The sequence below is a fragment of the Hymenobacter sp. UV11 genome, assembly GCF_004684095.1.
Classification (GTDB): Bacteria; Bacteroidota; Bacteroidia; order Cytophagales; family Hymenobacteraceae; genus Hymenobacter.
Genome location: NZ_SRII01000004.1, coordinates 463,103 through 518,301, shown reverse-complemented (window position 1 = coordinate 518,301; position 55,199 = coordinate 463,103). Strand labels below are relative to the sequence as shown.

Annotated in this window: 54 protein-coding genes, 1 tRNA gene and 1 riboswitch (2 of these 56 running past the window's edge); of the genes, 28 read left to right on the top strand and 27 right to left on the bottom strand. The window is 62.2% G+C overall.

Translation table 11 applies throughout. From position 1 onward, the window contains the following. Nucleotides 1-179 carry the 3' portion of a 50S ribosomal protein L27 gene (rpmA, locus tag E4631_RS09635; protein WP_133656053.1) on the top strand. It extends 97 nt beyond the left edge of the window, so only the last 179 of its 276 coding nucleotides appear in the window; its start codon lies beyond the left edge, outside the window; its stop codon occupies nucleotides 177-179. A gap of 74 nt (nucleotides 180-253) precedes the next feature. On the opposite strand, the gene E4631_RS09630 is transcribed toward rpmA, so the two are convergent. The 4 genes from E4631_RS09630 to hemW all read right to left on the bottom strand — a co-directional run bounded on the left by E4631_RS09630 (nucleotide 254) and on the right by hemW (nucleotide 3,479). Beyond that, a complete protein-coding gene (locus E4631_RS09630) occupies nucleotides 254-931 on the bottom strand; it encodes a hypothetical protein (RefSeq protein ID WP_133656054.1) in 678 nt (225 codons plus the stop codon). A 69-nt stretch (nucleotides 932-1,000) separates the two neighbouring features. Then, nucleotides 1,001-1,657, bottom strand: coding sequence for an alpha/beta hydrolase (locus E4631_RS09625; protein WP_133656055.1), 657 nt, complete (start codon nucleotides 1,655-1,657; stop codon nucleotides 1,001-1,003). Between the two features lie 188 nt (nucleotides 1,658-1,845). Further along, on the bottom strand, nucleotides 1,846-2,262 hold the full coding sequence (locus tag E4631_RS09620; protein ID WP_133656056.1) for a hypothetical protein: 417 nt from the start codon (nucleotides 2,260-2,262) through the stop codon (nucleotides 1,846-1,848). Nucleotides 2,263-2,324: 62 nt separating this feature from the next. Then, on the bottom strand, nucleotides 2,325-3,479 hold the full coding sequence (gene hemW / locus E4631_RS09615; protein WP_133656057.1) for a radical SAM family heme chaperone HemW: 1,155 nt from the start codon (nucleotides 3,477-3,479) through the stop codon (nucleotides 2,325-2,327). Between the two features lie 231 nt (nucleotides 3,480-3,710). Between hemW and E4631_RS09610 the strand changes: the two genes are divergently transcribed. Both E4631_RS09610 and E4631_RS09605 read left to right on the top strand, forming a co-directional pair. Further along, the gene (locus E4631_RS09610) at nucleotides 3,711-5,600 is read left to right on the top strand and encodes a BamA/TamA family outer membrane protein (protein WP_133656058.1); all 1,890 of its coding nucleotides are present in this window, start codon (nucleotides 3,711-3,713) and stop codon (nucleotides 5,598-5,600) included. A gap of 391 nt (nucleotides 5,601-5,991) precedes the next feature. Beyond that, entirely contained in the window at nucleotides 5,992-6,381 is a 390-nt protein-coding gene (locus E4631_RS09605; RefSeq protein ID WP_133656059.1) for an Hsp20/alpha crystallin family protein, read from the top strand. Between the two features lie 230 nt (nucleotides 6,382-6,611). On the opposite strand, the gene E4631_RS09600 is transcribed toward E4631_RS09605, so the two are convergent. Next, nucleotides 6,612-6,935 carry a hypothetical protein gene (locus E4631_RS09600; protein WP_133656060.1) on the bottom strand — a complete coding sequence of 108 codons (324 nt, stop codon included), beginning with the start codon at nucleotides 6,933-6,935 and terminating at the stop codon, nucleotides 6,612-6,614. 167 nt (nucleotides 6,936-7,102) lie between these two features. Further along, nucleotides 7,103-7,363, bottom strand: a complete 261-nt coding sequence (locus E4631_RS09595; protein WP_133656061.1) for a VF530 family DNA-binding protein — start codon at nucleotides 7,361-7,363, stop codon at nucleotides 7,103-7,105. A 123-nt stretch (nucleotides 7,364-7,486) separates the two neighbouring features. Between E4631_RS09595 and E4631_RS09590 the strand changes: the two genes are divergently transcribed. After that, the gene (locus E4631_RS09590; protein WP_166647956.1) at nucleotides 7,487-8,416 is read left to right on the top strand and encodes a glycoside hydrolase family 25 protein; all 930 of its coding nucleotides are present in this window, start codon (nucleotides 7,487-7,489) and stop codon (nucleotides 8,414-8,416) included. Nucleotides 8,417-8,425: 9 nt separating this feature from the next. Here the strand turns inward: E4631_RS09590 and E4631_RS09585 are convergent, their stop codons facing one another. After that, nucleotides 8,426-8,647 (bottom strand): hypothetical protein, encoded by a 222-nt coding sequence (locus E4631_RS09585; RefSeq protein WP_133656063.1) that lies wholly within the window; start codon nucleotides 8,645-8,647, stop codon nucleotides 8,426-8,428. A 99-nt stretch (nucleotides 8,648-8,746) separates the two neighbouring features. On the opposite strand from E4631_RS09585, the gene E4631_RS09580 reads away from it, so the two are divergent. Continuing rightward, on the top strand, nucleotides 8,747-9,157 hold the full coding sequence (locus E4631_RS09580; protein ID WP_133656064.1) for a septal ring lytic transglycosylase RlpA family protein: 411 nt from the start codon (nucleotides 8,747-8,749) through the stop codon (nucleotides 9,155-9,157). Nucleotides 9,158-9,222: 65 nt separating this feature from the next. Continuing rightward, nucleotides 9,223-9,420, top strand: coding sequence for a hypothetical protein (locus tag E4631_RS09575; protein WP_133656065.1), 198 nt, complete (start codon nucleotides 9,223-9,225; stop codon nucleotides 9,418-9,420). On the opposite strand, the gene E4631_RS09570 is transcribed toward E4631_RS09575, so the two are convergent. Next, nucleotides 9,417-9,977, bottom strand: a complete 561-nt coding sequence (locus E4631_RS09570; RefSeq protein WP_133656066.1) for a DUF6799 domain-containing protein — start codon at nucleotides 9,975-9,977, stop codon at nucleotides 9,417-9,419. The two genes, E4631_RS09575 and E4631_RS09570, sit on opposite strands and share 4 nt — an antisense overlap. Before the next feature lie 377 nt (nucleotides 9,978-10,354). On the opposite strand from E4631_RS09570, the gene E4631_RS09565 reads away from it, so the two are divergent. Beyond that, a complete protein-coding gene (locus tag E4631_RS09565; RefSeq protein WP_133656067.1) occupies nucleotides 10,355-11,299 on the top strand; it encodes a DnaJ C-terminal domain-containing protein in 945 nt (314 codons plus the stop codon). A 102-nt stretch (nucleotides 11,300-11,401) separates the two neighbouring features. Beyond that, a complete protein-coding gene (locus E4631_RS09560) occupies nucleotides 11,402-11,728 on the top strand; it encodes a hypothetical protein (RefSeq protein ID WP_133656068.1) in 327 nt (108 codons plus the stop codon). Nucleotides 11,729-11,873: 145 nt separating this feature from the next. Here E4631_RS09560 and E4631_RS09555 read toward each other — a convergent pair whose 3' ends face one another. From E4631_RS09555 to E4631_RS09535, 5 genes are all read right to left on the bottom strand, one after another. Next, on the bottom strand, nucleotides 11,874-12,416 hold the full coding sequence (locus E4631_RS09555; protein ID WP_240734791.1) for a ZIP family metal transporter: 543 nt from the start codon (nucleotides 12,414-12,416) through the stop codon (nucleotides 11,874-11,876). A 311-nt stretch (nucleotides 12,417-12,727) separates the two neighbouring features. Further along, complete coding sequence (locus tag E4631_RS09550) at nucleotides 12,728-13,141, bottom strand: hypothetical protein (protein WP_133656070.1); 414 nt, start codon at nucleotides 13,139-13,141, stop codon at nucleotides 12,728-12,730. Between the two features lie 73 nt (nucleotides 13,142-13,214). Beyond that, entirely contained in the window at nucleotides 13,215-13,838 is a 624-nt protein-coding gene (locus E4631_RS09545) for a YcxB family protein (protein ID WP_133656071.1), read from the bottom strand. Nucleotides 13,839-14,047: 209 nt separating this feature from the next. Then, nucleotides 14,048-14,905 (bottom strand): carboxylating nicotinate-nucleotide diphosphorylase, encoded by an 858-nt coding sequence (gene nadC, locus E4631_RS09540; protein WP_133656183.1) that lies wholly within the window; start codon nucleotides 14,903-14,905, stop codon nucleotides 14,048-14,050. Nucleotides 14,906-14,986: 81 nt separating this feature from the next. Further along, a complete protein-coding gene (locus E4631_RS09535) occupies nucleotides 14,987-15,391 on the bottom strand; it encodes a DUF4783 domain-containing protein (protein WP_133656072.1) in 405 nt (134 codons plus the stop codon). Between the two features lie 159 nt (nucleotides 15,392-15,550). On the opposite strand from E4631_RS09535, the gene gpmI reads away from it, so the two are divergent. Both gpmI and E4631_RS09525 read left to right on the top strand, forming a co-directional pair. Then, the gene (gene gpmI / locus E4631_RS09530) at nucleotides 15,551-17,092 is read left to right on the top strand and encodes a 2,3-bisphosphoglycerate-independent phosphoglycerate mutase (RefSeq protein WP_133656073.1); all 1,542 of its coding nucleotides are present in this window, start codon (nucleotides 15,551-15,553) and stop codon (nucleotides 17,090-17,092) included. 78 nt (nucleotides 17,093-17,170) lie between these two features. After that, a complete protein-coding gene (locus E4631_RS09525) occupies nucleotides 17,171-17,770 on the top strand; it encodes a hypothetical protein (RefSeq protein WP_133656074.1) in 600 nt (199 codons plus the stop codon). Nucleotides 17,771-17,871: 101 nt separating this feature from the next. On the opposite strand, the gene E4631_RS09520 is transcribed toward E4631_RS09525, so the two are convergent. The 3 genes from E4631_RS09520 to prfA form a co-directional block, all read right to left on the bottom strand. Next, nucleotides 17,872-18,294, bottom strand: coding sequence for a secondary thiamine-phosphate synthase enzyme YjbQ (locus tag E4631_RS09520; protein WP_133656075.1), 423 nt, complete (start codon nucleotides 18,292-18,294; stop codon nucleotides 17,872-17,874). A 21-nt stretch (nucleotides 18,295-18,315) separates the two neighbouring features. Next, a complete protein-coding gene (locus tag E4631_RS09515) occupies nucleotides 18,316-19,857 on the bottom strand; it encodes a hypothetical protein (RefSeq protein WP_133656076.1) in 1,542 nt (513 codons plus the stop codon). A 217-nt stretch (nucleotides 19,858-20,074) separates the two neighbouring features. Further along, nucleotides 20,075-21,145, bottom strand: coding sequence for a peptide chain release factor 1 (prfA, locus tag E4631_RS09510; protein ID WP_133656077.1), 1,071 nt, complete (start codon nucleotides 21,143-21,145; stop codon nucleotides 20,075-20,077). A gap of 180 nt (nucleotides 21,146-21,325) precedes the next feature. On the opposite strand from prfA, the gene thrA reads away from it, so the two are divergent. From thrA to E4631_RS09485, 5 genes are all read left to right on the top strand, one after another. Further along, the gene (thrA, locus tag E4631_RS09505) at nucleotides 21,326-23,776 is read left to right on the top strand and encodes a bifunctional aspartate kinase/homoserine dehydrogenase I (RefSeq protein WP_133656184.1); all 2,451 of its coding nucleotides are present in this window, start codon (nucleotides 21,326-21,328) and stop codon (nucleotides 23,774-23,776) included. A 69-nt stretch (nucleotides 23,777-23,845) separates the two neighbouring features. Continuing rightward, a complete protein-coding gene (locus tag E4631_RS09500) occupies nucleotides 23,846-24,856 on the top strand; it encodes a homoserine kinase (protein ID WP_205704221.1) in 1,011 nt (336 codons plus the stop codon). 132 nt (nucleotides 24,857-24,988) lie between these two features. Continuing rightward, nucleotides 24,989-26,317, top strand: a complete 1,329-nt coding sequence (gene thrC / locus E4631_RS09495; RefSeq protein ID WP_240734789.1) for a threonine synthase — start codon at nucleotides 24,989-24,991, stop codon at nucleotides 26,315-26,317. Between the two features lie 35 nt (nucleotides 26,318-26,352). Further along, nucleotides 26,353-27,042, top strand: coding sequence for a DUF3365 domain-containing protein (locus E4631_RS09490; protein WP_133656079.1), 690 nt, complete (start codon nucleotides 26,353-26,355; stop codon nucleotides 27,040-27,042). A 7-nt stretch (nucleotides 27,043-27,049) separates the two neighbouring features. Next, nucleotides 27,050-28,315 (top strand): NAD(P)/FAD-dependent oxidoreductase, encoded by a 1,266-nt coding sequence (locus E4631_RS09485; protein ID WP_133656080.1) that lies wholly within the window; start codon nucleotides 27,050-27,052, stop codon nucleotides 28,313-28,315. 129 nt (nucleotides 28,316-28,444) lie between these two features. On the opposite strand, the gene E4631_RS26495 is transcribed toward E4631_RS09485, so the two are convergent. Next, entirely contained in the window at nucleotides 28,445-28,684 is a 240-nt protein-coding gene (locus E4631_RS26495) for a hypothetical protein (protein ID WP_166647955.1), read from the bottom strand. Nucleotides 28,685-28,736: 52 nt separating this feature from the next. Here E4631_RS26495 and E4631_RS26490 point away from each other — a divergent pair, with 52 nt between their 5' ends. Beyond that, complete coding sequence (locus E4631_RS26490; protein WP_240734787.1) at nucleotides 28,737-29,108, top strand: fasciclin domain-containing protein; 372 nt, start codon at nucleotides 28,737-28,739, stop codon at nucleotides 29,106-29,108. Between the two features lie 345 nt (nucleotides 29,109-29,453). On the opposite strand, the gene E4631_RS09475 is transcribed toward E4631_RS26490, so the two are convergent. Beyond that, the gene (locus E4631_RS09475; RefSeq protein ID WP_133656081.1) at nucleotides 29,454-30,344 is read right to left on the bottom strand and encodes a LysR substrate-binding domain-containing protein; all 891 of its coding nucleotides are present in this window, start codon (nucleotides 30,342-30,344) and stop codon (nucleotides 29,454-29,456) included. Nucleotides 30,345-30,579: 235 nt separating this feature from the next. Here E4631_RS09475 and hppD point away from each other — a divergent pair, with 235 nt between their 5' ends. The 7 genes from hppD to E4631_RS09440 all read left to right on the top strand — a co-directional run bounded on the left by hppD (nucleotide 30,580) and on the right by E4631_RS09440 (nucleotide 37,182). Next, nucleotides 30,580-31,710 (top strand): 4-hydroxyphenylpyruvate dioxygenase, encoded by a 1,131-nt coding sequence (hppD, locus tag E4631_RS09470; protein WP_133656082.1) that lies wholly within the window; start codon nucleotides 30,580-30,582, stop codon nucleotides 31,708-31,710. 169 nt (nucleotides 31,711-31,879) lie between these two features. Next, complete coding sequence (locus tag E4631_RS09465) at nucleotides 31,880-33,088, top strand: homogentisate 1,2-dioxygenase (protein ID WP_133656083.1); 1,209 nt, start codon at nucleotides 31,880-31,882, stop codon at nucleotides 33,086-33,088. 94 nt (nucleotides 33,089-33,182) lie between these two features. Further along, entirely contained in the window at nucleotides 33,183-34,412 is a 1,230-nt protein-coding gene (locus E4631_RS09460; RefSeq protein WP_133656084.1) for a Glu/Leu/Phe/Val dehydrogenase dimerization domain-containing protein, read from the top strand. Between the two features lie 177 nt (nucleotides 34,413-34,589). Next, a complete protein-coding gene (locus E4631_RS09455) occupies nucleotides 34,590-35,375 on the top strand; it encodes a HipA family kinase (RefSeq protein ID WP_133656085.1) in 786 nt (261 codons plus the stop codon). Further along, nucleotides 35,353-35,739, top strand: coding sequence for a DUF3037 domain-containing protein (locus E4631_RS09450; RefSeq protein ID WP_133656086.1), 387 nt, complete (start codon nucleotides 35,353-35,355; stop codon nucleotides 35,737-35,739). Before E4631_RS09455 ends, E4631_RS09450 begins: the two co-directional genes overlap by 23 nt. 119 nt (nucleotides 35,740-35,858) lie before the next feature. Further along, nucleotides 35,859-36,791, top strand: coding sequence for a cyclase family protein (locus E4631_RS09445; protein ID WP_133656087.1), 933 nt, complete (start codon nucleotides 35,859-35,861; stop codon nucleotides 36,789-36,791). Between the two features lie 175 nt (nucleotides 36,792-36,966). Then, on the top strand, nucleotides 36,967-37,182 hold the full coding sequence (locus tag E4631_RS09440) for a hypothetical protein (RefSeq protein WP_133656088.1): 216 nt from the start codon (nucleotides 36,967-36,969) through the stop codon (nucleotides 37,180-37,182). Here the strand turns inward: E4631_RS09440 and E4631_RS09435 are convergent. From E4631_RS09435 to E4631_RS09425, 3 genes are all read right to left on the bottom strand, one after another. Continuing rightward, nucleotides 37,179-38,174, bottom strand: a complete 996-nt coding sequence (locus E4631_RS09435) for an ABC transporter ATP-binding protein (protein WP_133656089.1) — start codon at nucleotides 38,172-38,174, stop codon at nucleotides 37,179-37,181. The genes E4631_RS09440 and E4631_RS09435 overlap by 4 nt on opposite strands. 428 nt (nucleotides 38,175-38,602) lie before the next feature. Continuing rightward, on the bottom strand, nucleotides 38,603-38,890 hold the full coding sequence (locus tag E4631_RS09430; RefSeq protein WP_133656090.1) for a hypothetical protein: 288 nt from the start codon (nucleotides 38,888-38,890) through the stop codon (nucleotides 38,603-38,605). 432 nt (nucleotides 38,891-39,322) lie between these two features. Then, nucleotides 39,323-39,395: transfer RNA gene (locus E4631_RS09425), tRNA-Gly, on the bottom strand. An 89-nt stretch (nucleotides 39,396-39,484) separates the two neighbouring features. Between E4631_RS09425 and E4631_RS09420 the strand changes: the two genes are divergently transcribed. The 3 genes from E4631_RS09420 to E4631_RS09410 are packed head-to-tail and all read left to right on the top strand — an operon-like array spanning nucleotide 39,485 to nucleotide 41,338. Continuing rightward, complete coding sequence (locus tag E4631_RS09420) at nucleotides 39,485-39,733, top strand: hypothetical protein (RefSeq protein ID WP_133656091.1); 249 nt, start codon at nucleotides 39,485-39,487, stop codon at nucleotides 39,731-39,733. Between the two features lie 43 nt (nucleotides 39,734-39,776). Next, a complete protein-coding gene (locus E4631_RS09415; protein WP_133656092.1) occupies nucleotides 39,777-40,328 on the top strand; it encodes a GNAT family N-acetyltransferase in 552 nt (183 codons plus the stop codon). Between the two features lie 11 nt (nucleotides 40,329-40,339). Continuing rightward, a complete protein-coding gene (locus E4631_RS09410) occupies nucleotides 40,340-41,338 on the top strand; it encodes a hypothetical protein (RefSeq protein ID WP_133656093.1) in 999 nt (332 codons plus the stop codon). Between the two features lie 95 nt (nucleotides 41,339-41,433). Here the strand turns inward: E4631_RS09410 and E4631_RS09405 are convergent, their stop codons facing one another. The 5 genes from E4631_RS09405 to E4631_RS09385 form a co-directional block, all read right to left on the bottom strand. Next, nucleotides 41,434-43,803, bottom strand: coding sequence for a radical SAM protein (locus tag E4631_RS09405; RefSeq protein WP_240734785.1), 2,370 nt, complete (start codon nucleotides 43,801-43,803; stop codon nucleotides 41,434-41,436). A 103-nt stretch (nucleotides 43,804-43,906) separates the two neighbouring features. After that, nucleotides 43,907-45,205, bottom strand: coding sequence for a RagB/SusD family nutrient uptake outer membrane protein (locus tag E4631_RS09400; RefSeq protein ID WP_133656094.1), 1,299 nt, complete (start codon nucleotides 45,203-45,205; stop codon nucleotides 43,907-43,909). Nucleotides 45,206-45,350: 145 nt separating this feature from the next. Continuing rightward, nucleotides 45,351-48,530, bottom strand: a complete 3,180-nt coding sequence (locus E4631_RS09395; RefSeq protein WP_133656095.1) for a SusC/RagA family TonB-linked outer membrane protein — start codon at nucleotides 48,528-48,530, stop codon at nucleotides 45,351-45,353. A 137-nt stretch (nucleotides 48,531-48,667) separates the two neighbouring features. Then, nucleotides 48,668-51,121 carry a TonB-dependent receptor gene (locus E4631_RS09390; protein ID WP_133656096.1) on the bottom strand — a complete coding sequence of 818 codons (2,454 nt, stop codon included), beginning with the start codon at nucleotides 51,119-51,121 and terminating at the stop codon, nucleotides 48,668-48,670. A 114-nt stretch (nucleotides 51,122-51,235) separates the two neighbouring features. After that, nucleotides 51,236-52,612 (bottom strand): Nramp family divalent metal transporter, encoded by a 1,377-nt coding sequence (locus E4631_RS09385; protein WP_262709788.1) that lies wholly within the window; start codon nucleotides 52,610-52,612, stop codon nucleotides 51,236-51,238. 181 nt (nucleotides 52,613-52,793) lie between these two features. Between E4631_RS09385 and E4631_RS09380 the strand changes: the two genes are divergently transcribed. Further along, the gene (locus E4631_RS09380; RefSeq protein WP_133656097.1) at nucleotides 52,794-53,801 is read left to right on the top strand and encodes a cation diffusion facilitator family transporter; all 1,008 of its coding nucleotides are present in this window, start codon (nucleotides 52,794-52,796) and stop codon (nucleotides 53,799-53,801) included. A gap of 77 nt (nucleotides 53,802-53,878) precedes the next feature. On the opposite strand, the gene E4631_RS09375 is transcribed toward E4631_RS09380, so the two are convergent. Continuing rightward, the gene (locus E4631_RS09375; RefSeq protein WP_133656098.1) at nucleotides 53,879-54,487 is read right to left on the bottom strand and encodes a DNA-3-methyladenine glycosylase; all 609 of its coding nucleotides are present in this window, start codon (nucleotides 54,485-54,487) and stop codon (nucleotides 53,879-53,881) included. A gap of 172 nt (nucleotides 54,488-54,659) precedes the next feature. Then, nucleotides 54,660-54,882, top strand: a riboswitch (cobalamin riboswitch). A gap of 163 nt (nucleotides 54,883-55,045) precedes the next feature. On the opposite strand from E4631_RS09375, the gene E4631_RS09370 reads away from it, so the two are divergent. Further along, nucleotides 55,046-55,199: the start of a TonB-dependent receptor gene (locus E4631_RS09370; protein ID WP_133656099.1), read on the top strand. It continues 1,889 nt past the right edge of the window; only the first 154 of its 2,043 coding nucleotides appear in the window; the start codon lies at nucleotides 55,046-55,048; the stop codon falls past the right edge of the window.

Genomic DNA, 55,199 nt, shown 5'->3' with positions numbered 1-55,199 from the left:
CTGGCAACATCATCGTGCGTCAGCGCGGCACTAAGCATCACCCCGGCACTAACGTCGGCATCGGCAAAGACCACACGCTGTTCGCGTTGGTTGATGGCAAGGTGCAGTTCAAGAAGGGCCGCGACGAGCGTTCGTTCGTGTCGGTAGTACCGGCAACGACCGAAGCTGCTGCTGCTTAATTGCCGCGTAGCTACTATAAAAGGGCTGCTCCTAGCGGGGCAGCCCTTTTTGCGTGTGCCCTATACTACCTGCGCTACAAAGCAAAATATAAGCGGATGGTAGCCTGCCCGCCCACGTTCCAGTGGCTGGCGCCAACGGGGCGCTCGTAGTTGTAGTAGGCCGGCGCCAGCAGCCCAGCCCCCGCGTTGATATCGTAGAGCACGTGGCCCCGCAGCCGGTGCTGCACGCCCCACAGCGCGTAGATGCCCGGCGTGAGCACGGAAGGGGTGGTGCGCCCACGCCCGCGCACGCTGCCACTCACCGATACGAAGCGGGCATTACTCAGCTGCTCCCAGTCGGTGCTGCCCTCAAGGGCCAGGTAGCGGCCAAATACCGGCGTAGCGTGGCCTACGTGGCCGTAGTAGTAACGCACGCCCAACGCCGCCGAGGCAGCCGATAGAGAGCCATTTTGTGCGCCACGCCGTCGGCCGTTGGTGTAGCTGGTCAGCATATCGGCCTCAAACTGCGTGTAGAGGCTGAGGCGGGGCGCCACCCGGTACTCGACCCCGAGCGAGAGGGGTAGCAGAAATTGCCACGCCTGGCTGTCATGCGCGTAGCGCAGATGCGTGAGGCGCAGCCCCAGCTTATAGATTACCTGGGGCGGCCGGGGCACCGAGTCGGCAGCGGCGGGCGGCGTTTGCGCATCACTGGCCGCAGCCAGCAGCAATGAGCCAGCCAGTAGCATCCCTTTTAGCAGGTAGAGTTGGGCCATTGCTTTATAAGGTAGCGGGTAAAAATTATCTCTAATATACTGACAATAAATCATCAAGCTCCCTACCCCCTACCCAACGGCTGATGTCTCGACACCAGCTAGCTCCCGCAATACCTGGCTCACCCGCGCCGCGTGGCTGACAATGAGAAAGTGCCTCGCGCCGGGCACCGGGTAGTCGATGCGGGCCGCGCCGGGGGGTAGGAGGCGGTCGCGGGTGCCGTGCAGCCGCACGGCACCCGGCAGCCCCGGCCCGCGCCAGACCAGCAGCTGCGCCGTAGCCCAGCGGGCAAAAGTGGGGTCGGTATCACGCAGTACTTGGCGCAGCAGGTGATACTCGGTGCCACCGCGCGCCCCAAAAAACCACTGCGCCAGCCGCGGCAGCCATTTCAGCAAGCCGAAGGGTACTAGCCGGTGCAGCCCGGTGGCCCCGGCCAGGCGCAGCAGCGGCGGCAAGTCGCGCGGGCTGCCCAGGCTGGAGATGAGCACTACCCGCGCCAGGGGCCGGAGCCGCCCGATTTCCTGCGCCAGTAGCCCGCCGAAAGACACGCCCACCAGCCAGCACAGCTCATCAGCAGGCACCGTCTCGGCCAGGCGGGCCGCGTAGTGAGCCAGCGGTTCGGTGGGCGATTCAGGCTTGAGCCAGCTTAGCATCTGGCTGGGACCGGATAGTCGCAGGCGGCGAAACACCCGCTCATCAGCCCCGAGGCCTGGAATAAGGTACCACATTGACAGTGAGCAGTGAGCAGTGAGCAGTGAACAGTGAGCAAAAGAACGTCATGCTGAGCTTGTTGAAGCATCTCGCGTGCAGTACTAAAATCAATCGCTCAATGAACCGAGCGAGATGCTTCGGCAAGCTCAGCATGACGTTCTGTTACTATTCGCTATCTCACCACTTCACCACTCACCACTTCACCTCACGGCGCCAGCCGGGCATAAATGCCTTCGAGGTAGAAGATATTATGCGGCTGGGGGTCGTCGGTTTCGTCGGCGTCGGCGGGGAAGGTGACGGCTAGCTTGAGTGCCACACCGGGCAGCGGCACGGGCGGGTCGTCTTCGGTGGCGTATTCGAGCAGGCAGGGCCACTGCTCGGTGGTGGCCAGGGCGTCGGCTACTTCTTCGGCCAGGGCCTCGGCGCGGTCGCCGGCCACGCGCAGCAGCGTGTCGAGGGCCTGAAAGGGCAGGCCGAGGTGAAAAAAGTAGTCGTCTTCGTCGCGAAAGGTGGTGGCCCACACCGTCACGTCGTCAGTAGTATCAAAGACGATGGCCGTGAGGTGGACCTGCTCCACAAAAAAATCGTCGTTGCTGACCAGGGTATCACTGAGAAGCTTCACGGCGGCGAGGGGGGTAGGGTGGCACAAAAAGAACCGGCAGCCCGCCCGACCGCCACCGCAAGCTACACCGCGGCGGCCGGCGCGGCGGCAAATAATTCCAGCGTAATGTGGTCGGCCAGCAGCTTACCGGCGTCGGTGAGGCGCAGCACGTCACCGGTGAGCGTGGCCATGCCCTGGCCGGTGAGGCTCTGCAAATAAGCAGCGCGCTCGGCCAAGATATTGAGGCCCAACGCATCGCGCAGGTGCGCCAGGTCGCAGCCACGGCTGGTGCGCAGGGTAGTGAGCAGGTATTCGTTGGCCTGGTCGAGGGGGGTAAGGCGCTCGACAGTGGCGGGCACTTCGCCGCGCTCCAGCACGGCGGCCACGTACTGCGGGTTATTGGCCACGGCATACTGGCGGCTGCGGCCGTCGAAGGAGTGCGCGCTGGGGCCCAGGCCCAGGTAGGGCACGCCGCGCCAGTAGTTGGCGTTGTGGCGGCTCTCGCGGCCGGGCCGGCAAAAGTTGCTGATTTCGTACTGTTCGTAGCCCTGGGCGCGCAGCCGCGCCAGCAGCAGCTCAAACTGTTGGGCCACAAACTCCTCAGGCGGCGCCACGAAAGTGCCCTTCTTAAGCCGCCGGCCAAAGGCCGTATCGGGCTCAATGGTGAGCGCATAGGCCGATACGTGCGGCACGTTCAGCTCCAGCAGCCGGGCCAGGTCAGCTTCCCAGATGTCGTGGCTGGCGGCCGGTACACCGTAAATCAAGTCTACCGAAATATTCTCGAAACCCGCCGCTTGTGCCTGCCGCACGGCCTGCCACGACTCGGTGGCCGAGTGGGCGCGGTTCATCAGGCGCAGGTGTGGCTCGTGGAAGCTTTGCAGCCCGATGCTGAGGCGGTTGACGGGCGAAGCGGCCAGCTCGGCCAGCTTGGCGGCCGTGAGGTCGTCGGGATTGGCTTCGAGGGTAATCTCGGCCTGCGGCGACACCTCAAAATGCGTGTGAATGGCCGCAAAAATCCGGCTTAGCTCCTCGCCCGTGAGCAGCGAGGGCGTGCCGCCGCCGAAGTAAATGGTTTCGAGCGGCCCGACGGGGGTAGGGAGGTATTTTTGGCGTAGCTCCATTTCCCGCAGCAGCGCGTCCACAAACTGCCCTTTCAGCCCCAGCGAGGTGCTGAAGTGGAAGTCGCAGTAGTGGCAGGCCTGCTTGCAAAACGGAATGTGGAGGTAGAGGCCGGGCATATGGGTAGGAGCAGCGCGATTTTTGTAGAAGAATTGTCATTGCGAGCGCAACGAAGTGGAGCGCGGCAATCTTTCCTTGCCGTTGGGTTACTATCCTAGTGAAGCGAACAAACAGGAAAGATTGCCGCGCTCCACTTCGTTGCGCTCGCAATGACAAACGCAACCCAAACTTGTCCACAAAAATCGGGCGCCTGAAATTAAAAACCGCCCGGCGCGTTTGCGTTCCCGACGATGGCCCGACTCGCTACCTTATTTCTTTGGATTTGCTGGCTGGCGCTGGGCCTGCGCGCCGGCCCGCTGCGCGCCCAAACGCCCGACGCCGGGCCGGGCGTGGCTGTGCCCAACGCGCCCCGGCTGGCCTCGCCGCCCCTACCCCCCCCGGCTAGCCCCGCCGCCGCCGTGCGCCGCCCGGTGCGCCCGCGCGTGCTGCGCATCGAGGCCGAGCCCGCCGGGCAGGCGCTGGTGCGCCGCCTGCACCCGCGCCCCACCGTGCCCGATTCGCTCACGGCGCTGCGCACGGTGCGCGAGCTGGTGTTGGCCTTGCAGGCCGATGCCTACCTCACGGCCTCGGCCGACGACATGCGCTGGAGCCGCGACACGGTGCGGGTACATCTGTATGTGGGTGAGCAATTTAGGTGGGCCTATTTGCATAATGGCAACCTTGGCGATGGCCTGCTCACCCGCGCCGGCTACCGCGAAAAGTTCTTCCGGCGCACGCCCTGGCACCCGGCCGACTGGGTGGCCCTGCAGGAGCGCGTGCTCACGGAGGCCGAAAACCAGGGCTACCCCTTCGCCACGGTCGGGCTCGACTCGGTGCGGCTGAGCGGGCACGACATTGCGGGCCGGGTGGTGCTCAAGCGCGGGCCGGTGGTGTACTTCGACTCGCTGCAAATAGTGGGCACCAGCAAGACGCAGAAGCGTTTTTTGAATAAATATCTCCAGATAATCCCCGGCACGCCCTACAACCAGCAGCGCGTGAGCGCCGCCGCCGCCCTGCTGCGCCAGCTGCCCTACGTGCGCCTGCGCGCCGAGCCCGAGGTGCGCTTTGCCCGCGGCCGGGCGCGGGTATACCTGCTGCTTGATGAGCGCTCGGCCAACCAGTTTGACGCCATTGTGGGCCTGCTGCCTAACACCACGGGCGGCAGTGGGGTGCAGTTTACGGGCGATGTGACGGTGGCCCTGCGCAATATTCGCGGCGGCGGCAAGCAGCTGGGCTTGCAGTGGCGCAAAGTCGATGCCGCCTCGCAGCTACTAGACCTCAGCTACTTGCACCCCAATATCTTTGGCACGCCGCTCGAAGTGGGCGCCACCTTCAACCTCTATAAGCAGAACAACACGCAGAACAATGGTTTCCTAACGCTGCGGCCGCGGCTGCAGGTCACCTACCCCACCGCACGGGCCGGGCGGCTCACGTTTTTTGCCGAGCAGCGCAGCTCGCGGCTCCTGCTCGATAGTATTACCTACGCTTCCCTCACCGGCCTGCCCGACAACGTAGATTCGGAGTACACTTCCTACGGCCTCGGCTACTCGCGCGCCAACCTCGACGACCTCTTTTTTCCGCACCGCGGCCTGTATATGAGCGTGCAAGGGGGGGTAGGGACCAAGAATATCCGCCGCAATGCGGCCATCAGCGAGGCGTATTACGATGGCCTGGCCCTGCGCACCACGCAATACAGCTTTGGCGGGCGGGCCGAGCGCTACTGGGCGCTGAGCCGGCAGGCCGTGCTGCTGGTGCGCCTGCGCGGTGAGGGCCTGTTCAATCAGCAGCTTTTCCTCAATGATATGTTTCGGCTGGGCGGGCTCAACTCGCTGCGGGGCTTCAGCGAAAACCAGTTTTATACCAATGCCTACGGCGTGGGCACCGTCGAATTTCGGCAGTTTACCGGGCCCGAGGGCTACGTATTTATCTTCGCCGACCAGGCGCTGCTGCAAGCCTATCAGGCTACCGACCTCACCACGCACGCTCTAGACCAGCCCACCGGCCTGGGCGCGGGCCTGAGCTTTCGCACGCCGGCGGGGCTGTTTCAGTTTGTGTATTCGGTGGGCCGGTCGGAGTTTCTGAATACCAGCTTCGCGCTCACCAACTCCAAGATTCACTTCGGCCTCACGAGCCGGTTTTGAGCGAAATTCTGCTTAGCGCAATGCTCACGTCAGGGCACGTGCTCCGGTCCGACGGCGGAGCCGTCCGACCGGTTGACGCGGGAACAAGAGCTGAACGACTAGCTAGGAGGCGCACCCTTCAACCGGTCGGACGGCTCCGCCGTCGGACCGGAGCACGTACACAGAACTAGGAACCGCTGTAGGAATGACGTTCTTTTTTATACCCCCTGCGCAGAAGATACCCCCCTTTCTGCCACTTCGGCGGGCTTTCGGCCAGCGTGTCATTATCGCAAAATGTTTAAATTAAATCTTCAGCCATAAAGGCTGATTATCAACTAAGTTAGCCCACTTTCAAAGCTGGTATGTGGTTTGTAATTCATAGGAAGAAGCCACCTAATAAGGCCCTGTCATTATGAAACTTATCAGCCGCGAATTTATCCGTTCTATTGCTCCGCAACTCGATTTGCTGAATACTATCGGTGGTGGCGTGGCGCAGCCCAAGCTGCACGTGAATGAGCGCCCGCAGGGCGTGGTGTTGCACGTAGCCATGCCCAGCGTACCCGCCGAAAGCTTCCACGTAGTGTTGAAAGATAGCAGCCTCACCGTGTATGGCGAGTTCCGCCACGAGCCGGAGGCCCAACTGGCCGCGCCGCTCTTCGTGCAAACCCTCGACCTGCCCCAAAACCTGGACCTGACCAGCATCAACGCCTCGCACGAGAATGGCGAGCTGCGCGTGGCCATTCCTTTTAAAGACCCAGCGGCCAATCAGACGCGCGAAATTGACATTCAGCCGGGCAGCTAAGGCTGCCCGGCCCGTCGATACGGCCGGGACCGACCGGCCCTCCTACCCCCTCCATAACGCCGGGACCGACCGGCACCCTTTGTTTCACCTTGTTGAGAGCCACTGCGATAAGCAGTGGCTTTGCTGTTTTAAGGGGGGTAGGGCTAGCAGTGTTCTTCATCAGTTAAGAACCGATTGTCATTGCGAGCGCAGCGCAGCAGTGACAGACGTTTTTGCGTTGGTCTTAATTGCTAAGAAAACAGCGGAATCAGCAGCCCAAAACCAACCAGCAAACTCACCAGCAGCCAGCCGATAACCTGGCCCCGGTAGCAGCGGGGCAGCCGGTTGCTGAGCATCAGCACCGCCGCGAGCACCAGCGCCAGGTGCAGTACCAGAAAGGTCACCGTCTTGACCCAGTTGCTGACAATGGTGTTTTCGGGCTGGTACTGGTTCGATTCGCCCAGGCCGGCGGTGAGGAAGCTTAGCAGGTAAAAAGCAACCGTTTCGAAGGCCACGTAGCAGCCCAGGCCGGCCAGCAGCGCCAGAGGACCCGATTTTTCGCGCAGCTCAGCCATGAGGTAATTGGGTAATGGGTAGTGGTATTTACGCGAAAGACGGTTGTCATTGCGAGCGCAGAGCGGCAATCACCTCAGAACAATGGACAAACAAGTGGCGTGCGTAGCGTTCTGGGGCGATTGCCGCGCTACGCTCGCAATGACAAATTACCCATTACTCAATTACCTTATGGCAAGGGCCGGCCCAGCACCTGGGCGGTGCGCAGGCGCACGTACAGGTCTTCGACCTTGGCCCGCGCCCAGGCCGTGCGCCGCAAAAACGTGAGGCTAGATTTGATACTCGGGTCCACGGCGAAGCAGTTGAGCTTCAGGCGCGCATCGAGGCCGGCAAAGCCGTAGTGCGCCACGAGGTAGTCGAGGATAGCGGCGAGCGTCACGCCGTGCAGCTCGCGGATGAGGTGGCCGTTGGCATCGTGGGCGTCGGGCATAAGCAGCAGTCAAAAAGGAACCGGAAGTGAACGGCTCAGCTTTAGGAGTGCAAGCTACGGTCCCGGCCGGCATAGGTAAGGTAGCCCGTTATGCGTTATTTTTGGCTTGCTACCCCCTTGCCTATGCCCGCCCTACCCCTGCCTACTGCCCCGGCCACCGCGCCGCCCCCGGCTCCGCGCCGGGGCTGGCGGCGCTGGGTGCTGGCCGGGCTGCTGCTGGGGCTGCTGGGCGGCGGGGCCTACTACCTGCGCCACCAGCGGCAGCTCAACCGCTACGCGCGGCGCACCTGGGCCACGCTTACCACGCGCTACCTCACGGGCCGCGAAAGCACCCCGCTGCTGGCCGGCTACTCGGTGCACGGCATTGACGTTTCGACTTATCAGGGCCGCATCGACTGGCCCGAGGTGGCCCGGCAGCAGGTGCGGTTCGCGTTTATCAAGGCCAGCGAGGGCGCCACGCTGCGCGATGCGCGCTTTAAGCGCAACTGGCGCGAGGCGCGGGCGGCCGGTATTCTGAGCGGGGCCTACCACTACTTTCAGCCCAACCGCGACGGCGGCGAGCAGGCCCGCTTGTTTATTGCCACGGTGCCGCTGCGGCCCGGCGACCTGCCGCCCGTGCTCGATGTAGAGGCGCCGCGCTTTCACGACGTGGCCGAGATGCGCCGCGAAGTGCGCCAGTGGCTCGATGCCGTGGAGGCACACTACAAGGTGCGGCCCATCCTGTATTCCAACTACACGTTTTACCGCCACTACCTGGCCGGGCATTTCGACGACTACCCCCTGTGGCTGGCCCACTACGAGGTCGAGCGCCCCGCGCTGCCCGCCAGCCGCTGGATAATCTGGCAGCACTCCGACGAGGCCTACGTGCCCGGCATCCGGGGCACCGTCGATTTCAACGTTTTTCAGGGCAGCTACGAGTCTCTGCTGGCCTTGCGCGTGGCGCCGCCGCCTGCCCCGGCCCGGCCGGTGGCGCGCCCTACCCCCGCCAAAACCGCCCGGCCCGGCAGCTTTCGCAAGCTGCTGAACCGGGCGGCCGAACTGGTGCAACGCTGAGGCGTAGACCTACATTTTGGTCTTCATCTTTTCGTCGGCCATTTTGCCTTTCTTCATCTTGCTTTCCGACATCTTCCCTTCTTTCATTTTGTCTTTTTTCATCTTGCCATCCATCATCTTGCCGTCGGCCATTTTGCCGTCTTGCACGGGGGCAGGGGTAGTCTGGGCGTGAGCGGTGAAAAAAAGGCCCGACAGAGCGAGGCCAGCAACGAGTTTCAGCGTATTGCGCATGGGACTTGGAGGTAAAAAGGTGGGGTAGGGAATAATTCCGGCTGAAAGGTGAGCGTTTATTCTGGTATGCCGCGTGAAGGCAAAATGAATAGCTGAATTATGTACAAATTTTCAAACAGCCGTTATTGCAAAGTCCTCTTAGCAAGCAGCTTACTAAGTTTACTTTCGGCCTGTGGCGGCAGCAAATCGGCATTTACGCAGTCGGGCCAGGGCTCGTACTATGCCGATAAGTTTGCGGGCCGGGCCACCACCAGCGGCGCGCCCTACCGCCCCGGCCAGCTGACGGCAGCCCACAACACGCTGCCCTTCGGCACCAAAATAAAAGTCACTAATGTGCGCAACGGCCGCTCGGTGAAAGTGGTCGTGAATGACCGCGGGCCGCACGTAAAAGGCCGCATCGTGGACGTGTCGAAGCGTGCCGCCCGCAAGCTTGGCCTTATTGAGGCCGGCGTGGTGCCCGTGCAGCTTAAAGTGGTGCACGCCGCGCCGACTGGCAAAGGCCAGCGCTAGCGCCTACCCCCAAAAAAAGCGGCCCCTGCCACGAGGCAGAGGCCACTGAGTGCCATCTTCGCGGTATGAACATCCGCAAACGTATTACCTGGAGCCCACCCGCCGAAGCGGGCAGCCGCTTTGTTGCCCTCGATAGCTTTGTGCGCGCCGCCGAAGACGAAGACTGGACGGAGCACGAAATTCAATTCGTCATCGACGAAGTAGTCGAAGCCGAAAACGACGCGGCCGGCCTGGAAGTGCTTACCAGCTACAGCCGGACCTAGCGGCCAGCTTTGGCCTTAGCTTTAGCAGCTTCCTTCTCGACTTTGGCACGCTCTTTTTCTACTTTTTCGCGCGCTTTTTCCATTTCCTTGCGCTTGCCAGGGTGCTTGAGGTCATAGGCCACCAGCTTGCGTACGCTGTCGGCTTCTACCATCTCGCGCTTGCTGGTGAGGCGGCCGGTGAGCGATACATAGTCGCCCTCCGCCATCTGCGAGGTTACGCCTTCTACGTTGGTTACCTGGCCTTTAGAGGTAATGAGGGTGCCATTGAGCAGGCGCTTATCCTGCTCCAGAGGAGCCGTCAGGCCCAGCTCAGTTAGTACGGGCCGGCCATTTTCCATCGTGACGCCGTCTTTGGCCATCACGCCAGTGGTGCGGGCGCGCGTGGGGGCCGCACCAGTGCGGCGCGGGGCCACCACGCGGCGCGGGGCAAGTACCCGGCGAGCCGCGGCGGGGGTAGTGGTAGTGGTAGTTTGGCTAGGTTGAACGGCGGCGGCTGGGGTCTGCGCCCAGCTTGCTTGCGCGAGCGATACGATGCCCGCCAGCAGCAATGTGTGCATAACTAGTTTCATCGGCATAAATTAAAAAATAGAAAAAAGTACCCTTACGTAGAATAGCTCCTTGAAAATCATGCCGAATGCTTGCGCGCCTACCTTGTTCGCTGGCTGCGATTCGGTCCACCCGACCACTGCAAAAACATCCCGGCAAATTTCTGACCAAAATGCAAAAATGCCCTTAAGTAGCTAATCTTCGTAAACTAACGTGCCCGCTGGCTTTGGCGTTCCACTATCTCTTCCGTTTCTCTGCCAGCCTGCACCTTGCGCCGACCAGATAGCGCCCGGCATCTACCAGAACCGGGTTTTTGCCCCCTGAAGCATCCCGGTTTGCCGGCAACTCACACCTCCTCTTCTTTTCCGTATCCCAACCTCCTACTCTAATGGATTATAAGGATTATTATAAAATCCTGGGCGTCGAGAAAAACGCGACTACTGAGCAAATTAAAAAGGCTTACCGCAAGCTTGCCCGCCAGTATCACCCCGACGTGAACCCTAACAACCCCGCCGCCGAGCAAAAATTTAAGGAGGCCAACGAGGCCAACGAAGTGCTCTCCGACACCGAAAAGCGCCAGAAATACGACCAAATGGGTGCCGACTACCAGCGCTACCAGCAGGCGGGCGGCGGGCGCGGAGCGGGCGGCGCGGGTGCCGGGCCGGGCGGCTTCGACTGGAACCAGTATGCGCAGGGCGGTGGCTTTGGGGGCGCTGGGGGGGGTAGCGAATTTGGCGGCGGCGGCGAAGACTTCTCCGACTTCTTTAGCTCGCTGTTTGGCGGCGGGGGTGGCGGCGGGCGCAGCAACCGGCCCGGCGCGGGCTCCGACTATCAGGCCGAATTGGAGCTGAGCCTGGAGGAAGCCTACGCGGGCGGCCCGCGCACCATCACGGTCAACGGCAAAAACCTGCGCATCACCATTCAGCCGGGGGTCACCGATGGCCAGACCATCCGGCTGCGCGACCAGGGCGGCCCCGGCCGCAACGGCGGCCCCAACGGCGCGCTGCTCATCACGTTCCGCATCTTGCCCGATGCCCGCTACGCCCGCACCGGCGACGACCTCACCCAGGACGTGCCCGTGTCGCTGTACCGTGCCCTGCTCGGCGGCGAGCAGACCGTAGAAACGCTCGGCGGCCCGGTCAAAATCAAGCTCAAGCCCGAAACAACCAACGGTAGCCGCCTGCGGCTGCGCGGCAAAGGCTTCCCGGTATATCGGCAGGAGGGCCAGCACGGTGACCTCTACCTGCGCCTGAACGTGCAGCTGCCCACCGACCTCAGCGAGGAGGAACGCGACCTTATTCGGCAGCTCGCCAAGCTGCGCGGGGAGGAGTAATCGGATTTCCTACCCCCTCGTAGCTGGCTGCTCAGCGGCTTGCGTCCTCTATTAACTCTTTCTTCCTCTATTCCTTATCAACAAGTACTAATCTTCCCGCCCATGGAAACGCACGTATTGCTGCTCACCTTTCAGGAATGTGACACCCGCTACGGGCTGGGCCGCGCCGAGCTGCACCAGTTTGTGGAGCTCGGCCTGCTGCGGCCCGCTACGGCGCCCGAAACCATTGAGGTAGAAGAGCCCGACGAGCTATTGCCCCGCCTGGCGCGCCTGCACCACGGCCTGGGCCTGGCCCCCGAGGCCATTGACCTGGTGCTGCTCATGCGCCAGCGGCTGCTAGGCCTGCAAGCCGCCCTGGCCCGCGAAACCGCCCGCGCCCGCCAGCTCGAAGACTTTTTGCGCGGCACCGGCCCATTGGTAAATGAGTAGGGGATAGTAGGTAGTGGGTAATGAAGAACGTCATGCTGACGAAGGAAGCATCTCTACCACGTGGCTAACCTCAAACGTTAGAATTACTTTCGCAGTAGAGATGCTTCCTTCGTCAGCATGACGTTCTTCATTACTCATTTACCGCTTACCCCACTGCCAGCGCCAGCAGCAGGCCGGCCAGCGTGGCGCCCAGCTTGGGCCAGTTGAGGCGATGCTCGGGGCTGGTTTCAAATAAGATGGTGGTGGAAACGTGCAGAAACGTGCCCGCCACAAACCCCAGCAGCGAGGCGTAGGCACCGCTGCCCAGTAGCTGTTGCAGCACCACGTAGTTGCTGAATACCAGCCCGGCGGGCGAAGCCAGCGCAAATAACAGCAGCCACGGCCACGCCCGCCCAAACGAGCCCAGCCGAAGCCGCAGCAGCGTGGCCAGGGCCACTGCCGCCGGCACATGGTGCAGCGCAACACCCAGCACCAAGGCGTAAAAATGCTGGTCTACCACGCCGCTACCCGCGCCGCGCACCAGAATGCTGCCCTCCAGCAGCGAGTGCACTATCAAGGCAACCACTAGCAGCAGTGGCACGCGCCCCCTACCCCCATCGGTCGCATCGGAGGAGTGATGCACATGCCCATGCTCGATGCCTTGCGAAACTATATCCAGCAGCAACTGCCCAAAAAATCCTGCTAGCACCCAGTAGCCTACCTGCTGTGGGGTAGCCCGCGGTAGGATTAAAGCCTCGGGAAGCAGGTGCGTAACGGTAAGGGCAAATAAATAAGCCCCGCTAAATGCTAGCAAAGGCTTCAACCACTGCTTGGTACGCGCTTCTGGCAAAACGCCAACTACCGCACTCGCACCTAACACCGCCGCCGCTAAAAGTAAAATTGCAATCCACATACGCTGTATAACACGAAAGCTTGCATCAGTGTTGCAAATTTAGTTGCAACACTGATGCAAGCTTTTGGAAAACACTTTTTCCTCAAACTTAACCCTTTGTGGATAAGCTATTTGATATTAGTGTTGACGTTTTTGTTGGAAGTTGGGTCCTCAACCATGCCGGGGGAGGCGACGGGGGTACTACCAGGCGTACCGGGCGCAGCAGTGCCTTCCGGCCGGGCAGTACCTTCGCCAGGCCGGGCAGCAGTACCTTCTTGCGTATCAGCAGTTTGTACGGCGCCAGGGGTAGGCGCGGCCCGCTTCATATTCATGCGCGAACTGGTGGGCGTGCTAATGGCACCGCCTTTAGCCTGGTTGGGCGCGGCAGCAGTGCCCTGGTCAAAATTGTCAGTGGGCCGGGTACCGGGAGCAATCTGGTCGAGCGAAACCTTTTGGTCGGGGCGCCAGTCGGAGGGCTCACTGCTGCACGAGGCGAGCAACACTACGGCGGCCGGAGCCAGGTAGGAAAGCAGCTTTTTCATACGAATCAAAAAAATCCTTACGGAAAACGAAAAGAGTTAAAATCAAATGGCGAGTGTACGTACGGCGCGACGCTTATGCGGCCGGCGCGTCGGCGGCCAGCAGGCCTTTGCGGCGCAGCAGCGCCTCAAACAGCTTGCGGTCGTTGTCGTTATTAAACAAGCGCAGGGGCAAATGTAGAAACACCGGCACGTCGAACGTGCTGGCTACCCAGCGGCGCCAGGGCGCCAGCTCGGCGGGCGGGGCGGCGGGCTTGAGGTACAGCAGGTAGGCATCGGGCTCGCGGCGCACGCGGCCAATCTGGTCCCAGGGCAGGGCCATGGCCTTTTGTTCACTCTGGCGCATAATGAGCTGGCGCTGGTCGGCCTCGTAGTTCATACGCTCAAACAGGGGCTTGCTCTGCTCCATCTGCGTCACGCCCGACACCAGCGACGAGCGTACCAGCACAAACAGCAGCGCGAGCACTACCGCGAGCAGCACCCACCACCACGAATGCCAGATAATGGCCGGCAGCAACCCCACCGCAAACGGAATGAGGGCGTACCACCACTCCTTGCGCCACACCTCGGCCATCGCAATGCGGGTGTAGGTGTTGGGGTCAAACTGGTATTTTTTGGTTTTAATGGTGCCCGGCATAGACTGCTGGGCCTGCTGCTGGCGGTAGCCACCACCACCACCACGTTGATTGGGATTATTCATAAAAATCGCAGATTGAGCAGATTACGCGGATTTCGCAGATTCTTACGACTTCTGACGTGCTGCTGTGTAGGTAACTAATTGACTCTATTTTGTTTGTAACACAAAAACAACTTATTTCTCCTCCTTAGCATTTTACCGCAATAAATTCAAAGACGCTACCCCGCGCCGGTCGAATCTGCGAAATCCGCGCAATCTGCTTAATCTGCGATTTAGTAGGCTTTTAAACTCAAATCCAGAATGCTGGCCGAGTGCGTGAGCGCCCCGACCGAGATAAAATCGACGCCCGTGGCGGCCACTTCGGCCAGGGTTTGCTCCGTGATGCCACCGCTGGCTTCCAGCGGCACACGGCCGGCCACCAGGGCCACCGCCTCGCGCAGTTGGGCGGGCGGCATATTATCCAGCATGATGCGGGTAACACCGCCGGCGTCCAGGGCCTGCTGCACTTCGGCCAGCGTGCGGGTTTCCAGCACAATGGGCAGGTCGCGGCCGGTGCGGCGCAGGTAGTCGTGGGTAGCTGAAATGGCCGCCCCTACCCCCCCCGCGTAGTCCACGTGGTTGTCCTTGAGCATAATCATGTCAAACAGCCCGTAGCGGTGGTTCACGCCGCCGCCGATGAGCACCGCCCACTTCTCGCACAGCCGGAAGTTGGGCGTCGTCTTGCGGGTGTCGAGCAGGCGGGCGCTGGTGCCGGCCAGCAGGCTCGTGAGCTGCGCCGTGTAGGTAGCAATGCCGCTCATGCGCTGCATGCAGTTGAGCACGAGGCGCTCGGCTGTCAGGATGCTGCGCGCCGGGCCTTCGACCGTGAAGGCGAGGTCGCCGCGGCGCACGCGGGCGCCGTCGTCGAGCAGCACGTGCAGGGTAAGGGCCGGGTCAACTTCCCGAAAAATAAGCTGGGCCAGCTGCACGCCGGCCAATACGCCCTCGTCCTTTACCAGCAGGTGAGCACGGTTGCGCGCATCGGCCGGAATGGCAGCCAGTGCCGAATGGTCACCATCGCCCACGTCTTCGGCCAGGGCCGTGCGAATAAACGTGGTGAGGGCTGCGGGCGTGAGGTAAGGGGCGGTAATGGCTGACACCCGGCAAAGGTACGCCGGCCGGCCGGCGCATAAAAAACCCGGCTGCGGGGAGGCAGCCGGGTTTCGAGGAAGTTATTCTTTTGTGAAGTCTAGCGTATCTATCATTGGCGTACTCTGCTTGGGCTTCAGCTTGATAAATATTTGGTAATTACCAGTTTTCCCAACGTAATGGCCTACTGCATAAGGAATTCCGTCGTTGCTGGCGCCTTGGTGCACAATATCAAAGCTGGCTGGCGGATTTTTGGTAAAGAAGTTCTTCATCACCAACTCAGTCTGCGTGGCGTTGTAACTCTGCTTATCGCCATCGAAGCCAACCTCTACCGATGGCCCCAGGTATTGCGCTAAATTTCGCGAAGAGCCACTGGAAATAGCAGAGCGCACCGCACCTAGCTGGTCCGCGTTTTGCGCTTTTCCACTCACTACAACGGCCAATAGCAGCCACCCAAATAAGAATACTTTAGTAAGAATTATTTTCATAAAAACGAGCTTCGCGAACAGGTCGGCGGCGCCTAACTAGGCTTAAGCTAAAACTATGCCAGTAGAAGACAATTTGTAGAGTTTCTGATGCCCCCTAAAAAGTGCTCAACCTACTACGGTTGGCGGGTGCTTTAGGGTACGGGGCGTACTTTTGCCCGTATGAACAAGCAGGTCCTATTAGTTATTCTGGATGGATGGGGAATTGCCCCAAACGTAGAGGTTTCGGCCGTTGATAAGGCACAGACGCCCTATTTCCACGAACTGTTGCAGCGTTTCCCCCACAGCACGCTCCAGGCATCGGGCGAGGCGGTAGGGCTGCCCGATGGCCAGATGGGTAACTCGGAAGTGGGCCACATGAACATTGGCGCGGGCCGCGTGGTGAACCAGGAGTTGGTGCGCATCGCCAAATCTATTCGCGAGCGCAAGCTCGGCCAGATGCCCGCTCTCAAAGAAGCGCTCGAATACGCTAAGCAGAACAACAAGGCTTTTCATCTTATTGGCTTACTGTCGGATGGTGGGGTTCACTCGCACATCGACCACGTAAAAGCACTTTGCACCATCGCCCACGAGGCCGACCTGCGCAACGTGTTTGTGCACGCCTTCACTGACGGGCGCGACACCGACCCCAAGAGCGGCGTGCATTTCGTGAACGAGCTGGAGAAATACAACGACCAGGAGCGCACGGGTGCTAAAATTGCCTCCATCGTGGGCCGCTATTATGCCATGGACCGCGACCAGCGCTGGGAGCGCGTCAAAGTGGCCTATGACCTGCTGGTGAATGGGGTAGGGACGCCTTCGCAGAACTTGATTCAAAGCATTCAGGAGCAATATAAAGACGGCGTTACGGATGAGTTTCTGAAACCCATCGTGAAAGTGGGCGCCGATGGGCAGCCGCTGGCCACCATTGAGGAAGGCGATGTGGTGCTGTGCTTCAACTTCCGCACCGACCGGGGCCGCGAAATCACGGAGGCGCTCACGCAGCAGGATTTCCACGCCTACGAGATGCACCGCCTGAGCCTGCGCTACCTCACGATGACGATGTACGACGCCACGTTTGTGGGCGTAACGCCGATTTTTGAGAAGGACAACCTCGATAACACCCTGGGCGAGGTGCTGGCGGCGCACGGCAAAACCCAGATTCGGATGGCCGAAACGGAGAAGTATCCGCACGTTACTTTCTTCTTTTCGGGGGGTAGGGAAAAGGAATTTGCCGGCGAAACGCGCATCATGCGGGCCTCGCCTAAGGTGGCGACCTACGACCTCGCCCCCGAAATGAGCGCCTACGAGCTGCGCGATGCCCTGGTGCCCGAGCTGCAAGCCAAGTCGGCCGACTTTGTGGTCATCAACTTTGCCAACCCCGACATGGTGGGCCACACCGGCGTATTTGAGGCGGTAATAAAGGCCGTGGAAACCGCCGACGCCTGCGCCCACGACGTGGTGGAGGCCGCCCTGGCGGCTGGTTACGCCACTATCGTTATTGCCGACCACGGCAACGCCGAGTTTATGCGCAACGCCGACGGCTCGCCCAACACCGCCCACACTACTAACCTGGTGCCCTGCATTCTGGCCGACCACGACTACCGTGGCACCCTGGCCAATGGCAAGCTCGGCGACATTGCGCCCACCATCCTCGCGCTGATGGGCGTGCCCCAGCCCGCCGACATGACCGGCCAGAGCCTGCTGCGCCCCAGCGCGGGCTAGACGGAACAAAACGGCAGTATTTTTTCTTTCTCGCAGTGTCCCGCCCTGTTAAAGCGCAGGGCGGGACACGTTGTTAAAATGGGTTGTAGAACTGGTTTTTATTTCTGGAGTGTGGCCGCGCTGGCCTTGCTGGGCGGCTGCACCGACGGCCCTACCCCCGCCGAGCCGGCCGCACCCGGCGCGCCCCACCGCAGCGGCCCGTATTTCAATATGCGGGGCTTGCTCGATGCGCAGGTGCGCCAGCTCACGGCCCGCCGGCCCGGCGTGGAGAAACAGGTGAGCCTGCGCGGCGGCGCCCCCGAAGTTGTGCGCGTGCCCCAGGTAAAATGGGCCGACGAGCTCCAGATTTTTTATCAGGCCGACATCAATAAAGCCGCCCTGCGCGGGGCCTACGCCGTAGATTCGGTGAACCTGCCGGGCGGCGTGATGCGCCACATCTACCGCCTACTACCCGGCCACGACAATGCCCCGGTACTGCGCCTCGACGTATTGAGCGCCAGAGGCTTACCCCAGGATATTCAGGCCACCCTGCGGCAAAACAACGCGCTGTTTTTTGGCCGGAAAGACCTGCGCCTGCACCTGCAAGACGGCCTGCTCAGCCAGTATAGCGCCAGCGGCGTGCAAAAGCTGGTGCTGTTCGACTCACTGCGCTACCGCACGGCGGCCCGCGTGCTGTAGCGCGAACTTTCCAGTTCGTGCGCGAGCGCAGCGAGCATCACCGTTTGCACCGCGCGGCCCCAACTGCTGGCTGCGCTCGCGCACGCACTGGAAATTTCGCACTACTCGCCCATCAGCGTAGCCACTACCCAGCGGCGGCCGCCGTGGCGGCGGTGCTCGCCCAGGCACAGGCCCTGCCAGGTGCCCAGCAGCAGCCGGCCATCGGCGATGGGCACCGTGACAGACGTACCCAGCATGGCGGCTTTGAGATGCGCCGTCATGTCATCGGGACCCTCCAGGGTATGCTGAAAATACGCGGCGTTGTCGGGCGCGAGGCGGCGGAAATACTCCTGAAAATCGCGCCGCACGGTGGGGTCGGCGTTTTCGGTGATGAACAGGCTGGCCGACGTGTGCTGGATGCAGAAGTTGGCCGTGCCTACACGCATAGTTTCCAGTTCGGACAACTCACTCACTATCAAGTCAGTAATGAGGTGAAAGCCCTCGGCCACGGCAGGCAGGCGTAGGCGTTTTTGAATAAAGCGCATGAGGCTTGTACGCAGCCGCGGCTACTTGGTGGTTTCGTAGGCGCCCAGGTCGGGGGTAGCGGCGTTGCGGGGCAGGTTGAGCAGGTCGCGCGGTATGAAGGGGGGTAGGAGCGGTCTGGCCAGCGCGGGCGAGCCGGCCGCCAGGTGGTAGTCGTTATTAGAAGCCGTGTTGATGCGCACAAATTTGGGGTCTGCGTTCAGCAGGTTGTTCAGGCCGGTTTTGAGTAGGCCGGGCTTACCGGCGGCATCGGTGGCAGCTTTATAAAGCTGAGTTTTCAGCAGGGAGTTTTGAATGACTACACTGCTCTTATAATCGTCATAGTGCTGAAAAAGCAACTCGTCGTCAATCGACCCCCACACGATGGAGTTAGTTACCCGCAACGAGAGGGGGTAGCGCTGCATAGTATCGAGCGCCGACACATTAGTGAATGTCAGGGAGGGCGTTTGACGCACGGCCGACACGGCGGGGTAATTAGCTATCGTGCAGTAGTTCACCGAGTAGTCGCCGCCGCCGTAGGCCAGCATTGCATATTCATAGCAATCGCTGAACAGCGTATTTTCGAGCGTGGCCTTGCCCGACAGGCTCAGCACGCCCGCGCCGGGCAGGCCGGTGCTACTGGCCACTCCGGCAAAGCCCACGTTGGCCCCCGAGATGTAGCGAATCACGGAGTTCTGAATGGTCACGTCGGGTCGCGGGCTCAGATTCTTGGGGTTGTAGAGCAGGATACCAAACGTGGAGTTCTGGATAAGCGCGTAGCGAACGACGTTGCTGCGGCTGCCCGCATCGAGCACGATGCCCGTCCACTGGCCCGGCGCGGTGGCGTACTGCGCCTCGCCGCTACGGTCGCCGCTGAAGCGCACGATGTTGGCGTTGCCGGCCTTCACGGTGTCGGTGGCGGCGGTGCCGGGCGCGTAGTCGCTGTTTACCAGCAGGGTACCTTCCACGAGGAGCGTGGCGCCGGCGTGGGCGTAGATACGGGTGCCCGGCTTGATGGTGAGCTTGCAAGTGGCTGGCACCACTACGGTATTGTACAGCACATGCGGCCGGTCATTGGTCCACACGTCGTTGCAGGGTAGGGGCTGCGTACCATCGTGCAGGTAGATATTTTGCCCAAACGAGCGCAGCAGTACGTGCTGGCTTTGGCCGTTGGTACTAAAATTCAGGTTTTCCTGCACCACAAAATCCTTGGCGAGGCCGTTCTGGCCGCTGTCCTTGAGTTGGGCGCGCACCAGAATCAGCAGGCTATCATTCCCCCTGATATACAGATTAGTAGCCGTCTGCTTGAGGTCGCCGTTGATAATCAACGTGTAGGGCGAAGTGGCCGAGTTGTCGAGGCTCACCAGGTCCACGTTCACCGCTTTGGGGTTGCGGTTGTACACCCACAGGCGCTTCGTGACGGTGCGAATGGTGGTAAAAACCGTGTCAAACTTCACCGTATCGGCCGAGAAGGCCAGGGCGCCGGTGGTTTGCAGCTCTTCCTCGCGCGGCTTGCAGCCGGGCAGCGCCACACTAAGCGCGCCGCTAAGTAGTAGGAGAACGGGGAAAAGTAACTTCTTAATCATAAACGTAGGCGTAGCGCTAAAGCTAAAACGACACGGGCGGCTCCTTGGTACTTGGTGCAAAGCAAGAACGTCATGCTCTATCTGGCGTCCGCTTGCCGAAGCATCTCTACCGCTTCGTTGGGGGAGTAATCCAACGGTACGAGCGAAATGCTTCGGCAAGCGGACGCCAGATAGAGCATGACGTTCTTTTGGTGCTGTATTCGTCTGTGTGGGACCCTTACGACACGCCCACTTTCAGGCGCTCGGCGCTTTCGGCCAGGCGCAGCTGCTCCACAAAATCGTCGATGTTGCCGTCCATCACGTTGGGCAGGTTGTGCACGGTGTAGCCGATGCGGTGGTCGGTTACGCGACCCTGCGGGTAGTTGTAAGTGCGGATTTTGTCGCTGCGGTCGCCGCTGCCAATCATGCCTTTCCGAATGGCGCCTTCGGCCTCGTTCTTCTTAGCCAGCTCGATTTCGAAGATGCGCGAGCGCAACACGGCCAGCGCCTTATCGAAGTTTTTGAGCTGTGACTTCTGGTCCTGGCACTGGGCCACAATGCCGCTCGGGATGTGCGTGAGGCGCACGGCCGAATACGTCGTGTTTACCGACTGCCCGCCGGGGCCGGACGACATGAACAAGTCCTTGCGGATATCATTCATGTCCAGGTCAATGTCAAATTCCTCGGCCTCAGGCATTACCACGATGGAAGCCACCGAGGTGTGGATGCGGCCCTGGGTTTCGGTGGCCGGCACGCGCTGCACGCGGTGCACGCCCGATTCAAACTTGAGCTTGCCGTACACGTCCTCGCCCTTCACGGCCAGCACGATTTCCTTGTAGCCGCCGGCGGTGCCGTCCATGGCGTCCACCAATTCCATTTTCCAGCCCTGCTTTTCGGCAAAGCGCAGGTACATGCGCTGCAAGTCGCCGGCAAAGAGCGAGGCCTCGTCGCCGCCTGCCCCGGCCCGGATTTCCATAATCACGTCTTTCGAGTCGTTGGGGTCCTTCGGAATTAACAATTCCTTGATGGCCACCTCCATGCGGTCGGCTTCGGGCACCAGCTCGTCGAGCTCGGCCTTGGCCATTTCACGGAAGTCCTCGTCCTTTTCGGTCGATACCACTTGTCGGGCGCCTTCTATATTACTGAGCACCTGCTGGTAAGCACGGTAAGCAGTCACGATTTTGCCTAGCTCTTTAAATTCTTTATTCAGGCTCTTGAAGCGCTTCATGTCGCTCATCACCTCGGGCTGCATGAGCTCGTGGTTCACGGTATCGTAGCGCTCGCGGATGGCTTCGAGTTTATCCAGCATTTTGTGGTCGGAAAAAATAGTCAGTAGTTTGCAAAGATACGGCTGAGTAACACCGTCCTTTGCGGTCGGCGTTCCGCGCCAGTTCTTTACGCTGGCTGGTCGTTGCGCTTGGCGCGACTTCCAGCCCCTACCCCCCCTGGCGCGGCCGACTGCGGCCCACCGGGCGTTCGACACCAGAGTATGCAAGTATTGAAGTTCGGGGGCACGTCGGTGGCCTCTGCCGAAAACATCGGGAAGGTTATCGCCATCGTGACGCGCGCGCTGGCCCAGGGACCCGTGGTGCTGGTAGTATCGGCGCTGGGCGGCACTACCGATGCGCTTATTAACGCCGGCCGCGCGGCGGCCAGCGGCGACGAAAGTTTCCGCCAGACGCTGCGCCAGCTCGAAGCCCGCCACCTCACCGCCGCCGAGGCGCTGCTCCCTACCCCCGCCGCGCAGGCCGACGTGCAGCCCTGGCTCACGGCCCAGTTTGCGGAGCTGGCGCTGCTGGCCGACGGCATTTTTGCGCTGGGCGAGCTCTCGCCGCGCACGCTAGATAGGCTGATGAGCTACGGCGAGTTGCTATCGTCGCGCATCGTGGTGGCCGCATTTGAGGCGCGGGGCATGGCCGCCGCCTGGGCCGACAGCCGGCAGCTCATCCGCACCAACTCGCGCTTCGGCATGGCGCAGGTGGACGAGGCCGTGACTGGTGAGCTGGTGGCTGATTTTCAAAAACAAACCACGGAGAACCTGTGGGTAGCGCCCGGCTTTATTGCCGCCGATGCTGAGGGCCACACTACTACGCTGGGCCGGGGCGGCTCCGACTATACGGCGGCCATTCTGGCGGCAGCCTTGAACGCCGAGAAGCTCGAAATCTGGACCGACGTGAGCGGCATGCTGACCGCCGACCCGCGCCTGGTGCGCTCGGCGCGGCCCATTGCGCGCATCAGCTACGAGGAGGCGATGGAGCTGTCGCACTTCGGAGCTAAGGTGCTGTATGCGCCCACGGTGCAGCCGGTGCGGCAGCGCGGCATCCCGATGTGGATTAAAAACACCTTTGCGCCCCAGGACTACGGCACGCTGGTGGAGGTGGCCCCGCCGCCCAGCATTGGGGTAGTGCGCGGGCTGTCGAGCATCGGCCACCTGGCTTTGCTGAACCTGGAGGGCAGCGGCATGGTGGGCGTGCCGGGCTTTTCGGCGCGGCTGTTTGCGGCGCTGGCGCGGGCGCGCATCAACGTGGTGCTCATCACGCAAAGCTCGTCGGAGCACTCCATTTGCGTGGGCGTGAATGAGGGCGACGTGCCCACCGCGCAGGGGGTAGTAAAGGAGGAGTTTGCCGCCGAGATAGCGGCCGGCCGGCTGGAGCCGCTGCGGCCCGAAACCGGGCTGGCGATAGTGGCGCTGGTGGGCGACAACATGCGCAACCACCCCGGCATCAGCGGGCGCTTGTTTAGCGCGCTGGGGCACAATGGGGTGAACATCCGGGCCATTGCGCAGGGCGCGAGCGAACGCAATATCTCCACCGTGATTCGGGCCGATGACGTGCGCAAGGCCATCAACGTGCTGCACGAGGAGTTTTTCGAGGCTACTTATAAGCAGGTCAACCTCTTCATATTGGGCCCCGGCAACGTGGGCGGTAAGCTGCTGGGCCAGTTGGCGCAGCAGCAGGACTATCTGCGCGAAAAGCTAGGCCTCGACCTGCGCGTAGTGGCCATCGCCAACAGCCGCCACTGCCTGGTGAGCGACGAGGGCGGCCTCGACCTGCGCACCTGGCCCACGGACCTGGACGCCGCGCCCCGGCTGACGCTGGAGGAGTTTACCCAGCTCATTATCAGCAAGAACCTGCGAAACTCCATCTTCGTGGACGTGACGGCCAACCCGGCCGCCGCCGGCCAGTACGCGCCGCTGCTCGCCAAGAGCATCGCCGTGGTGGCCTGTAACAAGGTGGCCGCTTCGGCCGACTACGCCAGCTACCGCCAGCTCAAGCAGCTGGCCCAGGATTTCAATACGAAGTACCTGTTTGAAACTAACGTAGGCGCGGCCCTACCCGTCATCGGCACGCTTGGCGACCTCACGCGCAGCGGCGACGTGGTGCGCCGCATGCAGGCCGTACTATCGGGCACGCTCAACTTCGTATTTAATAATTACGACGGCACCCGGCCCTTCGCCGAGGTGGTGGCCCAGGCGCAGGCCGAAGGCTACACCGAGCCCGACCCGCGCCTCGACCTCAACGGCTCGGACGTGGCCCGCAAAATTCTCATTCTGGCCCGCGAGGCCGGCCAGCAAATGGAAATGAGCGACGTGGCCAACGAAAGCTTCCTACCCCCCTCCTGCATGGAAGGCGACGTACCCGCCTTCTACGAGCAGCTGGCGGTGCATGAGCCACACTTCCGCGCGCTCTACGACGCGGCCGCCAGCCAGGGCAAGCGTCTCAAATTCGTGGCCCAATACGCCGATGGCAAAGCCTCGGTGGGCTTGCAGCAAATCGCGCCCGGCCACGACCTCTATGAGCTGCGCGGCAAGGACAACGTGGTGCTCTTCTACACCGACCGCTACCCCGAGCAGCCGCTGGTGGTGAAGGGCGCGGGCGCGGGGGCGGAGGTCACGGCCTCCGGCGTGTTTGCGGATATTATTCGGGCGGCGCGGCTGTAGCGCCTCCCCCCCGGCCCCCTCTCCGAAAAAGGGAGGGGGAGCCAGACAACTTACTTTACCGCTTGCTTAATGTCCACGCCTACTCGGCTCCCCCTCTCCTTTTCGGAGAGGGGGCCGGGGGGTGAGGCGCCACGCCCGCCAATGCCTACCCCCTCTTCCGTCACGGTTCACGCGCCGGCCACCATTGCCAACGTCGGCTGCGGCTTCGATGTGCTGGGCCTGTGCCTCACCGCGCCCTACGATGTGGTGCGCCTCACGCGCCGCGACCAGCCGGGCCTGACCATCCGGCACCTCGACGACTACGACCTGCCCACCGACCCCAACCGCAACGTGGCCGGCGCGGCCCTGCTGGCGCTGCTGCGCGCAGTGCCCGAGCCGCTGGGCTTCGAGGTCGAGATTACCAAGGGCATCCGGCCGGGCAGCGGCATTGGCAGCAGCGCGGCCAGCGCGGCCGGCGCGGTGGTGGCGGCTAACGCGCTACTGGGCAATCGGTTTTCGCACAAAGAATTGATTGATATGGCGATGTATGGCGAAGCGGTGGCCTCGGGCGTGCGCCACGCCGACAACATTGCGCCGGCTATTTGCGGCGGCTTCACGCTGGTGCGGGCGGTGCAGCCGGTGCTCGATGTGGTGGCCCTACCCGCCCCGGCGCTGTGGGTGGCGGTGGTGCACCCGCAGTTTGAGGTGAAAACCAAGGAGGCCCGCGCCGTGCTGCCCACCTCGGTGCCGCTGAGCCTGGCCGTACGCCAGTGGGCCAACGTGGGCGGCCTGGTGGCCGGCTTCCTCACCCATGATAACGAGCTGATTGCCCGCGCCCTGGAAGACTACATTGTGGAGCCAGCCCGCGCCTCGCTCATCCCCGGCCTGGGCGATGCCAAGCGCCTGGCCCTGGAAGCCGGCGCGCTGGGCGGCGGCATTTCGGGCTCGGGGCCGTCGATTTTTATGCTGAACAAGGACGAGGCCACCGCCCACGCCGCCGCCGAGGCGCTGGGCAGCGTGTACCGCAAAATGGGCATCGATTTTCACCTGCACGTGGGGCCGATTGCCAGCCAGGGCGCGCGGGTAGTTTCGGAAGAATAGGAAAAGAGGTCGTTTGTCATTGCGAGCGCAACGAAGTGGAGCGCGGTAATCTTTCCTTGGTCGTTCGCTTCATCAAGTTAGTAATCCTAACGTGAAGGAAAGATTGCCGCGCTCCACTTCGTTGCGCTCGCAATGACAAACGGTTTTTACGCATCATACTTAAAAGGAATGCTCTACTACAGCCTCAACCACCAGTCGCCACCCGTTGATTTTCGCGCCGCCACCATTGCCGGGCAGGCGCCTGACGGCGGCTTGTATTTCCCCGAAAGCATCCCGCAGTTTTCGGCCGATTTTCTGAAATCCCTACCCCTGCTTTCGCGGGCTGATATCGCCTATGCCGTGATGCAGCCCTACGTAGGCGACACCATTCCGGAGGCCGACCTGCGCCGCATCTGCGCCGAAACGGTGGATTTTGACTTCCCGCTGGTACCCATAACCGAGCACATCGGGGCGCTGGAGTTGTTTCACGGGCCCACGCTGGCGTTTAAGGACGTGGGCGCGCGGTTTATGAGCCGCTGCCTGGGCTATTTTTCGCGAGGCGAAAGCGAAGCGGTGACGGTGCTGGTGGCTACCTCCGGCGATACGGGCGGGGCCGTGGCGCACGGCTTTTTGGGCGTGCCGGGTGTGGAGGTCGTCATTCTCTACCCCTCGGGCAAGGTGAGCCCGCTGCAGGAATTACAGCTCACTACGCTGGGCCAGAACATTACCGCCCTGGAGGTTAGCGGTAATTTTGACGACTGCCAGCGGCTGGTGAAGCAGGCGTTTCTGGACCAGGAGCTGACCAGCCAGCGCACGCTTACTTCGGCCAACAGCATTAACGTGGCGCGCTGGCTGCCGCAGCAGCTGTACTACCTGTTTGCGCTGCAGCAGTGGGCGCCGGCCGCGCCGCCGGTTATTGCGGTGCCGAGCGGCAACTTTGGCAACCTGTGCGCCGGGCTGCTGGCCCACGCTTCGGGGCTGCCGGTGGGCCACTTCATTGCGGCCTGCAACGTGAACGATGCCGGCGCCGAGTACCTGCGCACGGCCATCTTCACGCCCAAAACGGCCGTCCCTACCCTCTCCAACGCCATGGACGTGGGCCACCCCAGCAACTTCGTCCGCATCCTCGAACTATTTGAGCACGAGCACGCTACTATCAGCCAATTGCTGAGCGGCTACACCGTGAGCGACGCCGACACCAGCGCCACCATCCGGCGCGTGGAGGCGGAGCACGGCTACCTGCTCGACCCGCACGGCGCGGTGGCGTTTTTCGCGCTGGAAAATTATTTAAAGGAGTACCCGGCCGCTGCGGGCTTCCTACTGGCCACGGCCCACCCGGTGAAGTTTCCGGAGGTGGTGGAGCCCCTCATTGGCCGAAAGATTGAGCTGCCGGCTGCCCTGCATTATCTGCTGAAAAAGCCCAAGCAGAGCGTGCCACTGGCGCCTACCTACGAGGCGTTGCGCGAGTGGCTGCTGAAGTAGCGCAACCTTCGCCGGGCCAAAGTAGTTGGCGCAGTATGATTTTGTCGAAAATCAAGTTTCTCCTACCCCCCCTGCTCGCGCTGGCCTCCTGCCGGCCCGACCAGGTAAGGCATTTGCCCGGCACCAAGCAGATAGCCGAGGAAACCGCCAACTGGGAGGTCAAGCGCATCATGCCCGAAGACCTGCTGCACGCCACGCGCTGGGCTGGCGACTCGCTCACGGCCTACGCCGATACGCTGCTGCGCCGCACCCTGGCCCGTGAGTTAAAGAAGGGCAATCTGCTGCAAGCGGCCACTTTTTGCCGCCCCCAGAGCTACCCGCAGGTCGATTCGATGGCCCGCAAATGGCACGCCAACCCGCGCCGGGCCGAGTGGCAGGCCCCCACGGCCAGCGCCGCGCCGGCCGCCATTGCCGCGTCTGGCTTGCAGCCCGATAGCATACGCCTCATCGGCCGCCCGGCTGTCGATACGTTCTTCTACCAGCGGCCCATCACGCTGCGTAACAACCTGTGCCTGCGCTGCCACGGCCAGCCGGGCCGCGACCTGACTCTGGCTGAGGCCAAGACCTTGCAGCAACAGTATCCCGGCCTGAAAGCGGTGGGTAGGCAGCCGGGCCAGGTGCTCGGTGCCTGGCAGCTCACGCTGGACCGCGATGGCGTGGCCGAGTTTTACACGATGAAAACGCGCAAGAAGTGGAAAGAGCACAAGATGCCGAAGTTGTTTTAAGTTGACTATGAGCAGTACAGAACCTGTTATTATTATTGGTGCGGGCATGGCCGGGCTGGCCTGCGCCACCTGGCTGCACCGCGCCGGCCGGCCGGTGCTGGTGCTCGATGCGAGCGATGCCGTGGGCGGCCGGGTGCGTACCGACATCACGCCCGACGGCTTTCGGCTCGACCGGGGCTTCCAGATTTTGCTGACTAATTATCCCGAGGCGCGGCGCATGTTCGACTACGGCGCGCTGAAGCTGAAGTCGTTTCGCTCGGGCGCGGTTATCCAGTTGCCCGACGGGCAGGAGACTACCCTCGAAAATCCGCTGCACGCGCCCCTCATGGCGTTTGCGGCGCTGGCCTCGCCCATCGGCACCGTTAAGGATAAACTCCTGCTTGGCAAACTAGTGGCGCAGCTGGCGGGCCGCCCACCCGAGCAGCTGCTGGCCCAGCCCAGCATTTCGACGCTGGAGTTTTTGCGCCAGTACGGCTGGAGCGAGCAGATTATCGACTGCTTCTTCCGGCCCTTTTTCGGGGGCGTGTACCTCGACCGCGAGTTGAGCACGGCCAGCAACTTCTTTGAGTTCGTGTTCCAGCAGTTTATGCAGGGCTCGGCGGCGGTGCCGACTTTGGGTATTCAGCAACTGCCCGAGCAGCTGGCCGGCCGCCTGCCCGCCGGCACTATTCGCCTGAATACGCCGGTGGCCGCCGTGACCGAAGGTGGCCGCCGGGTGCACTTGGCTGATGGCGAAACGCTAGCAGCCGCTGCCGTGGTGGTAGCTACCGATGGCCCCGCCGCGGCCCGCCTGCTCGGGGCCGGCATGCCGGCGCTGCCTACCCTCGCCGCCCGGCCCACTACGTGCACCTACTTCGCCACGGTAGGCCCCGCGCCAAGCCATGGCCGCAACATCCTGCACCTCAATGCCCTACCCGGCGCCCTGGCGCACAATGTATCTTTCCCGGCCGAGTCGGGAGCCACCGTGGCGCCGGCGGGCCAGGGCCTGGTATCGGTGAGCACCCACGGCGAGCACGGCTTGTCGGAGGAGGAGCTGACGGCTCGCCTGCGCACCGAGCTGGTGGCCTGGTTTGGGCCGATGGCCCACATGTGGCGGCACTTGCGCACCTACCGCATCGAGCAGGCGCTGCCCGTGTATGCGCCCGGCCAGCCCGTGCAGCAGGAGCTGCGCCTCAGCGACACTCTTTTTCGGTGCGGCGACTGGGTCAGCTACCCCTCGCTCAATGCCGCGCTGGGCACCGGCCGGCAAGTGGCGGAAATGCTGCTGGCTTGATTGCGTACTGCTTTTACGCTCCGCAGTGACCAATTGCCCGCGAGTAGTTTTGCCAAGTTCGGGTTTTCCTTGGTCATTGCATTTTAGCAGGCAATCGGTTTTTGTACGACCTGAAGTAGAGATGAATTTCTAAACAATACGTACAATGGGTTGCTTGATAGCTTTATCAACCAAACACTTAAGCCTTTTCCACATGAAAATGACACTAGTAAAATTCCCGTTCCGCAACTTGGCCGCAGTAGTTGTCGCCTCGACCTTGGCATTTGGCAGCACGAGCTGCTCCAGCACCGCTACTACTGACATGGCAAAGACGGATGCTAATGCAACGACTACCGCCCCAGCCATGGATAGTGACCAAAAGATGGCCATGGACGACACAAGTGGGAAAAACCTGGCCGAAAATGCCACTGCCGTCCCACAAATGAGCACTCTTACCGCCGCCTTGAAAGCCGCCGGCCTCGCCGATAAAGCAACTAGCGGTGGTCCTTACACGGTATTTGCCCCTACCAACGAGGCTTTCGACGCGTTGCCCGCCAGCACGGTGGATAACCTGTTGAAGCCCGAGAATAAGGCAAAGCTGGTTGATATTCTGACCTACCACGTTGTGCCGGGCAACGTAATGGCCGCCGATTTGAAGAATGGCCAGGAACTGACTACCATTGAGGGTAAAAAGCTAATGGTCAGCGTCGTTGGCAGCACCGTGACTGTAAATGGTGCCACTGTTGTTAAGGCTGATGTGAAGTCAAGTAATGGCGTGACGCACGTAATCAACCAGGTGTTGATGCCAAAGTAGGTTTTTCCGACTGCTGAACCGGTAGTTTTTACTACCAGCTTTTCTGAGTAGTTCAAGAATCGGCTTGGAAGCGTTTAGTATCGTTTCCTAACCCAACTGCCAATAGTAAGGCGCCTCCACGTGATAATTCATGTGGGGGCGCTTTTGGTTTATTCAGTTGCGCCTATTGTGGTAATGGCTGCGTCGTTGGGAGGTTGAGTTTTGTATTGCCGGAGGTTATTTAGCTAAGTTACTGGCGTAAGTCCTGCAGTAGTTATAAAACCCCTCCTCCGGGCTGGCAATTTCTGCTCATGCCGCCGAACTATGATGCTAGGTAGCAAGATGCTACGCTGCGGTGAGTCGCTATCAGACTAACGCCACCAGCGCTTGCAGCAGCGGGGCGGGCCGCTCGGCCAGGTAGGCCACGCATTGCGTGAGCAATACGTGGTCGGCGCCGGCCACGCGCAGCGGGCGGGCCACTACCCCCGGCACCGCGCTCAGGTCGAAAAACGAGGGCACGAAGGCCACGCCCAGCCCCAGCCGCACGAGGTTGCTGAGCAGCTCCAGCGACGACACTTCCTGCACGATGGCGCCGCGTCGGCTGAAACCAGCCTGCTGGCAGAGGTGCTCAATCTCGTCGTACACCGGGTGCAGCGGGCGGCTGATTTCGACCCATTTTTCGTGGGCTAATGCTTCGAGCGGCACCTCGGGCAACGACGCCAGCGGGTGAGCGAGGGGTAGGGCCACCGCCAAGCCGCCTTGGCCGAAGGGCCGGGCCGCCAGCTCGGGATGCAGCAGCGGCAGCAGGGTGAGGCCCAACTGGATGCGCCCCGCCACCAGCGCCTCTTGCACCGCCCGGAACGTGGGCAGCTCGTGCAGGTGAAACTGCACGTCGGGGAAGCTCGCGCTGAAGCGCTGCACGATGCCCACCAGGCGGTCGGGCCGCAGCAGCTGGTAGTAGCCCAGCTCCACGGTTTTTTGCTGAGAACCCAGGCGGCGCACGTTTTCGATGGCCTGGCGGCTGAGGTGCAGCAGGTGCTGGGCCTCGGCCAGGAAGGCGGTGCCGGCTTCCGTCAGCACTACTTTGCGCTGGCGGGTGCGCTGCTGATGGTCAAATAATTCGACGCCCAACTCACTCTCTAATAGTTGAATCTGCTGGCTGAGGGCGGGCTGCGACACGCAGAGCCGGGCGGCCGCGCGGCCATAGTGCAGCTCGGCCGCTACCTCGGCAAAGTATCGAAGCTGGCGCAGTTCCATGTTCGCAAAGGTCAATAAGAATTTCTTATCGGCGTCATAGGAAAGCGATATTGGACAAGGCAACTAACAGGCGTTAGTATTGCGTAGTAATGAAATAGCTTATCTCATCGAGAAAGTCTGTCATGCTGAGCTTGCGAAGCATCTTATCAGGTTCGAACGAAGTCGTTCAGCGGTGACAAGATGCTTCGCAAGCTCAGCATGACAGGTTTCTCCTTCATCCCACCCTACCCCCCATATGGAAACCCTTGTTGCCCAAGAGCTTCAGCAGCGCGCTGTCACCGATTTTCTACCCCTGCTCGGCACCGACCACCTCGAATTTTACGTGGGCAATGCCAAGCAGGCGGCCTACTACTACAAGGCGGCGTTCGGGTTCCAGACGGTAGCCTACGCCGGCCCCGAAACCGGCGTGCGCGACCGCGCCAGCTACGTGGTGCAGCAGGGCAAAATCCGGCTGGTGCTCACTACGGCCATGAAATCGGACCATGCCATAAGCGAGCACGTGAAGCTGCACGGCGACGGCGTTAAAATCCTGGCCCTCTTAGTAGAAGACGCCTACGAGAGCTACGAAAAGACCATGAGCCGCGGCGCCCGCAGCTACCAGGAGCCGCGCACGCTCACCGACGAATTTGGCGAAGTACGCACGGCCGGCATCTACACCTATGGCGAAACGGTGCATCTATTCATCGAACGCAAAAACTACCGCGGCGCTTTCCTGCCGGGCTACGTGGCCCAGCAATCGGCCTTCAGCCCCGCGCCGGCCGGCCTGCTCTATGTGGACCACTGCGTGGGCAACGTGGGCTGGAACCGCATGAACGAAACCGTGCAGTGGTACGAGCACGTAATGGGCTTCGCCAACATCCTAAGCTTTGACGATAAGCAGATTACGACCGAATACTCGGCGCTTATGAGCAAGGTGATGAGTAACGGCAATGGCTATGTGAAATTCCCCATCAACGAGCCGGCCGAGGGTAAAAAGAAGTCGCAGATTGAGGAATACCTCAACTTTTACGAGGGTGAGGGCGTGCAGCACATTGCGGTGGCCACCGACGACATCATCAGCACGGTGCGCGAGTTGCGCAGCCGCGGCGTGGAGTTTCTCAACACGCCCGATAGCTACTATGATACCCTGCTGGCCCGCGTGGGTGCCATCGACGAGGACGTGGAGGCCCTGCGCGCCCAGCGGGTGATGGTCGACCGCGATGAGGAAGGCTACCTGCTCCAGATTTTCACCAAGCCGGTGGAGGACCGCCCCACGGTGTTCTTCGAAATCATCCAGCGCAAGGGTGCCAAGAGCTTCGGCGCCGGCAATTTTAAAGCGCTGTTTGAGAGCATCGAGCGCGAGCAGGATTTGCGGGGGAATTTGTAGCTTATTGGCTAAAACAGAACGTCATGCTGAGCTTGTCGAAGCATCTCTACTGCGTAAGTAAACCTAACGTTTGAAGTTACTTATGCGGTAGAGATGCTTCGACAAGCTCAGCATGACGTTCTAAATTAACTTCCTTACCCCTCCCTACCCCCCTTTCCCACCCCACGCTATGCCCATTTACCATAAGCTCGGCCGGCTGCCGCACACGCGCCACACGGTGTTTGAGCAGCCCGAGGGCGGGCTGTACTACGAGCAGCTGTTTGGCACCATCGGCTTCGAGGGCATGTCGTCGCTCATGTACCATTTGCGCCGGCCTACTACGGTGAAGGAGATTGTGGGCGAGACGGACTTGACGCCCAAAATCGCGGTAGAGAAAAGCATTAAGGCGCGGCTGCTCAAGGGGTTTCAACTGCCGCCGCAGGACGACTACCTGGCCGCCCGCACGCCGGTATTGGTGAATGGCGACGTGCACATTTCGCTGGCCGCGCCGCGCCACGCGCTCACGCAGTATTTCTACAAGAATGCCGATGCGGATGAGCTGCTCTTCATCCATAAAGGGGGGGGTAGGCTGCGCACGCAGCTCGGCAATATCCGGTTTGAGCCGGGTGATTACCTGCTAATTCCGCGCGGCATTATCTACCAGATTGAGTTTGATTCGGAAGACAATCGGCTGCTCATTGTGGAGTCGTTTCACCCCGTGTACACGCCCAAGCGCTACCGCAACCACTTCGGCCAGCTGCTGGAGCACGCGCCGTATTCGGAGCGCGATTACAAGCTGCCCACCGAGCTGGAAACGCACGATGAGCTGGGCGATTTCACGGTTAAAATCAAGAAACAGGGCCTTTTGCACGAGCTGGTGTATCCAAGCCACCCGTTTGACGTGGTGGGTTGGGATGGGTATAATTATCCCTACGGGATGAATATTCGTGATTTTCAGCCCATTACCGGCAAGGTGCACCAGCCGCCACCCGTGCACCAGCAGTTTGAGACCAAGGCTTTTGTGGTGTGCTCGTTCGTGCCGCGGCTGTTTGATTATCACCCGCAGGCCATTCCGGCGCCTTATCACCACTCCAACATCGACTCCGACGAGCTGCTGTACTATGTGGACGGCAACTTTATGTCGCGCAATAACATTGCGGCGGGCCACCTCACGCTGCATCCCGGCGGCATTCCGCACGGGCCCGCGCCGGGCGCCTACGAGCGCAGCATCGGCAAAACCGGCACCGACGAATGGGCCGTGATGATTGACACCTTTCGGCCCCTCATGCTGACGGAAGCGGCACTGAAATTGGATGATGGCGTGTACTATAAGTCGTGGCTGGAGCCGGCTAGCCCCGCCGCGGCCACCGACGACCAGCGCCTCGAACGGCCTGAATAACAACGATTACCCGTTACCTACCCCCCTGCTCCTACCCCACGTTGCGCGGGCCGGCCACCTGGCCGGCCCGTTTTTTAGTAACCACCTGACTATCATGCAAGACCTCCTCGCCCAATTTGAGCAAAAGCGCCCCGAAATCGTCTTCGAATGGCAAGACCCCGAAACCGAAGCCGAGGGCTGGGTGGTAATAAACTCGCTGCGCGGCGGCGCGGCCGGCGGCGGCACCCGCATGCGCAAAGGGCTGGACAAGCGCGAGGTCGAGAGCCTGGCCAAGACCATGGAAATCAAGTTTACCGTCTCTGGGCCGGCCATCGGTGGGGCCAAGTCGGGCATCAACTTCGACCCGCAGGACCCCCGCAAGCGCGGCGTGCTGGAGCGCTGGTACAAGGCCGTAATTCCTTTACTCAAAGCCTACTACGGCACCGGCGGCGACCTCAACGTGGACGAAATTCACGAAGTAATTCCGCTCACCGAGGACTACGGCCTTTGGCACCCGCAGGAGGGGGTAGTGAATGGCCACTACCGCGCCACCGAGCCCCAGAAAATCCAGAAGCTCGGCCAGCTGCGCCAGGGCGTCATTAAAGTGCTCGAAGACAGTACGTTCACTCCCAGCCTGGCCCGCAAATACACCGTGGCCGACCTCATTACGGGCTACGGCGTGGCCGAGGCAGTGCGCCACTTCTACGCCCTGTGGGGGGGTAGGCAGGTGGCCGGCAAGCGCGTCATCATTCAAGGCTGGGGCAACGTGGGGGCGGCGGCGGCCTATTACCTGGCCAGCCAGGGCGCGCTCATTGTGGGCATTATCGACCGGGCGGGCGGCCTGCTGCGGCCCGAAGGCCTGACGCTGGACGAGGTACGGGCGCTGTTCGTGGGCCGCGACGGCAACGCGCTGCACGCGCCTGATTTGCTGTCGTTTAAAGAGGTGAGCGAGCGCATATGGTCGGCCGGTGCCGAGATTTTCGTGCCCGCCGCCGCCTCGCGCCTCGTGACGCAGGCGCAGGTAGAGGCGCTGGTAGCGGCTGGCCTCGAAGTCATTTCGTGCGGCGCCAACGTGCCGTTTGCCGACCCAGCCATCTTTTTCGGCCCCACCGGCGAGTGGGCCGACGCGCACTGCGCCGTTATCCCCGACTTCATCGCTAACTGCGGCATGGCCCGCGTCTTCGCCTACCTCATGGAAACGGGCGCCGAAATTACCGACCAGGCCATTTTTCAGGATACCTCGCGGGTGATTGAGGCCGCCCTGGCCCGCACCCGCCAGCAGAGCGCCGACACGACAGGCATCGCCCAGCGTTCGTTTGAGATGGCGCTGCGGCAGCTGGTGTAGCCGTTTTTATCCTCGGTGGAGAGCCGTTTGTCATTGCGAGCGCAACGAAGTGGAGCGCGGCAATCTTTCCTTTGTCGTTCGCATCGTTGGATTACTAACCCAAATGTGAAGGAAAGATTGCCGCGCTCCACTTCGTTGCGCTCGCAATGACAAACGACTTTATACGCTTTTTTCCCTATGCCCCCTACCCCCCTGCGCACCGTCGACGTCACGCGCTACATCACGCCGCTGCGCGAGGGCGGCTCGCTGCCCGCGCTGGTCGAGGCCGACGACGACTTTCTCTACGTGCTCAAGTTTCGGGGCGCGGGGCAGGGCATTAAGGTGCTGATTGCCGAGCTGCTGGTGGGCGAATTGGCCCGCGTGCTGGGCCTGCGCGTGCCCGAGCTGGTGTTTGCCGAGCTCAGCGAAGCTTTCGGCCGCACCGAGCCCGACGAGGAAATCCAGGACCTGCTGCGCGCCAGCACGGGGCGCAACCTGGCGCTGCACTTCCTTTCCGGCGCTAGCACGTTTGACCCGCTCGTGACTACCGTGGACGCGCAAATGGCCTCGCTCATCGTGTGGCTCGATTGCCTGACGCTGAACGTGGACCGCACCGCCCGCAACACCAACATGCTGCTCTGGCACAAGGAGTTGTGGCTTATTGACCACGGCGCGGCGCTCTACGTGCACCACACCGGGCCGCAGTGGGTGGGGTCGGCCACCCGGCCGTTTCCGTCGGTGAAAGACCACGTGCTGCTACCCCGGGCCACCGCCCTGGCCGCGGCCGATGCCGAGGGCCGCGCCCGCCTCACTCCTGATGTATTGGCCGCCATCATCGCGCTCGTGCCCGACGAGTGGCTGCAGGAGCCCGACCTCACGCCCGACCAGCAGCGCGCCAACTACCAGCAGTTTTTGGAAGCGCGCCTGGCCGTTTCCGCCACGTTTACCCAAGAAGCCGACCATGCCCGCCAAGCACTTGTTTGAGTACGCCGTGCTCCGCGTGGTGCCCCGCGTGGAGCGCGAAGAGTTTGTGAACGTGGGCGTTATCCTCTTCTGTTCAGCCCAGGGCTTTCTGCAAGCCACCTGCGAGCTGAACGAGGCGCGGCTGCAAGCCTTCGCCGGCGCGCAGCTCGACCTAGCCGACGTACGAGCGCGGCTGCGCTCGTTCGAGCGCATTTGTGGGGGTAGGGCCACGGGCGGGCCCATTGGGCAGCTAGCCATTGCCTCGCGGTTTCGCTGGCTTACGGCCCAGCGTAGCACCATTATTCAGACGTCGCCCGTGCACCCCGGCCTCTGCGACGATGCCGCCGCCACGCTGGCCCGGCTGCACGCGCAGCTAGTGGCGTAGGCTTGCGGCTTACTTACGGCGGTTCTCAGGCGGCGCACCCATCGTTCCCGCGTCAACCGGTCGAACGGCTCTGCTGTCGGACCAGAGCACGGGCGCGTCTTTTTTCGTAAGCTTGCCTTATGCTAAAATTCCCTACCCCCCTGCTGCGCCTCGTGCTGGGGGCGGGGCTGGCCGCGGCAGCTAGCCCGGTGGCCCACGCCCAGCGCAACCCCGCCCCTACCCCCCTCTGGGACGCCTACGCGCACGTACTCAAGCAAGCAAAGTACGTGGACCTCACTCATACCATCACGCCGACTACGCCGGTGTGGGCGGGCTTTGGCGAACCCACTTTTTTCCGGACGCTCAACCCCCAAACGCACCGACCCTACGACTACCAGCCCGACGGCTTTGCCTCCACGGGCTACACCTTGCTCACCGACCAGCTCGGCACTCAACTCGACCCGCCCGCCCACTGGAGCGCCGACTACCCGGCCATTGATGAGCTGCCGCCCACCTTTGCGGTGCGGCCGCTGGTGGTCATTTCCATCGTGGAGCAGCTGCGGCGCACGCCCGGCTACCACCTGCAAGTGGCCGATGTGCAGGCCTGGGAAAAAGTCCACGGCCCGGTGCCGGAGGGCAGCGTGGTATTTGTGCGCTCCGACTGGTCGAAGCGCTGGCCCGACCCCAAGCTGATTGGCGAGCGCGTGTTTCCAGGCGTGTCGCTGGCCGCGCTGCAATACCTGCACCAGCAGCGGCACATCCTGATGCACGGCCACGAGCCACTTGACACCGACACAACCAGCGGCTTCCAGGCCGAGGCCTGGCTGCTACGCAGCGGCTATACCCAGGCCGAGGGCGTCTGCAACCTCGACCAGGTGCCCGAGGCCGGCGCGCTGGTATCTATTGGCTACGCCAAGCTGGCGGGCGGCACGGGCGGCTACGCGCGCTACATTGCCATTTGCCCAGCCGGCTGGCAATACGGCGTTGCCATCGACCCCGGCAAAGAATCGCCCCTGCCCAGGCAGGCCAAACCCCTGCGCTGGGATGAGCAGCTGGGCCGGCGGGTGCGGTAGCGGCGGCTACCTACCCTTTGCTAGCAATGGAAAAACACGTAGGGGTGAGCAGCCGACGAATACGTGTTTATCCCAAGTTAAGTTATCGATTTTTCGTGATTTACCCCTTGGAGCATGGGCAGCTGCGAGGCAATATTTGCAGTGACTATCGGCCGTTCACTAATCATCGTTTTTTATGAGCTATGACCCCAAATTTGGCCCGAATGCCCAGACACCCGAGCAGCGCGCCTACGTGCTGCGGCAGCTGCAAAGCGTGAACCCCAACCTCAAAACCAAAGCCTCGGCCTACGCCCACGAGCTATATGCCCGCTACATAGCCGGTGAGGTGAGCTGGCTGCGCGTGCGCGAATTGCTCGACCTGGCGGCCGGCCGCGCCCCCAGGGCCTACTAGCCCGCCCCGCCTTCTCCCGGCTCGTTGATAAGCCAAGCTGCTTCCACCGCCACGCGCACGGCCGCCCCCACCGCGAAAGCCGCCTGCCCGGCCCGCACCCGCACTGCCACCGTGGGCAGCTGCACTTCCAGCTCGTAGTAGCTGCCAAAAAACCGCACGGCCCGCACCGTGCCCCCTACCCCCTCGCCGCCGGCCGGCCCCAGCCGCAGCTGCTCGGGGCGCACCAGCAGCGCGCCGGGGCCCGCTACGGTGGGCGCCAGCGCCTGCCGCTCGGGGCCGTGCACCAGGTTGTAGTCGCCAAACAAAGCGGCCGTGTACTCATCGGCGGGCTGATGATAGATGTGCTCGGGCGCGCCGCGCTGCACCAGCCGGCCCCGGCGCAGCACCAGTATCTCATCGGCCCACGACAGCACATCGGCCGCATCGTGCGATACCAGCAGGCAGGTGATACCCAGGCGCGTGCCCAGCTCCTCAATAATGGCCTGCATGGTGCGCTTATGCACCCGGTCGAGGTTCGAGAATGGCTCATCGAGCAGCAGCAGCCGCGGCGCGCCCAGCAGCAGCCGGGCCAGCGCCACCCGCTGCTGCTCGCCGCCCGAGAGCTGGTCGGTGCGCCGGCCCAGCAGGTGGTCGATGCGGCACAATGCCACCAGGGCCGCCACCTCGGCAGCGGGGCGCTGGCTGGCATAGCGCAGCACCTGCTCCACCCGCAAAAACTTGGGCAAGTCGGATTTTTGCGATAAATACGCCACGCCGGGGTGGCCTGGCACAAGCGCCACGGCCGGCCCGCGCACCCGGCTGCCCGCAATGCGCACCTCGCCCGTGCTGGGCTGCACCAAGCCCGCAATGAGCTGAAGCAGTGTGCTTTTGCCGGCTCCACTCTCGCCGGCCAGCGCCAGCCGGCGGCCGGCGGCCTGGCCAAAGCTGAGGGGGTGCAACACCACCGCGCCGTGTTCCTGCAGACTGATATTCGAAACCGAGAGCAACTCCATAAAAGGGTAAAAAGGCGGGGGTAGGGCCGCAAAGATGGCCGCTTTCCGCCATTCCGGCACCCCTCTTTTTACTGAGCCTGGGCCTATGCGCCGACGATTGCGCACGGTTTGATGGCGCGGGCTCGCAATTGCTGCCGTATTCAAAAACTATTTAGTAAATGAACCACTTAAAACTATTCAGTATTGCATTACGCAATGGCTTATATTTAGCAACTAGTGGCAATTACGTCATTTGGGTTGGCGCCTACCCCTACTGCCGACGTTGGCCAGGGCTAATTGGGCAAACTCATCCTTTAGGTATTACTCTTCATTTGGCATTACCCTGCCCTAGCAACTCGACAGAAATCGGAAATAATAGGGCGGGAAATAATCACAAAGAGGCCCATTCATTGCGTAATGAATGGGCCTCTTTATGGGTGGCGACCAGCTTATTGCTTAGTGCGGCCGGGCTTGCCCTTAGGCGTGCCGTCTTTCTTTCGGCCGTAGGGTGCATCAGCATCGGCCTCGGATATTTCGCGGGGGGCGCGGGCTTTGCGCTCCCTGATGGCCGGCACATAGTCGGCGCTCAAGAGCGTTTCGGCTTCTTCCACTGCCTGCTGCAAGTTGCTAACCAGGGAGGAAACTTTGCGCAAAGCGCGTTTCACATCGGCTTTAAACGCGTCAGCCTGCTGCGCGTTTTCCAGCACTTGTTGTATTTGGGCGATATCTACTGCCATTTAAAAGGAAGATAAAATGTATTGACGAAACAAAGGAAAGGACAATTGTTCTTATTAACACCGGTATCCTACCTAATTTATTAAAAATAAATTACCAGCCACGCTATTGAAAAGTCCTTTTCAACTTTCAAAATGATTTAGAAACCTGTTTTCCAAACCCGCTGACTAACTCGAATAAGTTCGCGCTTAAGTCATTTAAGAAGCTCGCTAGTACCTGGCATAGCAGTATAAAACAGCCGCGGCAAAGCCTGAATTACCTTCTAGACTAAACGGTTAATCCCGGCTGCTAATAGCTTCCGACTATTGCTATCATGCACTTACTCCAACTACGCGGGGCAGATTGGCATCCCGTCTTTTTATGCGCGTGTGGCCGCATTGGCCTGAAAGCAAAACAGCCACCCAGATAAACATCTGGGTGGCTGCTACTGAATGAGCGAGAAACGAGGCTCGAACTCGCGACCCTCAGCTTGGGAAGCTGATGCTCTACCAACTGAGCTACTCTCGCGGGGTATTTGGTGGGGCAAAGGTAGGGCGGACGCGCCAAATAGCAAGGTGCGGAACATCGGGGCGCCCGCCGTAGTTTAGAAGCTGCTTATGGCCCGTCGCCCTTCTTCCCGCACTTTCCTACCCCCTGCTTCGCGCCGTGTAGTGGCGGCGCTGCTCATTGCGGCCGGTATTCTACTGGTAATAGGGCAGTTGCTACGGCTGTACGTGCTGCTGGCCGAGTGGCACAAGCTGGGCGTGCTGGGGACCGGGCCGCTGGCGAGCGTGCTGCTGGGCCTGGGCGCGGGCCTGCTTACCAGCTACGCGGGCTGGCGGGTAGGCCGGGCGGGCGGAGGCTAGGCTGGGCCACAAGCCGCCCGGCGGCTGCACCTTTGCGGGTAGTATGTCATCTCCGCTCCGCATTTCTGTGGCGAAGGCCAACCTGGCCACCGCTACCCGCCTGGCCGCACTGGGCCGCCAAACGTTCAGCGAAACCTTCGCCGCCACCAATACGCCCGAGGATATGGCCGCCTACCTGGCCGAAGCCTACGGGCCCGACCTGCAGCTGGCGCAGCTCCAAGACCCGCGCAATACCTTTTTGCTGGCCGAAATGCAGGGCCAAACCGTGGGCTACGCCCTGCTGGCCACTGACTCACCCCTGGGACTACCCCCCGAAAACACTGCCACTAAACAGCTTGAAATCAAGCAGCTCTACGTGGTGGAAGACTGGATTGGCACTGGCCTGGGCGGCACCCTGATGCGGCGCTGCCTGGAGGTGGCGCAGGCGGCAGGCGTAAGCGCCGTGGTGCTGGGCGTGTGGGAGCACAACGAGCGCGCCAAGGCTTTTTACCAGCGTTACGGCTTCCGCGAAATTGGCGAGCTGGCCTTTAAGCTGGGCGAGGACGTGCAACGCGACCTGCTCTATCGCAAAGGGCTGGCGGGCCGGGCCGGGTAGTACTTTTGGCCATGCAGCGACGGTATCTGGCAGGTTGGATAACTGGAATAAGTGAGCGGCCCCAGCTAGTGATGGCGCTGCTGCTGGGCCTGGGCGCCTGCCAGCCGGGCACCACCCACTCCGACGCGGCGGCCCCGCTGCCGCTGCCCACCGGGCACTTTGCCGGCGGCCTGCAAGTGCCCGGCCGGCCCGAGCTGCGCGCCGCCCTGGAGCTGCGCCACCCGCGGCCCGGCCACTACGATGCCGAGCTGGTGCTGCCCCAGCAGCCCGCCCTGAATTTTGTGGGCGATACGCTAACTTTTGTGGGCGATACACTGCGCCTGGCCCGGCCCGGCCGGCCTAGCGAAACCCTAACGCTGGGCCGCCAGGGCGACTTCTGGCGCGGCACGCTCCGGCTCGATTCGGTGCGCTACCCCCTGCTGCTGGTGCGACGCGGGCCACCCGAGCCAGCCGTGTACCGGGTGCGGCGCGATGAAGTGGCTGGCACCAACGGCCCGGCGCTACTCTTTAGCCCCGCCGATGAGAGCCTGCCCGGCTTGGCACTGGCATTTTTCCCTACCCCCTCTACCGCCGCCGAAGGCCCGGTATGGGCCGACGCGCTGGCCCGCGAAGGCCACACCGTGCTGCTACTGCCCGCCGCCGATACGCTCACCGCGCCCGCGCTGGCCAACTCGCTGGCGCTGCTGCGCCGCACGGCCGGCGTCGATACGGCGCGCGTGGGGGCCTGGCTGGGTGGGCGGGCGGCCAGCCAGCTACCGCTGCTTTATGCCGACAATACGGCTTCGCGGCCAGCCTTCGTGGTGGTGCAGGAGTTGCCTACCCCCCCACTGGCGGCCCGGCGCGCCTGGCGCGACCTGGCCCAGCGCAAGCCGCTGTTGGCCGTGTATAGTACGGCGCAGTCCAAGGCAGATGCTGCGGGCGGGCGGGCGCTGCTGGGCGGTCAGCGCGTGCGGCAAGGCTCGCAGGCCAGCCTGCTAACGCAGATAGTTGCCTGGTTTAAAGACCGTTAAAGCCACCTTATTTAAACCAATTTCGCGCCTTTTTCCTGAATGGTTCGTGCGAGCAGGGAAGCGCGAAGGGTCGCGTCTCTACTGGCCCTACCCCTCTATACCAGCAGCAAGCCCTTTTCGCGGAGGAGACGCCAGGCGGGGCTTTGCAGGAAATTTTCCCAGGGGCCAGCGGCGGGCGGGAAGGTGGCGGCAGCTTCTTTGAGCAGCACTTTGGCGTCGTAATCGGTGCTAAGGCGCGTGAGTAGCTGGTGCAGCCAGGGGCCGATGGCTTCGGTGGTTTTTACTTCAAAATCTTCAGCCTGCTCGTAGCAGGTGAGGATGGCGCGGGTCGTTTTCTTGTCCTTGGGATTGCTACCGCCAGTGGTTCTTAACTCCAGTTCGGGAACATTACCGAGCCAGAACAGGCGGCGGTTGGGCTGGGCGAAGTCGGGCTTTTCAGCCTCGCTAAGAGCATGTTGGATGAGCTGGCGCGGCACGGTAGGGCGCGGCGTTTTGAAATCAAACCAGAAGCTGAGCGGCTCGCGCAGGGCCACGCCGTGCATGAAGTTGTAGAGGCTTTTGGCCAGGCCGGGGCCAAAGGTTTCGTGGTCGGCGCCGAGGGGGTCGTCGTGCCAGAGGTCGTTCCAGGCGAAGGGGCCGGGCTCGGGGCCGGTGGCGGCCACCTGGTACTTGGCGGGATTCTTCCCCACGGGCGAGTGGGCGGTCATCGAGAAGCGGTGCCAGTAGCCGCTCTGCACGATGCCGGCCTCAAAAAGCTGCCGCACAACTTCCAGCGAATCAACAGTTTCCTGGGCCGTTTGGGTGGGGAAGCCGTACATGAGGTAGGCGTGCACCAGCACCCCGGCCTGGGTGAAACCCTGCGTGACGCGCGCCACCTGGGCGATGGTCACGCCCTTTTCCATGAGGGCCAGCAGCCTATCTGAAGCTACTTCCAGCCCGCCGCTGATGGCGATGCAACCCGAGGCGGCCAGCAGCCGGCAGAGGTCGGGGGTGAAGGTTTTTTCGAACCGGATATTGCCCCACCAACTGATGCTGACGCGGCGCTTGAGCAGCTCAATGGCCAAATCGCGCAGGGCCAGCGGCGGGGCGGCCTCGTCCACGAAGTGAAAGCCAGTCTGGCCGGTCTGGGCCACTATTTGCTCGATTCTATCGACCAGCAGCGTGGCCGGCGCGGCCTCGTAGCGGCCGATGTAGTCGAGGGTGACGTCGCAAAACGAGCAGCGCTTCCAGTAGCAGCCGTGGGCCACGGTGAGCTTGTTCCAGCGGCCATCGCTCCAGAGGCGGTGCATGGGATTCAGCACCTCGATAACTGACAGGTAGTCAGTTAGTTTTAAATCCGAATAATCAGGCGTACCTACTTCAGGGTGAGGAATATCGGGGTGCGGGTAGTTGATGTACTCGACCTGCCCGGCCTCGTTGCGCAGGAAGGTTCGCTGAAGCAAGTGGCGGCCGTCGGCATTCTTTTTAGTAGAAACGCCACCAAGAAGCACGTCATGCTGAGCTTGTCGAAGCATATCTACCGCTCCATCTAAGCGGCTTGGATGAAGCGGCCAAGATGCTTCGGCAAGCTCAGCATGACGTTCCTTTTGCTCGCTCTGACGTTCTTTTTTATCCTGCAAATACCCGAACAGGCGCAGCCACGGGCCTTCGCCATCATCCAGCGTGAGGTAGTCGATATAATCAAAAAACCGGGGCTCGTTGAGGCCGCGCAGCTCGGTGTTGGGGTAGCCGCCGCCCATTACGGTTACGGTTTCGGGGCTGACTTGCTTGGTGCGCTGGCCCAGGCGCAGGGCGGCGTAAAGGTTGCCGGGGAAGGGCACGGTGAAGCCCACAATGTCGGGTTTGGCTTCGGCCAGCAGCGCATCCAGCAGCTCCATTAGTATGCGGTCGACCAGGTTAGGCGCCGCTTGCAGGGCGTCGTGCAGCGGGTCGAAGTGAGTGGCCGACATGGCCAGGCTTTCGGCGTAGCGCGAGAGGCCAAACTGAGGGCCCACGGTTTCCTTTACGAGGTCGGCGAGGTCTTCGAGATACAGCGTGGCTAGGTGGCGGGCCTGGTCGGTGAGGCCCATCGTGCCAAAGGCCGTTTCGAGGTCGGCCACGTTGTCGAAACGGCTGGCTTCTGGCAAAAACCGGCCGTGGCAAATGCGCGGCGCCAGCGTGAGGTCCTTGTTTTGTAAAAACCGGATGGCCGGGTTGATGGTAGCCTCGTAGCGGCGACGCAGGCGCAACATCCGCTGGGCATTGTCGCTGAGTTCGTAGCCGCCGGCCTCAATCTCATCGAATACCCGCGTGAGGCCTTCCTTCGAAAACAGCTTCAGCACCAGCTCAATACTCAGGTCGGCCTGGCGCACTTCGTAGCCCCTACCCCCCAAAAAACCCTTGATGTAGGCCGTGGCCGGGTACGGGGTATTGAGCTGCGTGAGCGGCGGGGTAATAAGCAGCAGGCGGGGCGAAGAACTAGGCACGGGAATACAAACCTACGCGGGGGCCGGGTGGTTCGAAACGCCCTCCGCGCGCAACCCCACCCCCGGCCCCGGCCCTTCGGGAGAGGGGAGCCAGAACAGTTGGTTATATCGCCGGGTCGGCGGGCGTGGAGGAGTTGTTTTCGCGCTCGGTGCGGGGGTAGGGATAAAAGGTGCGGTTGCGCTCGGCGCCGGTAGTGCCGGGGCCGGGGCGGCCAAAGCGGCGGCTATCGGGCAGGCGGAAGCCCTGGAAAGCCAGCTCAATGTCGCGGTTGCGCAATATTTCGAGTAACACAGCGGCCTGGGTCGTGGCGCCGGCGTAGGGGGGTAGGGCCGCGCCGAGGCCATAACTATCCTGGGCCGGCGTCTTAGTCAGCACCCGGTTGAGGAAAATAATGGCGTTGGGCAGGTCATTTTTGCGGGCGTAGGCTTCGGCCTGAATCAGGAGCATTTCGCCCGGCAGGTACACCGGGATGGGTGCATTATTAGCGGTGTAAAAAGCCAGGCCGCGGTTTTGGGTGGGGGTAGGGTTGGCCCGCATCAGGAAAGGCAGGCGCTGGTCGGCGGCGCTGGGCGCGAGCGCACCGGTACCGGTCAGGCCCAGGCTGTAGTCGGTGGGCTCAAACACGTTGCGGTTACCGAAGGCCACCTCAAAAATCGGGTTGCGGGTGTTGTCGTCGAAGTTGAATACTGATTTCTTGGTCAAATCGACTTTGGCCGCCGCCGCGATGGCCTTGTCGTAGTTGCCAGCCTCCAGGCTATAGCGGGCGATGAGGGCCTGCAGCGTGTTGGCCAGGTCGAGGCCGGGCACAACCTTGCTGGTAAAATCGGCCGAAACGGGCGTGGCGGCCAGCTGCGTAGCGGCGGTTTCGAGCTGCGTCACGGCCTCGGCCAGTAGCTGGGCGCGGGGCACGAAGGGTGCGTTGTCGCCGGTTACCAGCGGGGCTTGCTCAAAAAACTCAGCCAGCGTGCCTAGCGCCAGCGCCCGAAAAATGCTGGCGTAGGCCACGATGCCGCTACGGGTGCCCACCTCCGGCGCATTGCCGACGTTGGCCAGCACCAGGTCGGCATTGGCACGCACCAGCTGGCACTGCGTCCACACGTTGCGCACCACGCCGTTGCTGTTGCTCACATTGCCGGCGCCCAGGCTCACGTTGTATTCCTCGATATTGCCCACGTTCAGGATAGCCAGCTCGCGGGTGCTGAGGCCGCCCAGGGCGGTGGCGTTGTAGAGCACGCTCAGCAGGCCGTTGGTGGTGTAGCGATACTGCAGGCCGTTGCAGAGTGTGAGCAGGCCGTCGGACGAGGTCACGACTTGCGTTTGGCTGGCCGTGCTTGGGTTCTGAAATTCTTTATTGCAGGCGCCGAGCGCGAGCAGGGCGGCGAGGTAGAGGATGCGTTTCATATCTAATTGATGGCGAAGAAGGATGAATGGAACGTCATGCAGACCGAAGGGAAGCATCTCGCCCGCCCCGTTAAACGACCCGTGAACGAAGCGAACGAGATGCTTCCCTTCGGTCTGCATGACGGCCTTTTGGTAATTAACAACCCTAGAAAGTAGCCGCCAGCTTGAGTTGGTACACCCGCGGAATCGGCACGTTGCCGAAGTCGATGGCGCGCAGCAAATCGGAGGAGCCGCCGGCGCTGGTTTCGGGGTCGAAACCGTTGTAGTTATCCCACGAGTAAAGGTTGCGGCCCACCACTGACACCGTTAAGGCATTGAGGTACTTGCTGATGGTGGGCAGCGTGTAGCTCAGGGCCAGCTCGCGCAGCTTCACATACGAGCCGTCGTCCACCCGAAACTCCTGAGTGTTGTAGAGGGCGAAGATGGAGCCGCGGGGCAGGCTGCCGCGCAGCTCCTGCTCGGCCAGGTCGCCGAGCCCTACCCCCTGCCGGGTGCGCTTGTCGGCGTTGAAGACGCTGACGCCCTGCACGGCGTCGAGCAGCACGTGTAGCGACAGCTTTTTGTAGGCAAACGTGGTGTTGAGCGAGCCCGTCCAGTTGGGGTTGGGGTTGCCGATTACGGCGTTGGCCACGGCCGTGCCGGCGGCGTAGCTGGGTTGGCCGTCGGCCCCGCGCGAGGGCACAAACGTGGTGCTGCCCACGGCCTGGCCGGTGGTACGCTCGTCCTGCGCAAAGCCCTGGGGCGTGAGCAGCAGCGAGCCGTCGGGGTTGCGGGCGTAGGCCGAGCCGTAGAACACGCCCGCCGGCTGGCCGTTGAGCAGGTACACCGGCGCGCCGGCGGCGTTGTCAATCGAGATGGCCTGGGTGGCGCCATTCGAGCCGGGCAGGTCGAGCACCTTGTTGCGGTTGCGGTTGTAAATGAGAGCAATATCCCAGGTGAAGCCGCTGGCTTTGACGGGGGTAGCGCTCAGCACCACTTCCAGGCCGCGGTTTTCCATTGAACCCACGTTGTTGATAATGGTCGAGCCGCCGGTGCTGGCGGCCAGGTTACGGCGCACTACCAAGTCGGTGATTTTCTGGCGATAAGCCGTGATGCCCAACCCCAGCCGGTCATTGAGGAAGCCCAGGTCGGCGCCAAACTCAAACTCGGCCATGCGCTCGGGGCGCACGGCGGGGTTGGCCAGTTGGGTGCCGGGCACGATGGTATTCTTACCTAAAAACCCGACCGGCTGAAACTGATAAAACCGGTCGTAGGAATTGATACCCGTGAGGTTGCCGGCCTCACCGTAGCTGGCGCGCAGCTTGAGGCTGTTAAAGGCCTTGGCATAGCCCGCATTTTGCCAAAAACCCAGGTCCGACACCACCAGCGAGCCGCTGATTTTGGGGTAAAGCTGGTTGGTTTGCGTTTCTGAAAACTTGGAGGAGCGGTCGCGCCGCAGCGAGCCGGTGATGAAAGCCAGGTTGTGGAAGCCCACCGTGGCCTGCCCGTAGTAGCCGCTCAAATCGAAGCGGTCGAGCGCGTAGGCCGAGGTCACGGTGGTATTCGAGGCCCCGCTCACGGTGGTGATGAAGGGCGCCAGGTTCTGGCCTTGGGTGGTGGTATAGTCCTGCTGGCTATACTGATAGCTGTAGCCGGCGAGCAGGTTCAACTTCAGGTTTTCGGTGAAATAATGCTCGTAGCCCACGTTCACATCGGAGTTGAGCTGGAGCACCACGTTGTTGCCGTTGGCGGCGTAGCCGAGGGGGTAGCGCGCGGCCGGCAGGCCCGCAGTGGCCTGGTAGGGGTAGGGCCGGATGTAGCTCTGGCCGGCCTGCGAGTAGGCATCCACGCCCAGCACGTAGTCCACGCTTAGTCCCTTGAGGGGCGTCAGGTTCACCTGCACGTCGCTGATGGTGCGGTTGATGCCCTGCGTGAATTTCATGTCCTCGATGGTCGAGAGCGGGTTCACGCGGGTGGGCTCCACGGCCAGCAGGTTGCCGCTGGCGTCGCGCTGCGTGATATCGTAGATGTTGTTGGTGATGTTGACCGAATTAATGGGGCTGTAGAAGACGTTGCCGTTGGCCTTCTCATTCGAAAAGCTGTTGATGTAGCTCAGGCCCGCCGACACCTTTGCCCAGCTGGTGAGGCGCTGGTCGATGCGCGCCCGCAGGTTGTAGCGCGTGAAGTCGGTGCCCTTGATGATGCCCTGGTTTTTGAGGTAGCCCAGCGAAAAGTAATACTGCGTGCGCTCCGAGCCGCCAGCCACCGACACGGCATCGTCGGTGCCGTAGCCCTTCTGAAAAATCTGGTCGAAGTAGTTGTAGCGCGTCACATCTACCAGGTTGGTAGCCAGCTGCGTCGTCACGCCCGCGCGGGTGATGCCAGTGGTCGTGGTGCCGGGATTGGCGGCCACCGCCGGCGCGCCGATGGTGTAGAGCCGCAGCCCAGCGTAGCCAAACTGCTTGCCGTAGGTATTCACCGGCACCATGTGGCGCAGCTCGTTGAGCTGAAAGCTGGTGCTGAACGACACCCGCGGCGCGCCCGCCTGCCCGCGCTTGGTGGTGATGAGCACTACCCCGTTTGAGGCCCGCGAGCCATACTGCGCCGCCGCCGCCGCCCCGTTGATGACGTTGATGCTGGCAATGTCGTTGGGGTTGAGGTCGGCCAGGCGGTTCTGGCCGGCGTTGGCCACGCCAATGTCGTTGCTGAGCGCCAGCTGCGACACGTTGGTGCTGGCATTGCTGATGATGACACCGTCGATGACGTAGAGCGGGTCCGAAGAGCCGGCCAGCGAGTGCACCCCGCGCAGGCGCACCGAAATGGAGCCGGACGGGTCGCCCGAGTTCTGCGTTATCTGCGCGCCCGGCACCTTGCCCTGCAGCGAGTTGAGCACACCGCCCGAACCACTCTGCGTCAAGTCATTACCGCTGATGGTACTGATGGCGTTGCCCAGCTCGCGCCGGCTGGTCGTCACCGTGGAGCCCACCACCACCACCTCGTCGAGGTTCTGGTGGCTTTCGGCCAGCAGCACGTCGGTGGTCACGGTTTCGGCGCCGCCCAGCGTCACCGAGCGCGACTCCGTTTTGTAGCCTACCAGCGAAAACGTGAGCGTGTAGGCACCCGGCGCCTGGGTGCCAGTGAGCGAGTACGCGCCGTCGAGGCCGGTGGTAGCGCCCTGGGTCGTGCCCTTCAGCAGCACCGTGGCGCCCGGCAAGCCCTGCCCGCCGGCATCACGCACGCGCCCGATGAGCGTAAACCGCTGGCCAGCCTGGGCCCACGCCGCGGTGTGCAGCAGCAAGCCCATCCCAAGGGCACAAGACGTTCTGGCTAAGTAAGTATGCGACATAGAACGAAGGGGTAAGGGTAAGAGAAACAATCCGTAGCGTCAAGTATAAGACACTTTCAGCTATTTCCCTTAATCTTGCCTTCACGTAGCGTGGCGCTTATATAGCCAGGGTGCCTACCCCTACCCCCCTACCCCCGCTAAAACGGCACCACCACCTTCACGCTCAGGTTGCGGCCGGGGCTGTAGATGCCCAGCCGGCCGTTGGGCGAGGCTGCGTAGTACTCGAAGTACTTAAGGCGGTTGAGGTGGGCCTGGTAGGCCACGTCGAAGAGGTTGTCAGCCTGCAGCACCAGCTGCGCCACCTCGCGGCCGGCGCGGGTGCGCAGACTGGTGCCCGCGCCCAGGCCGCAGAGCACGTAGCCGGGCGTGCGGGTTTCGGCGCCATCCACGGCGTAGAAGCGGCTTTGGGTGGCGGTGGCTTCTACCGTGAAGCGCAGGTAGCTGGCGGTGAGGCGCCTACCCCCGCGCTCGGGCGCAGTGAGGCGCAGCTCGGTGCGCGACGAAGGGGCCGGTATCAGGGGCAGGTAGCGGCCGGCGTTGCCCACGCGCTCGCGCAGGGCGGGGTTCTCGTTGAGGCCGATGACCAGCGCCGCGCCGGTGCGCAGGCTGACCCAGGGCAGGGCCGTGGGGTGCAGGTTGAAGGCCACCTCGCCGCCGTAGAGGTTGGCGGCGGCCTGCTCAAACTGGTAGGTCGAGTTGCCGAGCGCGTCGGTCAGGGCCTGGCCCTGGGTGTCGTACTGCTTGGCCTGGTAAATGAAGTTTTCGACGTGGTTGTAAAACGCCTCCGCGCTGGCTTCAAAATCGGCCGATTTCCAGAGCACGCCCACATCTTCCTGCCAGTTAAACTCGGGCGTAAAATTCCTGTTGCCCAGGTAGATGATGTGCGCGCCGGGGTCGAGGCCATTGGAGCCAATTTCAGGAATATTGGGCGCGCGGTAGCCCCGCGATACGTTTGCTCGCAGCACCAGGTGCTCGCCCGCGGCGTAGCTGCCGCCCAGGCTGGCCGACAGCCCCCGATAGGTTTTGGCAAAGTCGGCGAACTGCAGCTGCGCGCCCGGCGCCCTACCCTCCGCCGCGCCGTCGAAGCCGGTGGCGGGGTTGGGCGCCACGTAAAAATCGTCCCAGCGCACGCGGCGCACGTCGTAGCGCAGGCCGCCGGTCAGCTCCAGCGCGCCGAAAGTCTTTTTCAGCAGCCCGAAGCCGCCGAGGTCGAAGAGGCGGTAGGCCGGAATGGGGAAATCGGTGGCATTCAGATGCGTATTGGCTTGGCTCATGCCGCCGGCGCCGATAGTTAACTCGTAGCCGCGCCAGGCGTCGAGCAGGTAGCGGGCCTGGTAGTTGGCGGTGGTAAGGCGCAGGTCGAGGCCGGGCTGGGCGGGCGCGGTGGGGTGGTTGAACTCCTGGCGGTGGTTTTGCTGCACACCCAGCAGCCCGCGCAGCTCGCCGGGGCCCAGCCGCACCTCACCCGTGCCAAAGGCCCGGTAGTGCCGGATGTGCTGGCGCAAGTCGCTGATGGCGTAGCTTTTCAATTCCTGCTCGCTCACCATGGGCCGGTTCGTGATGTCATCCTGGCTGCCCTCGAACACCTGCCGGGTGAAGCGCCGGCTCAGCGAGTCGCGGCTGCCGTCCGGGATTTCCTGGTGGTCGTCGAAGGCCGTGAGCCAGAGGTGCGCGCCGCCCCAGGCCTTTTGCACGCCCACCATGCCGGTCAGGTTCAGCTCCCGAAACCCGGTGTTGTACACGAGGCCATCGACCGGGTTGCGGTAGTCACGGGCCAGGCGATGGCTGGCGCGGAAGCTGGTCTGAAAGCCGTTTTTCTGGTAATTCAAGCCCAGCGAATTCCCGATTAACCCATTGACGCTTTGATACTCGCTCAATACTTCGCCATGCAGCTCGCCGGCCGGGCCGGTGGGTAGGCCCGGCAGCAGGTTTACTACCCCCGCCACGGCGTCGGAGCCGTAGAGCAGGCTTGCCGGGCCCTTCACCACCTCCACGCGGTCTACGCCGTAGCCGTCCACCTCGATGCCGTGCTCGTCGCCCCACTGCTGCCCCTCCTGGCGCAGGCCGTTGAAGAGCGTGAGCACCCGGTTGTAGCCCAGCCCCCGAATGAAGGGCTTGCTCACGTTAGGCCCCGTGGTCACGGCGCTCAGGCCCGGAATGCCGCGCACGGCCGCATCAATGGCGTTGGCATTGGCATTGAGCCGGATTTCCTTGCCCGACAATGCCGCGATGGGCACCGGCGAGCGCCGCAACTCAGTGGCCCGGCCCACGCCCGTCACCACTACTTCGGCCAGCTCCCTACCCTCACTTTTTAGCCTGATGGTGAACAGCTTATCGAAGGGCAGCGTGGCCGTGGGCGTGGCCGTAGCGTAGCCCACGGCACTCACTCGCAGCTGCTGCGGGCCAGCGGGCAGGCTGGGCAGCGTGAAGCGGCCCTGCTCATCGGCCGTGGTGCCCTGGGCCAGGGCCGGCACCGCTACGCTGGCGAAAGGCAGCGGCTGGCCGGCCGCATCCTGCACCTGGCCCCGCAGCGGGCTCTGCGCCAGCGCCCAGAGCGGCGCAAGGAGTAGAAAGAGAATAAGTTGCTTCATAAAATTTTGTATAAAAACCTGAGAAGCAACGGCAAGGCGCTACCTATAGCCAGCTTTGCAGCCGCTTGAAAAATGGACCTTGTTATGGATTTTTATTAAGGTGCCCCCTACCCCCTACTCATTCCCCAGCATCGTTTGCCAGAGCAAATACACGTTCAACACGATAATCAACCCGGCCACGGCCCAGGCCAGCACGCGCATCCAGGGGCGGTTCACGAAGACGCCCATTTTCAGCTTGTCGTTGGTGAAAAGCACCAGCGGCACCACGGCAAAGGACAGCTGCAGCGACAGGATAACCTGGCTGAGTACCAGCAGCTGGCCGGTGCCTTTTTCGCCGTAGATGATGGCCACCACCAGCGCTGGCACCACGGCCACGAGCCGCGTAATGAGCCGGCGCAGCCAGGGCTTAAGCCGCAGATTCAGAAAGCCTTCCATCACAATCTGGCCAGCCAGGGTGCCCGTCAGCGTCGAGCTTTGGCCCGAGGCCAGCAGGGCAATGGCGAAGACGACACTGGCCGCACCCGCGCCCAGCACCGGCGTTAGCAGCTTGTGCGCGTCGGCGATGTCGGCCACATCCTCGTGGCCCTTGCCGTGGAAGGCGGCGGCGGCCGTGACCAGAATGGCCGCGTTCACGAAAAACGCCAGAAACAGCGCCACCGTCGAGTCGATGGTGGCAAACTTGATGGCCGAGCGCTTGCCTTTTTCCGTCTGCTCAATCTGGCGCACCTGCACGATGCTGCTGTGCAGATACAGGTTGTGGGGCATCACGGTGGCGCCCAGAATGCCGATGGCCACGTAGAGCATGGCCGGGTTGGTCACGACTTGCAGCTGCGGCACCAGGCCCTTGGCCAGGCCCAGCCAGTCGGGGTGCGAGGCAATTATCTCATAGGCGAAGCAAATGAATATCAAGAAGATGAGGCCCGCTACCAGGCTCTCAATTATCTTGAAGCCTTTGTTTTGCAAGAGCAAAACCAGCAGCACGTCGAGGGTGGTGAAGGCCACGCCCCAGGGCAGGGGTAGGCCGAAGAGCAGGTTGAGGGCGATGGCCGAGCCGATGACTTCGGCCAGGTCGCAGGCGGCAATGGCAATTTCGCAGAGCACCCACAGGCCGATGGCTACGGGCTTGGAGTAGTGGTCGCGGCAGGCCTGGGCCAGGTCGCGGCCGGTCACGATGCCCAGCTTGGCCGCCAGGTGCTGCAACAGCATGGCGAAGAAGTTGGAAATCAGCACCACACTTAGCAGCGTGTAGCCGAAGCGGGCGCCGCCGGCCAGGTCGGTAGCCCAGTTGCCGGGGTCCATGTAGCCTACGGCCACCAGCAGGCCCGGCCCCCAGTAGGCCCGAAACTTGCGCCAGAACGAGGCGCCCTCGGCCGGCACCTCAATGCTGGCGTGTACTTCACTTAGCGAGGTGCCCTGGCGGGCGTGGCGCCAGCCAGCCTCGGGCGTGGCGAGCTTTTCAGCGTCAGTAGCAGGGATAGCAGTTGGTAGCAAAGCGTAGGTTATCAAGAACTAAGACAAAGGTAAGGGCAATTTTTAGGCTAACCTAAAAATATTTTTAAGCCACCCTAAATACTGATTTTCTCCGAAAAAAGTTGCCTTCCGGGCCACGCAGGGGGGTAGGGGCCGGAGTGCGGGCAACCGTGCCGACCTTTGTGAGCCCAATCTGCTTTTTATGTCCGCATCGCCTGGCCTCAAGCGCCGCCTGGGCCTGCTCTCGCTGGTCGTGAGCATCGTCTTGGTGCTCACCAAGTTCTACGCCTACCGCCTCACCTTATCGCAGGTAGTGCTCACCGACGCGCTGGAGAGTATTATCAACGTGTTTACCAGCGGCTTTGCGCTCTACAGCCTCTACCTGGCCGACTTGCCCAAGGACGAAAATCATCCCTACGGCCACGGCAAAATCGAGTACCTGTCGGTGGGCTTCGAGGGCGCGCTGATTTTTATCGCGGGCGTTTTTATTCTTTATAGCGCTACGCTGAGCTTTCTGCACCCGCACCCGGTGGCGCGGCCCGACTGGGGCGTGGCGCTGCTGGCGAGCACGGCGGTGGTCAATTTTGGGCTGGGCCTGTGGCTGATACGGGCCGGGCGGCGGGTGCAGTCGGTGGCGCTGGTGGGCGATGGCAAGCACCTCTACATCGACGCGCTCACGAGCATCGTGTCGTCGGCGGCGCTGGTGCTGGTGCATTTCACGGGCATCATCCGCTTCGATTCGGGCGCGGCGCTGGGCCTGGGCGCGTTTATCTTATTCAATGGCTACCAGCTGGTTAGAAGCTCGGTATCGGGCCTTATGGACGAGAGCGACCTTTCGACCGTGGCCGAGGTCATTGCCGAATTGCAGCGCCTGCGCCGCCCCTGCTGGATAGATGTGCACAACCTGCGCGTGCAGCGCTACGGCGCCAACCTGCACATCGACTGCCACATGCAGATGCCGTTTTACTTCTCCTTGGAGAAGGTGCACACCGAGATTCACGAAGTAGAAGAGCTGATTCGGGCGCGGTTCGCGGCCGTGGAGGTCGAGATGTTTGTGCACGCCGACCCGTGCTCCTACGCGGCCTGCTCGCTGTGCCACATGCCCGAGTGCCCCGTGCGCCGCCACGCCTTCGAGCACGAAATCGAGTGGGACATTCATAATGCCGTGAAGGACGAGCGGCACCACTTGTCAATTATCAATCATCAGTAATCAATTATCAGTCGTTTTGCTGGCGCACTTGACGTGTAAGAACGGCTGATAATTGATTACTGATGATTGATAATTGACTACTTCGCCGGGCTGGCCCACTTGCTGTCCTTGAGGCGGAAGCGCCAGGGTAGGGCCACGGCTTCGGCACCAGCGTATTCGAGGCCCACGCGGGAGCTGGCGATAATATTTTCATTGTCAACTACTTCGCCAGCGTCTTCCAGCCAGATAGTTGGCCCCGTTAGCAGCTCGCCGTTGAGAGCGGGCGTGAGGCCCAACGCCTGGCTCAGCACGCCGGGGCCGGCGGTGAGGTTGCGGGCCACCTTGGGCAGGCCGCGGCGGCGCAGCATTACCTCTATGCCAGCGAGCGGCTCGATGGCCCGGATGAGTACTGCGTCGGGGTGCGCGGCGTCGTTGACGGTGAGGTTGAAGAGCGTGTGCACCCGGTACACGGTGTAGAGGTAGGCGTGGCCGCCGGGCTGGTACAGCGCCTGCGCCTGCCGGGCCTTGCGCTGCAGGTGCAGCGTGATGCTAGGGTCGCCCTCGTGCCGGTAGGCCTCCGTTTCGACGATGCGGCCGGTGGTCAGCTCGCCGTCGATGCGGGTGCACACGCGCTTGCCTAGCAGCTCGCGGGCGATGGCGAGCACGTCGGGCCGCTGATAAAAAGCAAGGGGTAGGGTATTTGTCATTGCGAGCGTAACGAAGTGGAGCGCGGCAATCGCACCCGAGCGATGTTTAGACGACTCGTTCGGGTGCGATTGCCGCGCTCCACTTCGTTACGCTCGCAATGACAGACGGTTTGGCTAACCGCTTCTTGCCCCTTGATAATTGCTCATTGCTCACTGATAATTGACAATCCCCTACCTTTGCACCCGCCACGGTGACCAGACTCCTACCCACGGAGCGAGGTTGAAAAGGGAATCCGGTTCAATGCCGGAGCTGTCCCCGCAACTGTACGCGCTACATCGGGGTGGGCACCCCACGCCACTGCTGGCTTTGGTTATTACTTGATAACCAGGCTGGTGGGAAGGCAGCCCACCCGGCAGCGCAAGCCAGGAGACCTGCCAGGGCATTCACAGGTTCAGCGCTCGCGGAGGACGAGCGGAGAACGAGCGCGCTTGCCCGCACCCGGCCGCCAGGCTGGGGGTAGGCGATAGCGCTCGGCCTCAGCCCCGGCGTGCTTTCTGGCTTCGGCCCGAAAATCTCCACGGGGTTTTGGACTGAATTTTCGTTGGAAAATTTAGTTCGTGTTGGTTTTCAAGTTTTTAGCGAAATCAGCTATCGGCTCTTTGGGCCGGCGGCGCGGCTGTGTCCTGGCGGCGCTACTGGCGGCCGGCGCCACCGCGCACGCCCAAACCGCGCCCAGCCGCCCTACCGCCCCCACCCGGCCCGACACGCTCA

What these genes read in the sequence shown, in the direction of transcription:
- E4631_RS09630 (WP_133656054.1), bottom strand. Translation starts at nt 931, where the DNA reads ATGGCCCAACTCTACCTGCTAAAAGGGATGCTACTGGCTGGCTCATTG.
- E4631_RS09625 (WP_133656055.1), bottom strand. Translation starts at nt 1,657, where the DNA reads ATGTGGTACCTTATTCCAGGCCTCGGGGCTGATGAGCGGGTGTTTCGC.
- hemW (WP_133656057.1), bottom strand. Translation starts at nt 3,479, where the DNA reads ATGCCCGGCCTCTACCTCCACATTCCGTTTTGCAAGCAGGCCTGCCAC.
- E4631_RS09610 (WP_133656058.1), top strand. Translation starts at nt 3,711, where the DNA reads ATGGCCCGACTCGCTACCTTATTTCTTTGGATTTGCTGGCTGGCGCTG.
- E4631_RS09605 (WP_133656059.1), top strand. Translation starts at nt 5,992, where the DNA reads ATGAAACTTATCAGCCGCGAATTTATCCGTTCTATTGCTCCGCAACTC.
- E4631_RS09600 (WP_133656060.1), bottom strand. Translation starts at nt 6,935, where the DNA reads ATGGCTGAGCTGCGCGAAAAATCGGGTCCTCTGGCGCTGCTGGCCGGC.
- E4631_RS09595 (WP_133656061.1), bottom strand. Translation starts at nt 7,363, where the DNA reads ATGCCCGACGCCCACGATGCCAACGGCCACCTCATCCGCGAGCTGCAC.
- E4631_RS09590 (WP_166647956.1), top strand. Translation starts at nt 7,487, where the DNA reads ATGCCCGCCCTACCCCTGCCTACTGCCCCGGCCACCGCGCCGCCCCCG.
- E4631_RS09585 (WP_133656063.1), bottom strand. Translation starts at nt 8,647, where the DNA reads ATGCGCAATACGCTGAAACTCGTTGCTGGCCTCGCTCTGTCGGGCCTT.
- E4631_RS09580 (WP_133656064.1), top strand. Translation starts at nt 8,747, where the DNA reads ATGTACAAATTTTCAAACAGCCGTTATTGCAAAGTCCTCTTAGCAAGC.
- E4631_RS09575 (WP_133656065.1), top strand. Translation starts at nt 9,223, where the DNA reads ATGAACATCCGCAAACGTATTACCTGGAGCCCACCCGCCGAAGCGGGC.
- E4631_RS09570 (WP_133656066.1), bottom strand. Translation starts at nt 9,977, where the DNA reads ATGCACACATTGCTGCTGGCGGGCATCGTATCGCTCGCGCAAGCAAGC.
- E4631_RS09565 (WP_133656067.1), top strand. Translation starts at nt 10,355, where the DNA reads ATGGATTATAAGGATTATTATAAAATCCTGGGCGTCGAGAAAAACGCG.
- E4631_RS09560 (WP_133656068.1), top strand. Translation starts at nt 11,402, where the DNA reads ATGGAAACGCACGTATTGCTGCTCACCTTTCAGGAATGTGACACCCGC.
- E4631_RS09550 (WP_133656070.1), bottom strand. Translation starts at nt 13,141, where the DNA reads ATGAAAAAGCTGCTTTCCTACCTGGCTCCGGCCGCCGTAGTGTTGCTC.
- E4631_RS09545 (WP_133656071.1), bottom strand. Translation starts at nt 13,838, where the DNA reads ATGAATAATCCCAATCAACGTGGTGGTGGTGGTGGCTACCGCCAGCAG.
- E4631_RS09535 (WP_133656072.1), bottom strand. Translation starts at nt 15,391, where the DNA reads ATGAAAATAATTCTTACTAAAGTATTCTTATTTGGGTGGCTGCTATTG.
- gpmI (WP_133656073.1), top strand. Translation starts at nt 15,551, where the DNA reads ATGAACAAGCAGGTCCTATTAGTTATTCTGGATGGATGGGGAATTGCC.
- E4631_RS09525 (WP_133656074.1), top strand. Translation starts at nt 17,171, where the DNA reads ATGGGTTGTAGAACTGGTTTTTATTTCTGGAGTGTGGCCGCGCTGGCC.
- E4631_RS09520 (WP_133656075.1), bottom strand. Translation starts at nt 18,294, where the DNA reads ATGCGCTTTATTCAAAAACGCCTACGCCTGCCTGCCGTGGCCGAGGGC.
- E4631_RS09515 (WP_133656076.1), bottom strand. Translation starts at nt 19,857, where the DNA reads ATGATTAAGAAGTTACTTTTCCCCGTTCTCCTACTACTTAGCGGCGCG.
- prfA (WP_133656077.1), bottom strand. Translation starts at nt 21,145, where the DNA reads ATGCTGGATAAACTCGAAGCCATCCGCGAGCGCTACGATACCGTGAAC.
- thrA (WP_133656184.1), top strand. Translation starts at nt 21,326, where the DNA reads ATGCAAGTATTGAAGTTCGGGGGCACGTCGGTGGCCTCTGCCGAAAAC.
- E4631_RS09500 (WP_205704221.1), top strand. Translation starts at nt 23,846, where the DNA reads ATGTCCACGCCTACTCGGCTCCCCCTCTCCTTTTCGGAGAGGGGGCCG.
- thrC (WP_240734789.1), top strand. Translation starts at nt 24,989, where the DNA reads ATGACAAACGGTTTTTACGCATCATACTTAAAAGGAATGCTCTACTAC.
- E4631_RS09490 (WP_133656079.1), top strand. Translation starts at nt 26,353, where the DNA reads ATGATTTTGTCGAAAATCAAGTTTCTCCTACCCCCCCTGCTCGCGCTG.
- E4631_RS09485 (WP_133656080.1), top strand. Translation starts at nt 27,050, where the DNA reads ATGAGCAGTACAGAACCTGTTATTATTATTGGTGCGGGCATGGCCGGG.
- E4631_RS26495 (WP_166647955.1), bottom strand. Translation starts at nt 28,684, where the DNA reads ATGGCCATCTTTTGGTCACTATCCATGGCTGGGGCGGTAGTCGTTGCA.
- E4631_RS26490 (WP_240734787.1), top strand. Translation starts at nt 28,737, where the DNA reads ATGAGCACTCTTACCGCCGCCTTGAAAGCCGCCGGCCTCGCCGATAAA.
- E4631_RS09475 (WP_133656081.1), bottom strand. Translation starts at nt 30,344, where the DNA reads ATGGAACTGCGCCAGCTTCGATACTTTGCCGAGGTAGCGGCCGAGCTG.
- hppD (WP_133656082.1), top strand. Translation starts at nt 30,580, where the DNA reads ATGGAAACCCTTGTTGCCCAAGAGCTTCAGCAGCGCGCTGTCACCGAT.
- E4631_RS09465 (WP_133656083.1), top strand. Translation starts at nt 31,880, where the DNA reads ATGCCCATTTACCATAAGCTCGGCCGGCTGCCGCACACGCGCCACACG.
- E4631_RS09460 (WP_133656084.1), top strand. Translation starts at nt 33,183, where the DNA reads ATGCAAGACCTCCTCGCCCAATTTGAGCAAAAGCGCCCCGAAATCGTC.
- E4631_RS09455 (WP_133656085.1), top strand. Translation starts at nt 34,590, where the DNA reads ATGCCCCCTACCCCCCTGCGCACCGTCGACGTCACGCGCTACATCACG.
- E4631_RS09450 (WP_133656086.1), top strand. Translation starts at nt 35,353, where the DNA reads ATGCCCGCCAAGCACTTGTTTGAGTACGCCGTGCTCCGCGTGGTGCCC.
- E4631_RS09445 (WP_133656087.1), top strand. Translation starts at nt 35,859, where the DNA reads ATGCTAAAATTCCCTACCCCCCTGCTGCGCCTCGTGCTGGGGGCGGGG.
- E4631_RS09440 (WP_133656088.1), top strand. Translation starts at nt 36,967, where the DNA reads ATGAGCTATGACCCCAAATTTGGCCCGAATGCCCAGACACCCGAGCAG.
- E4631_RS09435 (WP_133656089.1), bottom strand. Translation starts at nt 38,174, where the DNA reads ATGGAGTTGCTCTCGGTTTCGAATATCAGTCTGCAGGAACACGGCGCG.
- E4631_RS09430 (WP_133656090.1), bottom strand. Translation starts at nt 38,890, where the DNA reads ATGGCAGTAGATATCGCCCAAATACAACAAGTGCTGGAAAACGCGCAG.
- E4631_RS09420 (WP_133656091.1), top strand. Translation starts at nt 39,485, where the DNA reads ATGGCCCGTCGCCCTTCTTCCCGCACTTTCCTACCCCCTGCTTCGCGC.
- E4631_RS09415 (WP_133656092.1), top strand. Translation starts at nt 39,777, where the DNA reads ATGTCATCTCCGCTCCGCATTTCTGTGGCGAAGGCCAACCTGGCCACC.
- E4631_RS09410 (WP_133656093.1), top strand. Translation starts at nt 40,340, where the DNA reads ATGCAGCGACGGTATCTGGCAGGTTGGATAACTGGAATAAGTGAGCGG.
- E4631_RS09400 (WP_133656094.1), bottom strand. Translation starts at nt 45,205, where the DNA reads ATGAAACGCATCCTCTACCTCGCCGCCCTGCTCGCGCTCGGCGCCTGC.
- E4631_RS09395 (WP_133656095.1), bottom strand. Translation starts at nt 48,530, where the DNA reads ATGTCGCATACTTACTTAGCCAGAACGTCTTGTGCCCTTGGGATGGGC.
- E4631_RS09390 (WP_133656096.1), bottom strand. Translation starts at nt 51,121, where the DNA reads ATGAAGCAACTTATTCTCTTTCTACTCCTTGCGCCGCTCTGGGCGCTG.
- E4631_RS09380 (WP_133656097.1), top strand. Translation starts at nt 52,794, where the DNA reads ATGTCCGCATCGCCTGGCCTCAAGCGCCGCCTGGGCCTGCTCTCGCTG.
- E4631_RS09375 (WP_133656098.1), bottom strand. Translation starts at nt 54,487, where the DNA reads ATGACAAATACCCTACCCCTTGCTTTTTATCAGCGGCCCGACGTGCTC.